General features: G+C 73.4%; 7 protein-coding genes (1 of these 7 only partly in view). 2 read left to right on the forward strand and 5 right to left on the reverse strand.

The genetic code is table 11. The annotated features are described in order from the left end of the window. Positions 1–145: 145 nt before the first annotated feature. The 5 genes from ACZ63I_RS16830 to ACZ63I_RS16850 form a co-directional block, all read right to left on the reverse strand. Positions 146–1,330: a cytochrome P450 gene (locus ACZ63I_RS16830; RefSeq protein ID WP_469339328.1), complete on the reverse strand. Its 1,185-nt coding sequence runs from the start codon at positions 1,328–1,330 to the stop codon at positions 146–148. A 20-nt stretch (positions 1,331–1,350) separates the two neighbouring features. Beyond that, positions 1,351–7,539: a type I polyketide synthase gene (locus tag ACZ63I_RS16835; protein ID WP_469339330.1), complete on the reverse strand. Its 6,189-nt coding sequence runs from the start codon at positions 7,537–7,539 to the stop codon at positions 1,351–1,353. A 54-nt stretch (positions 7,540–7,593) separates the two neighbouring features. Continuing rightward, complete coding sequence (locus ACZ63I_RS16840) at positions 7,594–23,922, reverse strand: type I polyketide synthase (protein ID WP_469339332.1); 16,329 nt, start codon at positions 23,920–23,922, stop codon at positions 7,594–7,596. A 22-nt stretch (positions 23,923–23,944) separates the two neighbouring features. Then, on the reverse strand, positions 23,945–52,540 hold the full coding sequence (locus tag ACZ63I_RS16845; RefSeq protein WP_469339334.1) for a type I polyketide synthase: 28,596 nt from the start codon (positions 52,538–52,540) through the stop codon (positions 23,945–23,947). Positions 52,541–52,724: 184 nt separating this feature from the next. Then, positions 52,725–53,759, reverse strand: a complete 1,035-nt coding sequence (locus ACZ63I_RS16850; RefSeq protein ID WP_469339336.1) for a GDP-mannose 4,6-dehydratase — start codon at positions 53,757–53,759, stop codon at positions 52,725–52,727. A 273-nt stretch (positions 53,760–54,032) separates the two neighbouring features. On the opposite strand from ACZ63I_RS16850, the gene ACZ63I_RS16855 reads away from it, so the two are divergent. After that, a complete protein-coding gene (locus tag ACZ63I_RS16855) occupies positions 54,033–55,790 on the forward strand; it encodes an ABC transporter ATP-binding protein (protein WP_469339338.1) in 1,758 nt (585 codons plus the stop codon). After that, on the forward strand, positions 55,693–57,671 hold the 5' portion of the coding sequence (locus tag ACZ63I_RS16860; RefSeq protein WP_469339340.1) for an ABC transporter ATP-binding protein. It continues 10 nt past the right edge of the window; only the first 1,979 of its 1,989 coding nucleotides appear in the window; the start codon lies at positions 55,693–55,695; its stop codon lies off the right edge, out of view. Before ACZ63I_RS16855 ends, ACZ63I_RS16860 begins: the two co-directional genes overlap by 98 nt.

Here is a 57,671-nt window from a genome sequence, read left to right on the forward strand (position 1 = left end):
GCGGCGGGGGGGCGGGGGGGGGTCTCCGGCCGGCGGCCGGGGACCCCGTTCGGGTCGTCCGCCCGGGTTTGGTGGACGGGCCCGCGGGGCGCGCCCCCCCCCCCGGGGGGGGGCCGCGCCCGTCGGGTTGCGCCGTGCCGGACCGCTACCAGCTCACCGGCAGCTCGGTGAGGCCGGCGGAGAGCTGGCCGCCCAGCACCTGGAGCTCCTCGACCGGGAGCGCCAGGCTCAGCTCGGGCAGCCGGGTGAACAGGAGTGTGTAAGCGGTGCGCAGCTCCATCCTGGCCAGCGGGGCGCCGATGCAGTGCCACATGCCGTGGCCGAACGTCAGATGCGGGTTGGGGGAACGGCTGATGTCGAACAGCTCGGGTGCGTCGAAGACCCGGGTGTCGAAGTTGGAGAGGGTGAAGTCCAGCAGCACCAGGTCACCGGTGCGGATGGTGACGCCGCCGATCTCCACGTCGTCCGTCGCGTACCTGGGCAGCACCGAGCCGCCGGCCTTGGCGGAGCGCAGGATCTCCTCCACGGCGCCCGCCATCTGCTTCGGGTCGCTCATCGCCGCGTCGCGCTGGTCGGGGTGGAGGGTGAACAGGACGACGCCGAGGTCGACATGGCTGGCGACGGCTTCGAGTCCGGCGAACAGCACCCCGGCGGCGATCGGCCCGATGCGCTCGTTCGACGGCTCGTTCTCGCAGAGCCGGGAGATCACGTCGTCGCCGGGGTCCGCCCGCTTGCGTCCTGCCAGCTCCACCAGGTAGCCGAACATGTCCTGCTGGCCGCCCTGGACGGTGTCCGGGTCGTCGAGGCCGCCCATCCGGGAGAGATGGCCGACGAGCAGCCCGTGGTCCTCGGTGGGTACGCCGATCAGCTCGCACAGGACGGCCAGCGAGAACGGCAGCGAGAACTGGCTGTGCAGATCGGCTGGCGGCCCCTGGGCGACGAAGTTCGCCAGTATGCCCTCGGCGATGGCCTCCACCTTCGGCATCATGTTGAGCACACGCCTGGCCGAGAAGTTGGGGGTGAGCAGCGCCCGGGTCTCGGTGTGCAGCTTCCTGGCCAGGTCGGCGTCGTCGGTGACGAGCATGTCGAGGAACGGGTTCTGGACGTAGCGCGGCGCGGTGGCCGGTGTGGCGTGCGCCCGCGCCAGCCGCTCGTCGCGCAGCAGTTCCTTCAACTCGGCGTGCCGGGTCACCAGCCAGCCCTCGTCGCCGGCCGGGGTGCGCACCTTGCAGATGGGGTTCTCGGCCTGGAGGCCGTGCAGCAGCGGGCTGAGCCGCAGCACGGACTGCTGCTGCCCCTTGAGCGAGGGCAGCACATGGGATGTGGTCATGGGGGTTCTCCTCCGAACGGTCAAGCCTGGGGGGCCGGCAGCCGGCCGAGCCATTCCTCGATGGTCCGCGCGGTCAGGGCGGAGTGTTCCTTGGCGAGCGAGAGGTGGTTGGCCGCGATCTCCCGGATCTCGTCGGCGGGGACCCCCGCGGTGTCGAACAGGAAGCCGTCCAGCGACTCCATGCAGCGGACCAGCAGCGTGGGCGCCGTGGTCGGCACGGACTCGATGTCGACCATCGCCATGAACCAGTGCGCCATCGCCGAGAGCCGGGCGCTGTTGAGCGTCACGGACGGCGAGTCGATGTCGGCGAGGTAGTACTGGGTGGTGCGGTCCAGGTCCTTGCCCTCGCCCGGCTGGTAGCGGATCGACGCGGTGTCCAGCAGGATCACCGCCTCGGGCTTGATCCCCCAGGTCTCCTCCAGCACGCCCGCCGCCAGATAGGCGAGCGACCCGCCCGTCGAGTGCCCGACCAGGACGAAGGGTTCGCCGTCGCTGGCGTGCAGGGCGCTCTCCGCGACGATCCGGGCCGCCGCCTCACTGGTGGCGGGCAGCGACTCACCGGGCGCGAACCCCATGAGCGGCAGCGCGGACACATGCCGCTTGCCGCGGAAGTGCGCCGCGATACGGGCGTACTGGTGGACGCCGCCGGTGGCGCCAGGGGCGCTGACGAAGACCAGCCTCGGGTCGCTCGGACCGTCGGCGAGGACGACGGGCGACGACAGCTCCTCCAGGTCGGCGGGGGTTTCGAAGGTGGGACGCGTGTTGGCGACCGCCTTCAGCATGCGCATGCCCTCGACCATCTTGCCGCCCTTGACGGCGGCGTAGAAGAGCCCTTCGAGCGTCTCGTCCATGCTCACGGCCGACCGTGCGGCGGCAGCGGGGCTGCCGTTCGCCGCCGCCGGGGAGAGCTGGCCGGCGAGTTCGCTGTGCAGCCGGCGGGCCAGTTTGCTCGGGGTCGCGTTGTCGAACACCACCGAGCTGGGGAGCCGCAGGCCGAGCGCCTCGGAGAGCTGGTTGCGCAGTCCGACCGAGACGAGCGAGTCGAAGCCCAGCTCCAGGAAGCCGCGTTCGGGGTCGACGCCGCTCGGGTCGCGGTGGCCGAGCAGGGCGGCGGAGTAGCCGACGACGAGTTCGGTGAGCAGGCTCTCCTGGCCTGCCGCGTCGAGGTGGCGCAGCCGCTCCAGCAGGGTGACGGGTGAGCGGTCGGCCGCCGCAGCGGAGCGGCGGGTACGGGGTACCAGCTCGCGCCAGAGCGCGGGCAGCGCCTGCTGCTCCTGGAGTCCCGCCACGTTGAGCCGGGTCGGGACCACGGTGGTGCGCCCGCTCGCGGTGGCGGTGTCGAAGAGCGCGAGGCCGTGCTCGACGGCGAGCGGCGGCATACCGCCGCGTGCCATCCGCTCCAGGTCGGCGGCGCTGACATGGCTGGTCATGCCGCTGCCCCGGCCCCACGGTCCCCAGGCGAGGGACACCGCGGGCAGGCCCAGGCCCGCGCGGTGCTGGGCGAGCGCGTCGAGGAACGCGTTGGCCGCCGCGTAGTTGGCCTGTCCCGGGCTGCCGAGCACCCCGGACACGGAGGAGTAGAGCACGAAGGCCGACAGGTCGAGGTCGCGGGTCGCCTCGTGCAGGTACCAGGCGGCGTCCACCTTCGGCCGCATGACGCGCTCCAGCAGTTCCGGTGTCAGCGAGCCGGCCATCGCGTCGCCGAGCACACCGGCGGTGTGCACCACGGCGGTCAGCGGGTGGTCGGCCGGCACCCCGGCGAGCAGCGCGGTCAGCGCGTCCCTGTCGCCCAGGTCGCAGGCGACGGCGGCGGCTTCGGCACCCTGCTCGGCGAGGTCGGCCACCAGTTCGGCGGCGCCGGGCGCCTCGGGGCCGCGCCTGCTGGCCAGCAGCAGGTGCCGTACGCCGTGCTCGGCGACCAGATGCCGGGCGAGGCGGCCACCGAGACCGCCGGTGCCACCGGTGATCAGTACGGTGCCCTCGCTGTTCCAGGTCAGGCCCGCGTCCTCGGCAGGGGCCGCTTCGGTGTCCCCGGTCCTGTGCGCGGGCTCGGGGAGCCGGGTCAGCCGGCCCGCCCTGACGGTGTGGGAGCGCACCACGAGCTGCTGCTCGTCCAGGGCGAGGAGCCCCGGCAGCACCCCGGCCGACAGGAACGTGTCGTCCATGTCGACCAGCAGGAAGCTGCCCGGGTTCTCGGTCTGCGCGGAGCGCACCAGTCCCCAGACGGCGGCCGCGGCGAGGTCCTGTACGTCCTCGCCGTCGACGGCGACGGCGCCCCGGGTGACGAAGACCATCCGTGCGCTCGCGAGCTGGGGCTCGTTCAGCCACTCCTGGATCCGTTCGAGCACCCACGACGTCAGGGCGCGCACCGCTTCCGGCCGGTCCTGGTCGGCGTCGCCGACGACGGGCAGCAGGAAGACGTCGGGGGCGACACCGCTGTCGCCGACCGCGCCGGTGAGCGTGTCCGCGTATCCGGCGACGGTCTCGTCCGCGCGGTGCATCGCGTAGCCCAGGTCGAGTTCGTCGGCGCCGACGACCGCCCAGCGGGTGCCGGTGACGGAGGCGGAGTCCACCGCGACGGGCACCCAGTCGAGGCCGAACAGCGAGCCGCGCTCGGCACTGCTCGCGGCGGGCGCGGGCCGGGCCTGCCCGGAGGGCGGGCCGAGGACCAGCGAGTCCACCGAGAGCACCGGGGCGCCCGTGGCGTCGGCGGCGCTCAGCGCCACAGCGCCGGGTCCTGCCGCGCTGATCCGTACGCGCAGGGCGGAGGCACCGCCCGCGTGCAGGGTCAGCCCGCTCCACGAGAGGGGGACGGTGTCGACGCTGCCTTCGTCGTCGAGCGCGCCCGCCGCCCGCAGCGCTGCGTCCAGCAGCGCCGGGTGGATACCGAAAGCGGCGGTGTCCTCGGCCCCCTGGCCGAGCGCGACCTCGGCGAACACCTCGCCGTCGCGCCGCCAGATGCCGGTCAGGCCCTGGAACACCGGTCCGTGGGTCAGTCCCGCGTCGGCGAGCCGCGCGTGCAGCGCGTCCGGGTCGACGGGGGAAGCGTCCTGCGGCGGCCAGTCGGCGGAGTCGAATCCGGCGCCGTCCTGGGCGGGTTCAGCCGCGTCGTCGCCGGTCGCCAGCACACCGCGGGCGTGCTCCGTCCACGGCTGGTCCTGGGCGTCCTGTCCTTCGGGGCGGGAGTGGATCGTCAGCTCGCGGCGCCCGGCCTCGTCGGCGGGGCCGACCCGTACCTGGAGCGAGACCGCGTCACGGTCGGCCAGCACGAGCGGGGCGAGCAGGTGCAGTTCCGCCACCCGGTCGTGGCCCGACTGGTCACCGGCCCGGACGGCGAGTTCGGCGAAGGCCGTGCCGGGCAGCACGATCCGGCCGTCGATCCGGTGGTCGGCGAGCCAGGGATGCGACTGCGCGGAGAGCCGCCCGGTCAGTACGGTCTCGTCGGCGCCCGCGATCGTGACGGCGGCGCCCAGCAGCGGGTGTCCCGCCGCGATCAGGCCGAGGCCGGACGCGTCGCCCGCGGGCATGCGGACCGTGGGCCAGAACCGCTCGCGCTGGAAGGCGTACGTCGGGACGTCCACCGTGCGCGCGCCCGTACCGGCGAAGACGCCGTCCCAGTCGACGGTGACGCCGTGGGCGTAGAGGGCGGCGAGCGCGGTGACGGCCGCGGTCTCCTCGGGGCGGTTCTTGGCGAGCACCGGGACCGCGACGACGGCCGGGTCCTCGACGCTCTCCCCCACCAGGGCGGCGAGTACTCCGCCGGGGCCCAGTTCGAGGAAGGTGCGCACGCCGCGCCCGGCGAGGGTCCGCACCCCGTCGCCGAACCGGACGGCCTGCCTGACGTGCCGGACCCAGTAGTCGGCCGAGCCCAGTTCGTCGGCCGACGCCAGGTCGCCGGTCAGGTTCGACACGACGGGCAGGGCGGGCCGCTCGAACGTGAGCGTCTCCACGACAGCGCGGAACTCGTCGAGCATCGGCTCCATCAGCGGCGAGTGGAACGCGTGGCTGACGGACAGCCGGGTGGTCTTGCGCCCCTGCGCCGCCAGCCGGTCCGCGATCTCCACGACCGCGTCCTCCTGGCCGGAGATCACCACCGCTTCGGGGCCGTTGACGGCGGCGACCGACACCCGGTCGTCCAGCAGCGCGGTCACCTCGTCCTCGGTGGCCCGTACGGCCACCATCGCCCCGCCGGCGGGCAGCGCCCGCATCAGCCGGGCCCTGGCGGCCACCAGGCGGCAGGCGTCGGCCAGCGAGAACACCCCGGCCACATGGGCGGCCGTGATCTCACCGATCGAGTGCCCGGCGAGGAAGTCCGCCTTGACGCCCCAGGAGGCGACGAGCCGGTACAGCGCCACCTCGATCGCGAACAGCGCGGGCTGGGTGTGCCCGGTGTCGTCCAGCAGGTCCGTGTCGCTGCCCCAGATCACGTCCCGCAGCGGCCGGTTCAGCTCGCCGGCGAACTGGCTGAGTACGGTGTCCAGCGCCTCGGCGAAGACCGGGAACCGGCCGTACAGCTCGCGGCCCATCCCGATCCGCTGGGACCCCTGGCCCGAGAACAGCACCGCCAGCGGGGCCTTGGCCGCCACACCGCGCGCCACCTCGGCCAGGTCGCCGCCGGAGGCCAGCAGCACGGCCCGGTGGTCGAAGGCGGACCGGGTGGTGGCGAGGGAGTAGCCGATGTCGACCGGGTCGCGGCCGGTGTCCTTGAGGGACCGGATCCGCGCCACCTGCGCGTCGAGCGCCGCCTCCGACCTGGCCGACACGGGCCACGGTACGTCCAGCGGCGGCGCCGCCGGCGCGGCGACCGGCTCTGTCTCGGCCTCGGTCTCCACCGGCGGGGCCTGCTCGATGAGCACGTGCGCGTTGGTGCCGCTGATCCCGAACGACGAGACGCCGCCCCGGCGCACCCGCTCGCCCTCCGGCCACTCCACCGGCTTCGTCAGCAGCCGGACGCCGCCGGACGACCAGTCCACGTGCGACGACGGCGCGTCCACGTGCAGGGTCTGCGGCAGGACGCCGTTGCGCAGCGCCAGCACCATCTTCATCACGCCCGCGACACCCGCCGCCGCCTGGGTGTGGCCGATGTTCGACTTGACCGCGCCCAGCCAGAGCGGGCGCTGCGGGTCGCGGTCCTGCCCGTAGGTGGCCAGCAGGGCGCCGGCCTCGATCGGGTCGCCCAGGGTGGTGCCCGTGCCGTGTGCCTCGACGGCGTCCACGTCGCCCGGAGAGAGCCCGGCGCCGGCCAGGGCCTGCCGGATCACCCGCTGCTGGGACGGGCCGTTGGGGGCGCTGAGCCCGTTCGAAGCGCCGTCCTGGTTGACCGCGCTGCCGCGCAGCACGGCGAGGACCTGGTGCCCGTTGCGCTGGGCGTCCGACAGCTTCTCGACCATCAGCATGCCGATGCCCTCGGACCAGCCGGTGCCGTTCGCCGTGTCGGAGAACGCCTTGCAGCGGCCGTCGGGGGCGAGGCCGCCCTGGATGCTGAAGCCGGCGAAGCTCGCCGGGGTCGTCATCAGGGTCACCCCGCCGGCCAGCGCCAGCGAGCATTCGCCGTTCCGTACGGCCTGTGCGGCGAGGTGCAGTGTCACGAGTGACGAGGAGCAGGCGGTGTCGAGGGTGACGGCGGGCCCTTCGAGGCCGAGCGCGAAGGACAGCCTGCCGGACATGACACTGGCGGCGAGGCCGTTGCTCGCGTAGCCGCCCATGTCGTCCTGGGAGGCGAGGACCAGGTGCGTGTAGTCCTGGGAGTTGGTGCCGACGAAGACCCCGGTCCTGCTGCCGCGCAGTGCGGCCGGGTCGATCCCGGTGCGCTCGATCGCTTCCCAGGCCACTTCCAGCAGCAGCCGCTGCTGGGGGTCCATCGCCAGGGCCTCGCGCGGCGAGATCCCGAAGAAGTCGGGGTCGAACTCCGGTGCCTCGTACAGGAAGCCGCCCTCCTGGGTGGCGCTGCTGCCCGCCTCGTCACCGGCGAGCGACTCCAGGTCCCAGCCGCGGTCGGCGGGGAAGCCGGAGATGGCGTCCCTGCCGGAGGCGAGCAGTTCCCAGAGGTCTTCGGGGGATCGGACCCCGCCGGGGTACCTGCACGCCATTCCCACGATCGCCACCGGCTCGTGGCGGCCCGACTCGGCCTCCTGGAGGCGTTGTCGGGTCTGGTGCAGGTCGTTCGTGACCCACTTCAGATAGTCGACGAGCTTCTTTTCGTCCGGCATCGTCCGGGCACCTTCCTCAGATTTTTTCGAGCGCGTAGGGAGTCGGGCCGCCGGTCAGGAATCCGCCGACCGGCCCAGCTCGTTGTCGATGAAGGCGAGGACCTCATCGGCGCTCGCCGCCTCGATCCGTTCCGTGGTCGTGTTTTCGTCGGTCTCGGGGTCGGCTCCTTCCCAGCGCGCGAGGAGCTGGCGCAGCCGCCCCGTGACCCCGGTGCGGGTGGCGCCGTCGAGCACGCCCCCGGCGAGCGCCGCCTCCAGCCGGTCGAGTTCGGCCAGCGGGGAGGGGCTCGTGTCCTGTGCGGTGCCGCCGAGCAGTGCGGCGGCGAGATGCCGGGCGACGGCGACCGGCGTGGGATGGTCGAACACGAGAGTGGTGGCCAGCCGCACCCCCGCCGCCGCGTTCAGCCGCGTCCGCAGCTCGACCGCCATCAGGGAGTCGAAGCCGAGCCTGCTGAAGTCCCGGTCGGCCGGGATCGTGTCCGGGCCGGTGTGCCCCAGTACGGCGGCGGTCTCGGCCCGTACCAGGCCGACGAGCAGCGTCTCGCGCTCCTCGTCCCCCAGCGCGGCGACGCGCTGGGCGAGGCCGCCGCCCGCCGCGCCGCGTACGGTGGCGGCCGTACGGCGGCGGGTCCGCAGCAGCCCCCGCAGGATCGCGGGGACGTCCTCGGGGTCGCGCGGCGAGCCCGCGGCGATCCGTACCGGCACCGCGAGGGCTTCGTCGCCTTCGGCCGCCGCGTCGAACAGGGCGAGGCCCTGCTCCGCCGACAGCGGCAGCATTCCCGAGCGGGCCATCCGCCCCAGGTCGGTATCGCTGAGTCCGCTGGTCATACCGCCGTCGGACGACCACGGGCCCCAGGCCAGCGACAGGGCCGGCAGCCCGAGCCCCGCGCGGTGCTGGGCCAGCGCGTCCAGGAACGCGTTGGCTGCGGCGTAGTTGCCCTGCCCCGGGCCGCCGGTGAGACCGGAGACCGAGGAGTACAGGACGAAGCCCGCCAGATCCAGCTCGCGGGTCGCCTCGTGCAGATGCCAGGCGGCGTCCGCCTTCGGGCGCAGGGCCTGGTCGAACAGTTCGGGCGTCAGGGAGCCGATCGTGGCGTCGGCCAGCACCCCGGCGCAGTGCACGACGGCGGTCAGCGGATGCTCGGCCGGTACGTCCGCCAGCAGCGCGTCCAGCGCCGCACGGTCACCGGCGTCGCAGGCGGCGACGGTCACCTCGGCGCCCTGGGCGGTCAGTTCGGCCCGCAGCTCGGCGGCGCCGGGTGCGTCGGGGCCCCGGCGGCCGACGAGCAGCAGGTGCTTGACGCCGTGCCCGGTGACCAGGTGGCGCGCCAGCTCACCGCCCAGACCTCCGGTGCCGCCGGTGATCAGGACCGTGCCGTCGCGGTCCCAGCCTCGGACCGCGTTGGGCGGCTGCGTGGCGCGCTCCGGCAGCAGCGCGAGCCTGGCCACCCGTATCGCGCCGCCGCGCAGCGCCGCCTGTGTCTCACCGGCTGCCAGCAGTCCTGGCAGGGCGGGGAGAGCGTCGGGCAGCGCGGCTGTGTCGTCCAGGTCGAGCAGCAGGAAGCTGCCGGGGTTCTCGGACTGCGCGGAGCGCACCAGGCCCCACACCGGAGCCGCTGCCAGGTCCGGTACGTCCTTGTCGCCGGCGGGTACCGCGCCCCGGGTCACGAAGACCAGCCGCGATCCGGCGGTGCGCGGGTCGGCGGTCCACTGCCGCAGCAGGTCGAGCACGGCAGTCGTCGCGGTCCGCACGGCGGCGGGCAGCGCGTCGGGCGCACCGGTCAGATCATGGACGACAGGGGCCAGGACGACCTCGGGCAACGGGCCTTCGGTGTTGAGGAGTTCGGCCAGTGAGCCGACCCGTACGGCGGACCGTCCTGCCAGGTCCGGTGCATCGACCGGCCATGCCGTGTCCGTGGCGACGACCGCGTACCGGGTGTCCGCGGAGGAGTCCGCGGTCACCGGCGCCGCCACCCACTCGACGCCGAGCAGCGAGCCGCCCGCGCCTGCCGCGGTGCCGGTCGCCGCCTCGGTGAGGGGGCGCAGGGTGAGGGAGCGTACGGAGACGACCGGCGCGCCTTCCTCGTCGGTGGCCGCCAGCGAGACGGTGTCCGCGCCGGTCCGGGCGAGCCGCACGCGCAGTGTCGTGGCGGAGGCCGCGTGCAGGGTGAGTCCGTGCCATGCGGCCGGCTCCGGGAGACCGTCGGCGGCCGTGCCGTCGGTGTCCAGCAGCCCGGCCGCGCCGACGGCTGCGGTCAGCAGCGTGGGATGGATCGCGAACGCCCCGTGTGTGCGGGCCTCTTCGGCGAGTTCCACCTCGGCGAACACCTCGCCGTCGCGCCGCCAGGCGGCCCGGAGGCCCCACTCGTCGGCGCCGGCCAGGTCCCCTTCCGGGTCTTGGTCCAGGCGTACGGCTTCGGCGCCGGCCGGGGGCCACTCGGCGGTGTCGAACCCGGCTTCCGGCCCACGGTCACCTGCGGCCAGGACACCGCTCGCGTACAGGGTCCACGGCAGGTCCGCCCCGGCCTCGGGGCGCGCGTGTACGTGCAGTGCGCGGCGGCCCGCCTCGTCGGCGGCGCCCACCCGTACCTGCACGCGCACCGCGCCCTGTTCGGGCACGACGAGCCCTGCGGCGAGGGTCAGTTCCTCGACCTGGTCGCAGCCGACCTCGTCACCGGCGCGTACGGCCAGCTCGGCGAAGGCCGCCGCCGGGAGCACGGTCCTGCCGAGCACCTGGTGTGCCGCCAGCCAGGGCTGCGACGGGACGGAGAGCCGTCCGGTGAACAACACGCCCTCGCCCTCGGCCAGTTCGACGGCGGCGCCGAGCAGCGGATGCCCGGCGGCCACCATGCCGAGCCCCGAGGCGTCCCCTGCGGCCGCCGCCACCGAGGGCCAGTAGCGGGCGTGCTGGAACGCGTAGGTCGGCAGCTCCACCCGGCGCGCGCCGGTGCCGGCGAAGATCCCGGTCCAGTCGGCGGCGACCCCGTTCGTGTGGAGCCGGGCCAGCGCGGTGACGGCGGTCAGTTCCTCGGAGCGGTCCTTGCGGAGCAGCGGTACGGTCACGGCGCCGTCCGGCAGCGACTCACCGGCCATGGCTGTGAGCACCCCGTCCGGGCCCAGCTCAAGGAACGTCACCACGCCCTGTTCCGCCAACGTCCTTACCCCGTCGGCGAACCGGACGGCTTCGCGGACGTGCCGCACCCAGTAGTCGGCGGTGCACAGTTCGTCGGCGGAGGCGAGCCGCCCGGTCAGGTTGGACACCAGCGGGATCCGGGGCGCCTCGAAGGCCAACTCCTGTGCGACGGCGCGGAACTCGTCGAGCATCGGGTCCATCAGCGGCGAGTGGAACGCGTGCGACACCGACAGCCGGTTCGTCTTGCGGCCGAGGCCGGTGAAGTGCGCGGCGATCTCCTCGACCGCGTCCTCGTCGCCCGAAACCACCGCCGACGCGGGGCCGTTGACGGCGGCGACGGAGACGCGGTCGGTGAGCAGCGGCAGAATCTCGTCCTCCGTCGCCTGGACGGCGACCATCGCACCGCCGGCGGGCAGCGCGTCCATCAGCTTCGCGCGGGCGACGACCAGGGTGCAGGCGTCCTCCAGCGAGAACACCCCCGCCACATGCGCTGCGGCGATCTCGCCGATCGAGTGACCGGCCACGAAGTCCGGTGTCACGCCCCACGACCGCACCAGCCGGAACAGCGCCACCTCGATCGCGAACAGGGCGGGCTGGGTGAACGCCGTCCGGTTCAGCGGCTCCGCGTCGTCACCCCAGATGACGTCCCGGAGCGGCCGGTCCAGCTTCCCTTCCAGCCGGGCGAGTACGGCGTCGAGCGCGTCGGCGAAGGCCGGGAAGCGCGCGCACAACTCGCGTCCCATGCCGAGCCGTTGCGATCCCTGACCGGAGAAGAGCACGGCGGCGGGCCGGTCGGCGGCCACTCCCCTGGCGACCTCGGCGACCTCGGCGAGCGAATCACCGGACGGCAGCAGCACGGCCCGGTGCTCGAACACCGAGCGGCTGGTGGCGAGCGAGAAGCCGAGGTCGACCGGGGACAGCTCGGGGCGTTCGGCCACGAAGGACCGCAGCCGCTCCACCTGCCCGTCCAGCGCGGCTTCGTCGGCGGCCGACACCAGCCACGGCACAGCGGTCGGTGTCACCTGGGCCGACGGCTGCCGCTGGTCGGCGGCTTCCTCGGCCGGCGGACCCTGCTCCAGGATCACATGCGCGTTGGTGCCGCTGATCCCGAAGGACGACACACCGGCCCGCCTGGGCCGGTCGGTGTCCGGCCACTCGACCTGCTGGGTGAGCAGCTCCACCGCGCCCGCCGACCAGTCGACGCGGGTCGACGGCTCCGTCACGTTGAGCGTCTGCGGCAGCGCGCCGTTGCGCAGCGCCAGGATCATCTTCAGTACGCCGGCGACACCGGCGGCGGCCTGCGTGTGGCCGAGGTTCGACTTGACGGAGCCGAGCAGCAACGGCCGCTCCGGGTCGCGGTCACGCCCGTACGTCGCGAGCAGCGCCTGCGCCTCGATCGGGTCGCCCAGCGTCGTACCCGTACCGTGCGCCTCGACGGCGTCCACATCGGCCGGGGAGAGTCCGCCGCTGGCCAGCGCCTGCCGGATGACGCGCTGCTGGGAAGGTCCGTTCGGTGCGGTCAGGCCGTTGGAAGCGCCGTCCTGGTTGATCGCGCTGCCGCGCAGCACGGCCAGGATCTCGTGGCCGCCCCGCCGGGCGTCCGACAGCCGCTCGACGACGACCACGCCGACGCCTTCGGACCAGCCGGTGCCGTCGGCGGAGTCGGAGAACGCCTTGCAGCGGCCGTCGGGGGCGAGGCCGCCCTGCCGGGTGAACCCGGCGAAGCTCGTGGCGGTCGACATGACGGTGACGCCGCCGACCAGCGCCATGGAGCACTCCCCCGAGCGCAGGGCCTGGGCGGCCCAGTGCAGGGCCACCAGGGACGAGGAGCAGGCGGTGTCGACGGTGACGGCGGGGCCCTCGAAGCCGAAGGCGTACGAGAGCCTGCCGGAGATGACGCTCGCCGCGAGTCCGGTGCCGGCGTGGGCCTCCACGTCCTCGCTGGCCCGGAGGATCAGGTTGGCGTAGTCCTGGCCGTTGGTGCCGATGAACACACCGGTCCGGCTGCCGCGCAGCGTCGCGGGGTCGGTGCCGGTGCGCTCGACGGCCTCCCAGGACGTCTCCAGCAGCAGCCGCTGCTGCGGGTCCATGGCCAGGGCCTCACGCGGCGAGATTCCGAAGAAACCGGGGTCGAAGTCGGCGGCGTCGTAGAGGAATCCGCCCTCCCGTGTCGCGCTGCGGCCCTGCCCGTCACCGGCCAGGACGTCGAGGTTCCAGCCGCGGTCCGTGGGGAACGCCGAGATGCCGTCCCTGCCGTCGGTCAGGAGCTGCCACAGGTCCTCGGGCGAACGCACCCCGCCGGGGAAGCGGCAGGCCATACCGACGATCACGATCGGGTCGTCGGTGTCGGGGGCCCCGGCCCCGGCGCCGGTGGTGACGGCCTGGAGGCCGAGGCCGGTCTGCTCGCCGAGCAGTTCGGCGACCAGATGACCGGCGAGCGCCTGCGCCGTGGGGTAGTCGAACACCAGGCTGGCGGGGAGCGCCAGACCGGTGAGCCGGGCGAGCCGGTTGCTCAGTTCGACCGCCGTCAGCGAGTCGAAACCGAGGTCGCGGAACGCCTTGTCGCCCTTGATGGCTTCGGCGCCCGTGTGCCCGAGCACCGCGGCGGCCTCGGTGCGTACGGCGGCCAGCAGCACGCCCGTACGCTCGCTCTCCGACGCCCCGAGCAGCCGCTCCCGCAGTCCGGTCGCCGCCGACTCGCTCGCCTGCCGTGCCTCGCGCGCCGTCTCCAGCGCGCGCCTGGCCTCGGGCAGTTCGCTCAGCAGCGGGCCGGGCCGCAGGCTCAGCAGGGCTTCGAGGAGGCGCGGCTGCCGCAGATCGGCGACGACCGCGGTCGGCTCCGGCTCCCGCACCAGGCGCAACAGCGCGGAGACCGCCAGCTCGGGGTCGAGCAGACCGGGCGGCTGCCCGGTGCCGGACGCCATGCCGGGCCCGGTGCCGGACGCTGTGTCCGGTGTGTCTGCGGCCATGCCGCCGCCGCCCCAGGCACCCCAGGCGACGGAGGTCGCGGGGAGCCCCAGCGAGCGGCGCCGTTCGGCCAGGGCGTCGAGGACGGCGTTGGCCGCCGCGTAGTTGGCCTGGCCGGGGTTGCCGACCGCGCCGGCCACCGACGAGAACAGCGCGAACACCGAGAGGTCCAGCTCGCGGGTCAGCTCGTCGAGCAGCAGGGCCGAAGCGACCTTCGACCGGAACACCGTCTCGAACCGCTCGGGGGTCAGACCGGTCAGTACGCCGTCGTCCAGCACGCCCGCCGTATGCACCACGGCGGTCAACGGGCAGTCGGCCGGGATCGCTTCGAGCACTTGGCTCATCTGCGCACGTTCGGCCGCGTCGCAGGCGGTGAGGGTGACGTCGGCGCCGAGGTCAGTCAGCTCAGCCTGCAACTCCCGTGCGCCAGGGGCGTCCGGGCCACGGCGGCTCAGCAGGACGAGGCGGCGGGCTCCCCCGCTCGCGAGCCGGCGGGCCACCCGCGCGCCGAGCGCGCCGGTACCACCGGTGATGAGCACGGTGCCCGACGGCTCCCAGCGCTCCTCGCGCTCCCCCACGGCCTCAGCGGCGGGCGCGGGCAGCATCCGCCTGCCGAACACCCCCGAGGCGCGGACGGCGACCTGGTCCTCGTCACCCCGGCCCGCGAGCACGGCCGCGAACCGTCGTACGGTCCGGTCGTCCAGCTCCGCCGGGAGATCGGCCAGTCCGCCCCAGAGACGCGGGTGTTCGAGCGCGGCGACCCGGCCGAGACCCCACACGGCGGCCTGCGCCGGGCTGACCGGCGACTCGGAGCGGCCGACCGACACCGCGCCCCTGGTGACCGCCCACAGCGGGGCGGAGAGGTCGGCGTCGGCGAGCGCCTGTACGAGAGCGGCGGTGGACAGCAGGCCCCCGGGCACCCCGGCGGTTCCTGACGATTCGTCAAGTGCCAGCAGCGACACGACACCCGTGAGGTCGGCGCCGCTCGAAGCGACCGCTTCGGACAGCAGCTCCGCGACATCGCCCGCGGTGTCGCCGAGGTCCACGCGCAGCGCGGCCTGGCCGAGTCCGGCGATCAGGGATGTCACCCACGCGTCGTCGGCACTGGCGGCCGGGACCACCACCAGCCAGGTCCCCGGCAGGGTGTCCACGGAGGTGTCGGCGTTCAGCGGCTGCCAGCTCGCGCGGTAGCGCCAGGTGTCCACGGTCGAGCGGGCCTTGCGCCGGTTGCGCCACGACGACAGGGCGGGCAGTACGGCCCCGAGGGAGTCGCCGTCCACGTCCAGCCCTGCCGACAGGGACGCCAGGTCGGCGCTCTCCACCGCCGCCCAGAACTCCGCGTCGGCCGGGTCGGCACTGTCGGGCAGCGCGACGGGGGCCACCTCGGGCCAGAACCGCTCGCGCTGGAAGGCGTAGGTCGGCAGATCGACCGTCCGGGCGCCGGTGCCGGCGAAGATCCCGGTCCAGTCGACGGGGGTCCCTGTCACGTACAGCCGGGCCAGCGCGCTGATCAGCGCCGCTTCCTCGTCGCGGTCCTTGCGCAGCGCGGGCACCACTTCGGCGTCAGCGGGCAGGGACTCGCGTGCCATCGCCGACAGCACACCGTCGGGGCCCAGCTCCAGGAACGAACCGACGCCCTGTTCGGCCAACGTCCTTACCCCGTCGGCGAACCGGACGGCTTCGCGGACGTGCCGTACCCAGTAGTCGGCCGAGCACAGCTCGTCGGCGGTCGCCAGGGCGCCGGTCAGATTCGACACCAGCGGGATCCGGGGCGCCTCGAAGACCAACGTCTCCGCCACCGCGCGGAACTCGTCCAGCATCGGATCCATCAGCGGCGAGTGGAAGGCGTGCGAGACCCGTAGCCGGTTGGTCTTGCGGCCCTGCTCCACGAGCTGTGCGGCGACCGCGAACACCGCGTCGTCGTCGCCCGACATCACCACGGACGAGGGCCCGTTGACGGCCGCGATCGACACGCCGTCGACCAGCAGCGGCAGTACCTCGTCCTCCGTCGCCTGGACGGCGACCATGGCACCACCGGCGGGCAGGGCCTGCATCAGCTTCGCCCGCGCCGCCACCAGACGCGCGGCGTCCGCCAACGACAACACCCCGGCCACATGAGCCGCCGCGATCTCACCGATCGAATGACCGGCCACGAAGTCAGGCGTCACACCCCACGACTCCACCAGCCGGAACAACGCCACCTCGACCGCGAACAACGCCGGCTGAGTGAAACCGGTCTCGTTCAGCAGGTCCGCGTCGTCACCCCAGATGACCTCCCGCAGCGGACGGCCCAACTCCCCGTCCAGCTCGGCCAGTACGGCATCCAGCGCCTCGGCGAACACCGGGAACCGCTCGTACAACTCACGCCCCATCCCCAACCGCTGCGAACCCTGACCCGAGAACAGCACGGCCGATGTCCGCCCGGTGGCCGCCGTGCCCCGCGCGACGTCCACGACGCCGTCATCCGTGGCCAGCAGGACCGCGCGGTGCTCGAACGCCGACCGGCTGGTCGCGAGCGAGAAGCCGATGTCCGCCGGGGAGTGCTCGGTGTGGTGCTTCGCGAAGGCCCGGATCCGGCTGATCTGGCCGTCCAGGGCTGCCTCGTTCTTGGCCGACACCAGCCAGGGCAGCGCCCGGGGGGTCACGTCCCGCGTGACCGGCGACCGGTCAGAGGCGTCGGACGCCGGGTCGGGCCGCTCCAGGACCACATGCGCGTTGGTGCCGCTGATCCCGAAGGACGACACACCGGCCCTGCGCGCGTGTCCGGTCTCGGGCCACGCGGTGTTCTCGGCCAGCAGCTCCACCGCTCCGGCCGTCCAGTCGACGTGCGACGAGGGCTCGGTGAGGTGCAGGGTGCGCGGCAGCGTGCCGTGCCGCAGCGCCATCACCATCTTGACCAGACCGGCGGCGCCCGCCGCCGCCTGCGTGTGGCCGATGTTGGACTTGACCGAGCCGAGCAGCAGCGGCCGGTCGGCCGCGCGGTCCTGGCCGTACGTCGCGAGCAGCGCCTGCGCCTCGATCGGGTCGCCGAGCGGCGTGCCCGTACCGTGCGCCTCGACCGCGTCCACCTCGGCCGGGTCCAGGCCCGCGTTGGCCAGTGCCTGCCGGATGACACGCTGCTGGGCGGGGCCGTTCGGGGCCGTCAGACCGTTCGAAGCGCCGTCCTGGTTGACCGCGCTGCCCCGGACGACCGCCAGCACCTGGTGCCCGTTGCGGCGCGCGTCCGACAGCCGTTCCACGACCAGTACGGCCGCGCCCTCGGACCAGCCGGTGCCGTCCGCCGAGTCGGAGAACGCCTTGCACCGGCCGTCGCCGGCCAGTCCGCCCATCCGGGAGAAGCCGGCGAAGTTCGCCGACGTGGTCATCACCGTCACACCGCCGGCGAGGGCGAGCGAGCACTCACCGCTGCGCAGTGCCTGGGCGGCGAGGTGCAGTGACACCAGGGACGAGGAGCAGGCGGTGTCGACCGACATCGCCGGGCCTTCGAGCCCGAGCGCGTACGCCAGCCGCCCGGACACGACGCTGACGGCGAGCCCGGTGGTGGCGTGGCCCGCCATGTCGTCCTTGGAGCGCATGACGAGCCCGACGTAGTCCTGGCCGCTGACGCCCATGAAGACGCCGGTACGGCTGCCGCGCAGGGTCGCCGGGTCGATGCCGGACCGCTCGGCCGCCTCCCAGGAGACTTCGAGCAGGACGCGCTGCTGCGGGTCCATGGCGAGGGCCTCGCGCGGCGAGATCCCGAAGAACTCGGCGTCGAAGTCGGCCACGTCCCGCAGGAACCCGCCCTGCCCCTCGGTGGCGCCGATGGTGGAGTCGGCCTGCCAGCCGCGGTCGGTGGGGAATCCGGTGATGGCGTCCTCGCCGGAGAGCACGAGGTCCCAGAGCCCTTCCGGGGATTCGACCCCGCCGGGGAAGCGGCAGCTCATCCCGACGATCGCGATCGGCTCTTCGGTGTCGTCGGCGGTGCGCGCCGACTCGCGCGCGGTGACGGCCGCGATGTCGTCGGCGCCGACCAGTTCGTCCAGCAGATAACCGGCGAGCCGGACGGGCGTGGGGTAGTCGAAGATGAGGGTGGCGGGCAGGGTGAGGCCGGTGGCGGAGGAGAGCCGGTTGCGCAGTTCGACCGCGGTCAGCGAGTCGAAGCCCAACTGGCGGAACTCCCGTTCCGCGACGACGGCTTCGGGTGAGGAGTGCGCGAGCACCACGGCGGCTTCGGTACGGACCAGGTCGACCAGCAGCCGGGGGCGCTCGTTCTCGCTCAGCGCGGCCAGCCGCTCGACGAGGCCCGCGCGGGACACGCCCGCCGCGCCGGTCTTCGCCGCGCGGCGGCCGGTGCGTACGAGCCCGCGCAGGATGGCGGGGACGCCGGCCGCCGAGGGGATCGCCCCGCCGCCGATGCCGAGCGGCACGACCAGTGCCTCGTCGCTGCCGGTGGCGGCGTCGAAGAGGGCGAGGCCCTGCTCGACGGAGAGGAGCGGCATTCCGGAGCCGCTGACCCTGCGGACGTCCTTGTCCTCCAGGGTGCTGGTCATGCCGACGCCCTGTTCCCAGGCGCCCCAGGCGAGCGAGAGCGCGGGCAGGCCCTGCGCGCGCCGGTGGGCGGCGAGCGCGTCGAGGAACGTGTTGCCCGCCGCGTAGTTGGCCTGTCCCGGGCCGCCCATGACACCGGCCGTGGACGAATACACCACGAAAGCGGCGAGATCCAGGTCGCGGGTCAGCTCGTGCAGGTTCCAGGCCGCGTCGACCTTCGGCCGCAGCACGCTGTCCAGCCGCTCGGGGGTGAGCGAGCCGACCACACCGTCGTCCAGCACCCCCGCCGTATGCACCACAGCCGTCAGCGGATGCTCGGAAGGAACCGACGCCAACAGCCCGGCCAGCGCCTCCCGGTCGGCCACGTCGCACGCCTCGACAGCGACCTCGGCGCCCAGCGTCCTCAGGTCGGCGGCCAACTCGGCGGCCCCCGGCGCCTCGACACCGCGCCGGCTCGTCAACAGCAGATGCCGCACGCCGCGTTCGGTGATCAGATGCCGGGCCAGGACGCCGCCCAGTCCACCCGTGCCACCGGTGATCAGGACGGTCCCTTCGGGGTCCCACACGGGCGGCATGCTCAGCACGATCTTGCCCACGTGCTTGGCCATGCTCATGAACCGGAACGCGTCCCGTGCCCGGCGCACATCCCACGTACGGACCGGCAGCGGCTCCAGCACACCCCGGTCGAACAGCTCCACCAGGGCCGTGAGCATCCGCTGGATACCGGCCGGGTCCACCCAACCGAGGTCGAACGAACGGTAGTTCACACCGTCGGGCAGATCCGCCTCGTCGCGGATGTCGGTCTTGCCCATCTCCAGGAACCGGCCCCCGGAGCCGACCAGCCGCAGTGACGCGTCCACGAACTCGCCTGCCAGCGAGTTCAGTACGACATCGACACCCCGGCCGCCGGTGACCGCGTCGAACGCCGTCGCGAAGTCGGTCGTACGGGACGAGGCGATGTGATCGTCAGCGACACCCAGCGACCGCAGGACGTCCCACTTGCCCTCACTCGCCGTCGCGAACACCTCGGCACCCAGATGGTGCGCCACCTGGATCGCCGCCATACCCACACCACCGGCACCCGCGTGGATCAGCACCTTCTCACCGCGCTGAAGCCCGCCCAGCTCCACCAGCGCGTGGTAGGCCGTCAGGAACACCAGCGGCATCGAGGCCGCCGTCTCCCACGACCACCCCTCGGGTACGGGGATCATCCGGCGCTCGTCGCCGACGACATGCGTGCCGAAGCCGCCGAACAGCATGCCGGTGACCCGGTCGCCGACCCGCAGGTCGGTCGCTTCGGGGCCGGTCTCGACCACCACGCCGGCCGCCTCGGAGCCGAACAGCCCCGCGTCTCCGGGGTACATGCCGAGGGCGTTGAGCACATCGCGGAAGTTCACGCCCGCCGCCCGGACCTCGACACGTACGTCGCGTCCGGTCAGCGGCTCCAGGACCTCGGGGAACGGCGCCAGGGTCAGCCCGTCCAGGCTGCCCTTCGCCCGGCTGCCCAGCCGCCACGGCACACCGGTCGGCGGCACAAGCCCCGTACCGGACTCCAGCCGCGCGAGCCGCCCGACCCGAAGGGCGCCCGCGCGGAGCACGGCCTGCGGTTCGTCGGCGTCGACCAGACCCGGCAGTCCGGGAAGCGCGGCCGCCGATTCGTCCGACGCGTCCGCGTCGACCAGCAGGAACCGGCCGGGGTTCTCCGCCTGCGCTGACCGTACGAGACCCCATACCGAAGCCGCGGCCACATCGGAGACGTCCGCTGCGCCGTCCTCGACAGCGCCCCGCGTCACGAACACCATGAGCGACCCGGCGAACCGGTCACCGGCCAGCCACTCCCGCACCAACGTCAGCGCGTGACCGGCCAGTTCGTGCGCCGACTCGGCGCCGCGCGCGCTGTCGCCCTTGAGCGGGACGACCACGACCTCCGGAACCGTCCCGGCGTCGGCCAGTTCGCCGAGCGTGGCGACCGGAGGACGCAGCCGTATCCCGGCCGTCGCACCGAGCGCGGCCGTCAGACCCAGCTCGTCGCGGCCGAGCACCACCCAGCCGGTGTCCTCGGAGACCTTCTCCGGCTTGCCCTGCACCCAGTCGACCCGGAACAGCGAGTTCAGTTCGTCGCGGCGCGCCGTGGCCGCCGGCTGGGGGCCCGCGGCGCGCAGGACCAGCGACTCCACCGAGATCACCGGTTCGCCCTGCGGGTCCACCGCCGCCAGCCGTACCGAGTCCTGGCCGTTGCTGGTCACCCGTACGCGCAGACTGGACGCGCCCGAGGCGTGCAGCGACACACCGTTCCAGGCGAACGGCAGCAGGCTGCGGTCGTCGCCGTCCGCGCTGGCGAACACCGTGCTGTGCAGGACGGAGTCGAACAGCGCCGGGTGCATCCCGTAGGCGTCCGCGTCGCTGACGTCGCGGTCGAGTGCCACCTCGGCGAAGATCTCGTCGCCGCGGCGCCAGACGGCGCGCAGCCCGCGGAACGCGGGGCCGTACTCAAGCCCGTTGCTCGCGTAGCGGTCGTACAGGCCCTCCACGTCCACCACGGTCGCGCCCTTGGGCGGCCATACGGACGCGTCGAAGTCGAGCTGCCGCTCACCGTCGCCGATCCGGCCGGAGGCGTGCAGCGTCCACTCGTCGTCGGGTGCGTCGGCGGGGCGGGTGTAGAACCGCAGTTCACGGCGGCCGTCGTCGTCGGCGCCGCCGACGGCGATCTGCACCTGGACAGCGCCGGTCGGGGGCAGGATGAGCGGGGCCGCCAGCATCAGTTCCTCGACCCGGTCGCAGCCGGCCTGGTCGGCGGCGCGGATCGCCAGCTCCAGGAATCCGGTGCCGGGGAAGAAGACCATGCCGCTGACGACATGGTCCGCCAGCCAGGGGTGGGTGGCCAGCGACAGGGTGCCGGTGAGCAGCAGTTCGTCGGAGCCCGCCACGGACATGGCGGCGCCCAGCAGCGGATGGTCGGCCGAGGTCAGCCCGAGTCCTGCCGCGTCGGCGGGACGGAAGGTCGTCTTCGGCCAGAACCGCTCGTGCTGGAAGGCGTACGTGGGCAACTCGACGTGGCGCGCGCCGGTTCCGGCGAAGAACCCGGGCCAGTCGACGCGTACACCGCGCACATGGAGCTGGGCCAGTGCGGTGACGGCCGAGGTCTCCTCGGACCGGTCCTTGCGGAGTGCCGGTACGGTCGCGGCGCCGCTCGGGAGCGAGTCCTGCGCCATGGCGGAGAGCACACCGTCGGGGCCCAGCTCCAGGAACGTGGTCACGCCCTGCTCGCCCAACGTCCGTACGCCATCGGCGAATCGGACCGCCTCGCGGACATGCCGCACCCAGTACTCGGCCGCGCACAGCTCGTCGGCCGCAGCCAGGCGACCGGTCAGATTCGACACGACCGGCACCGAAGGCTCGGCGTACGTCAGGGTCGCCGCGACGGCGCGGAAGTCGTCGAGCATCGGGTCCATCAGCGGCGAGTGGAACGCGTGCGACACCCGCAGCCGACTGGTCTTGCGGCCCTGCTCCCCGAGCTGCCCGGCAACCGCGAGGACCGCGTCCTCGTCACCCGAAATCACCACGGACGACGGCCCGTTGACGGCGGCGATCGACACGCCCTCGGTCAGCAGCGGGACAACCTCGTCCTCCGTCGCCTGCACCGCGACCATCGCACCACCGGACGGCAGCCCCTGCATCAACGAAGCGCGCGCCACCACCAGACGGCACGCGTCCGCCAGCGAGAACACCCCGGCCACATGGGCAGCGGCGATCTCACCGATCGAATGGCCCGCCACGAAGTCCGGCGCCGCGCCCCAGGATTCCCACAGCCGGAACAGCGCGACCTCGACCGCGAACAGCGCGGGCTGGGTGTGTCCTGTCTCGTTCAGCAGGTCCGCGTCGTCGCCCCAGATGACGTCCCGCAGCGGACGGTCCAACGCGCCGTCCAGTTCGGCCAGTACGGCGTCCAGCGCCTCGGCGAAGACCGGGAACCGCTCGTACAGCTCACGGCCCATGCCGAGCCGCTGCGAGCCCTGGCCCGAGAACAGCACCGCGTACTTCGTACGCCCGGTGACCGTGCCCTCGACCGCGCCCGGCGCCGCGCCGTTGGCGAGCCATGCCTCCAGTGCCTGGCGGCCCGCTTCGGCGGTTCCGTCGGCGACGACGGCGAGCCGGTGCTCCATGCTCGCCCTGGTCGTCGCCAGGGACAGCGCCGTGTCCACAGGTCGCAGGCCGGGTTCGCGCTCAAGCCGGCCGAGCAGCACGGTCGCCTGGTCCCGCAGCGCCTCGGCGGTCCGTCCTGAGACGACCCACGGCACAGCGCTGGCGGCGCGGGCGGGGCCGGTCTCCGCCGGTTCGGCGGGGGCGGCCTCGGCGGCCGGGGCCTGCTCGATGATCACATGCGCGTTGGTGCCGCTGACGCCGAACGAGGAGACTCCCGTACGGCGCGGGCGGCCGGCGTCCGGCCAGTCGCGGGCCTCGGTGAGCAGGTCGACCTTGCCGGCCGACCAGTCGACGTGCGACGAGGGCTCGTCGGCGTGCAGGGTCTTCGGGGCGATGCCGTGCCGCATCGCCATGACCATCTTGATGACGCCCGCGACACCGGAAGCGGCCTGGGTGTGGCCGATGTTGGACTTCACCGAGCCGAGCAGCAAGGGCTGTTCGCGGTCCTGGCCGTAGCCGGCGAGCAGGCTCTGTGCCTCGATGGGGTCGCCCAGCGGCGTACCGGTGCCGTGCGCCTCCACGACATCGACGTCGGCGGGGGCGAGCCCCGCGTTGGCGAGCGCCTGCCGGATGACGCGCTGCTGCGAGGGGCCGTTGGGCGCGGTGAAGCCGTTGGAAGCGCCGTCCTGGTTGACGGCCGAGCCGCGGACCAGGGCGAGGACGGGGTGTCCGTTGCGCTGGGCGTCCGACAGGCGCTCCAGCATCAGCACTCCCGCGCCCTCGGACCAGCCGGTGCCGTCGGCGGACTCGGCGAACGCCTTGCACCGGCCGTCTCGCGCCAGACCGCCCTGGCGGCTGAACTCGATCAGCGAGCCCGGCGTCGACATCACGTTGACGCCGCCCGCGAGCGCGAGGCCGCACTCGCCGTTGCGCAGGGACTGCACGGCCAGGTGGAGGGCGACCAGCGAGGACGAGCAGGCGGTGTCGACGGTGATCGCGGGGCCTTCGAGCCCGAGCGTGTACGAGAGCCGGCCGGACACGGCGCTGGCGGCGATCCCGGTGCCCACGTCGCCGGTCGCGTCGTCGAGCGACCTGACCACGAGGTAGGCGTAGTCCTGGCCGTTGGTGCCGATGAACGCACCGGTCCTGGAGCCGCGCAGCGTGGTGGCGTCGATGCCGGACCGCTCGATGGCCTCCCAGGTGGTCTCCAGCAGCAGCCGCTGCTGGGGGTCCATGGTGACCGCCTCGCGGGGCGAGATGCCGAAGAAGCCGGGGTCGAAGTCGGCCACGCAGTCGAGGAATCCGCCCTGCTGGCTGACGGAGGTGTCGCGCGCGTCGGTGGAGCTGTCGCGCAGCGCGTCCAGGTCCCAGCCCCGGTCGGTGGGGAATCCGGAGATGGCGTCGGTGCCGGAGGCGACGAGGTCCCAGAGCCCTTCGGGGGAGACGACGTCGCCGGGGAACCGGCAGCTCATGCCGACGACGGCGATGGGTTCCTTGGCCGCGGCGACGAACCTGCGGTTCTGCCTGCGGAGCCTCTCGGCCTCCTTCATCGACGCGCGGAGTGCTTCTACGACACCCGCGGTGGGGGCATTTTCGGTGGGGGCATTCATCGTCTGCTCCGTCACTCTCGCGCTACAGGTCGGACTGGCCGTCGAGCGCGGCCCGCACCAGGTCGGCCACGTCCATCGAGTCGATGGATTCCGTGGGTTCACCGTCCTCCGCCGGGGCCGTGCCGCCGCGCCCCGCGAGCTGGAGCAGCGGCTCGAGTACGCCGATGTCCCGCAGTTGGGCGAGCGGTACGGAGGCCAGCAGGGCCCGGATCTCGGTCTCTTGCGCATCGGTCCGCGCTTCGGGGCCCTGGTCGGGGACGAGTTGGCCGAGCACATGCTCGGCGAGGGCCGTGGGGGTCGGATGGTCGAAGGCGAGTGTCGCCGTGAGGCTCAGGCCGGTCGCCGCGTTGAGCTGGTTGCGCAGTTCGACGGCGCCGAGCGAGTCGATGCCGAGGTCGCGGAAGGACCGTTCGGCGCCGACGGCGTCGGTGTCCGGGTAGCCCAGCACCTGGGCGGCCCTGGCGCGGACCAGATCCACGACGACGTCCAGGCGCCGGCCCGCCGGCAGGCCCGTCAGCCGCTCGCGCAGCCCGTGTTCGTCCTTGCCGCTCTCGGGCGCCGCGGCCTGCGCCGCCAGCATGTCCCGGTAGCCGGGGAACTCCTTGAGCAGGGCGCTCGGCCGGGCGGCGCCGAAGGCACCGACGAAGCGTTCGACGGCGACCTCGGCGACCACCGCGGTCGGCTCGGGCTCCATGACCAGCCTGAGCAGGGCCTCGCAGGCCAGCTCCGGGTCCATGGCGCCGACCCCGGCGCGCTTGGCGGCCTCGTCGGCGCCGGCTCCCTCGGCCATGCCGCCGCCGCCCCAGGCTCCCCAGGCGATGGAGGTCGCCGGGAGGTCCAGCGCCCTGCGCCGCTCGGCCACGGCGTCGAGCACCGCGTTGGCCGCCGCGTAGTTGGCCTGGCCGAGGTTGCCGACAGCGGCGGACGCGGAGGAGAACAGCACGAAGGCCGTGAGGTCCAGTTCGCGGGTCAGCTCGTCGAGCAGCAGGGCCGAGGTCACCTTCGCGCGGAACACCGCTTCGAACCGCTCGGGGGTGAGCCGGTCGAGGACACCGTCGTCCAGGACACCCGCCGCGTGCACCACGCCGGTCAGCGGGCGCTCGGCCGGGATGTCCGCGAGTACGGCGGCCAGTTGGGCGCGGTCGGCGACGTCGCACGCGGCGACGGTGACCCCGGCGCCCAGCTTGCCGAGTTCGTCCCGCAGCGCGTCGGCGCCCGGTGCGTCCTGGCCCCGGCGGCTGAGCAGCACCAGGTGCTGGACGCCGTCCCTGGCCAGCCGGCGGGCCACATGGGCGCCGAGGGCGCCGGTGCCACCGGTGATCAGTACCGTGCCCTTCGGGTCCCAGGCGCGGGCGGGCTGCTTGCCGGGGGCCTTCAACAGTCGGCGGGCAAGGACGGCGGAGGCCCGTACGGCGATCTGGTCCTCGCCCTCCGTCCCGGCGAGCGCTCCGGCGAAGCCCGCGCACGTACGCTCGTCCAGCCGCTCGGGCAGGTCGATCAGACCGCCCCAGCGCTCCGGGTATTCGAGGGCCGCGACCCGGCCCAGGCCCCACACGGCGGCCTGGAGCGGGTTGCGTGGTGTGTCGGTGCGGTGCACGGACACGGCGCCCCGGGTGACGGACCAGAGCGGGGCGTCGATCCCGGCGTCACCGAGCGCCTGGAGCAGCACGGCCGTGAGGGCGACGCCCTCGGGCACGCTGCCCGGCATGGTGTCGCGCAGCGCCAGGAGCGAGACGACCCCGGCGAACGGCGCGCCGTCCTCGGCGGCTGTCTGCTCGGCGAGGGAGCGCAGCTCCCCTGCCAGCGCTGCCCGGTCCTGCGGTCCGGGTGCCACCGGGACCCGTACGACGGTGCTGCCCAGCGCGTCGAGCGCGGCGCAGACCCACGCGTCGCCGGTGTGCTCCTCGGGCACCACGGCGAGCCAGGTGCCGTTCAGGGGCTTGCGGTTGGCGGTGCTTGCGCCGGTCAGCGACTTCCATACGACGCGGTGCCGCCAGCCCTCGACGACCGACTCGTCCTGGCGGTTCCTGCGCCAGTCGAGCAGCGCGGGCAGCACCTTGGACAGCGTGTCGCCCTCGATGTCCAGGACGGATTCCAGGGAGCTGAAGTCCTCCTGCTCGACCGCTTCCCAGAACGCGCGGTCCGTGGCGTCGGACGCCTGCGGGGCGGCGGCCGGTGCGGTCGCGCCGGGCAGGGCGTCCGGCCAGAACCGGTCGCGCTGGAAGGCGTACGTCGGCAGGTCGATCCACTGGGCGCCGGTGCCGGCGAAGAACGCGGACCACCGCGGTCCTGCGCCGAGCACGTGCAGCCGGGCGACGGCGGCGACCAGGGTCGCCTCCTCGTCGCGGCCCTTGCGCAGGACCGGCACGGCGGCCGCGCCCTGCGGCGCCGACTCCTGGGCCATGGCGGCGAGCACCGCGTCCGGGCCCAGTTCCAGGAAGGTGGTGACGCCCCGGTCCGCCAATGTCCGTATGCCGTCGGCGAATCGGACGGCCTCGCGGACGTGCCGTACCCAGTAGTCGGGCGAGCACAGCTCGTCGGCGGCCGCCAGGGCGCCGGTCAGGTTCGACACCAGCGGGATCCGGGGTGCCTCGTAGGCCAACTCCTCGGCGACGGCGCGGAACTCGTCCAGCATCGGATCCATCAGCGGCGAGTGGAACGCGTGCGACACGCGCAGCCGGTTCGTCTTACGGCCCTGTTCCGCGAAGTGCGCCGCGACCTTCAGAGCCGCGTCCTCATCACCCGAGACCACCACGGACGAGGGCCCGTTGACGGCCGCGATCGACACGCCGTCGGTCAGCAGCGGGGTGACTTCGTCCTCGGTCGCCTGGACAGCGACCATCGCACCGCCGGACGGCAGCGCCTGCATCAGTCCGGCCCGCGCCACCACCAGCCGCGCGGCGTCCGCCAGCGAGAACACCCCGGCCACGTGCGCAGCGGCAATTTCACCGATCGAATGCCCGGCCACGAAGTCCGGGGTCACACCCCACGACTCGACCAGCCGGAACAACGCCACCTCGATCGCGAACAGCGCGGGCTGTGTCGCGCCCGTCTCGTTCAGCGACTCGGCGTCGTCACCCCAGACGACCTCTCGCAGCGAGCGGCCCAAGTGGCCTTCCAGCTCGGCGAGTACGGCGTCCAGGGCGTCGGCGAAGGCGGGGAACGTGCCGTACAGCTCACGGCCCATGCCGAGCCGCTGCGACCCCTGTCCCGAGAACAGGAACGCGCGCTTGCCGACCCGTTCCAGATGGTTCTCGACCAGGTGCGGGTCGCTGCCGCCGTCGGCGAGCGCGGCGAGCCCGTCGAGCAGGCCCTCGCCGCCGGTCACGGAGATGGCGGCCCGGTGCTCGAAGGCGGAGCGGGTGGTCGCGAGCGAGAAGGCCAGATCGGTCAGGGGGATGTCCGGCTGCCCGGTCACCTGGGCGAGCAGCCGGCGGGCCTGGTCGCGCAGCGCGCCCTCGGTCCTGCCGGACAGCAGTACCGGCAGTGTGCCCGCCTGGCGTGCGGCTCCTTCGGCCCCCTCGGGAGCGGTGGGGGCCGGGGCGGCGGTGTCGGTTCCCGGTGCCTGCTCCAGGATGACGTGCGCGTTCGTACCGCTGGCTCCGAAGGAGGAGACCCCGGCGCGGCGCGGGCGGCCCGCCTCCGGCCAGGCGACCGGCTCGGTGAGCAGCCGGGCGGCGCCCGCCGTCCAGTCCACGTGCGACGACGGTGTCTCGGCGTGCAGCGACTTGGGCAGGGTGCCGTGCCGCATCGCCATCACCATCTTGATGACCCCGGCGACACCGGAAGCGGCCTGGGTGTGACCGATGTTGGACTTGAGCGAGCCGAGCAGCACCGGGCGCTGCGGGTCGCGGTCCTGGCCGTAGGTGGCCAGCAGGGACTGCGCCTCGATCGGGTCACCGAGCTTGGTGCCGGTGCCGTGCGCCTCGACGGCGTCCACATCGGCGGGCGCCAGACCGGAGTTGGCGAGCGCCTGCCTGATCACCCGCTGCTGGGCGGGGCCGTTGGGCGCTGTCAGTCCGTTGGACGCGCCGTCCTGGTTGATGGCGGAGCCGCGCAGGACCGCGAGGACGTGGTGGCCGTTGCGCCGGGCGTCGGAGAGCCGCTCGACGACGAGCATGCCCACGCCCTCGGCCCAGCCGGTGCCGTCCGCCTCTTCGGAGAACGCCTTGCACCGGCCGTCGGAGGACAGCGCGCCCTGGGCGGTGAACTCCACGAAGCCCACCGGGGTGGCCATGACGGTGACCCCGCCGGCCAGGGCGATCGAGCACTCGCCCGAGCGCAGTGCCTGGGCGGCCAGGTGGAGTGCCACCAGGGAGGAGGAGCAGGCCGTGTCCACGGAGACCGTGGGCCCCTGGAGGCCGAAGGAGTAGGCGAGCCGGCCGGAGAGGAGGCTGGCCGACTGGGCGGTCTCCCACTGGCCGTACTCGGCCGGGGGCCGGTAGTCGCCGCTGCCGCCGCCGACGTAGACGCCGGTGGTCGCGCTGCCGCGCAGGGTCGCCGCGTCGATGCCGGCCCGCTCCAGCGCCTCCCAGGCGGCTTCGAGCACGATGCGCTGCTGCGGGTCCATCACCATCGCCTCGCGGGGCGAGATGCCGAACAGACCGGGGTCGAAGTCGGCCGCGTCGTAGAGGAAGCCGCCGTTGCCGGTGGCGCTGCGGCCCCGGCCGTCCGCGCCGCCGCCGAGCAGGGTGTCGAGGTCCCAGCCGCGGTCGGTGGGGAACTCCCCCACGGCGTCGGTCCCTTCGGTCACGAGCCGCCACAGGTCCTCGGGGGAGCCGACACCTCCGGGGTAGCGGCAGGCCATGCCGACGATCGCGACGGGGTCGTCGCCGATGTGCCCGGAGGCCGCCATGGGCGCCGCGGTGCCGGGCAGTTCGCCGAGCAGCAAGGTCCGCAGTTGGGCGGCCAGTTCGGCCGGGGTCGGGTGGTCGAACACGAGCGTGGCGGGCAGGCTGAGGCCGGTCGCCGTCATGAGCTGGTTGCGCAGGTCGACGGCGGTCAGCGAGTCGAAGCCGAGGTCGCGGAAGGGCAGGTCGGACTCGACGGCGTCGGCGCTCGTGTGGCCGAGCACCATGGCGACCTTGCCGGTGACCAGGTCGAGCAGCGCGTCGGCGCGTTCGGTGTCGGGCAGTGCCAGCAGTTCCTGCCGGTAGGTCCCGGCGGCGGACTGCTCCTCCTTGCGGTCGTGTTCGGCCGCCGCGAGGGCGGCGCGGGCCTCCGGGATGTCCGCCAGCAGGGTGCTGCGGCGGCTTTCGGTGTAGGCGGGTGCGAAGGCCGCCCAGTCCACGTCGGCGACGGTCACGGCGCTCTCGCCGTCGGCGACGGTACGGCCGAGTGCGGCCAGCGCGGCGTCGGCGGCCATGACGGGCAGTCCGTTCATCCGCAGATGCGCGGCGGTCGCCCGGTCCACGGTGTCCGCCCAGGCGCCCCAGGCGACCGACAGGGCGGTGGCGCCCCGGTCGCGGCGCTGCCGGGCGACGGCGTCCGCGTACGCGCCGAGTGCGGCCTGTGCCTCCTGGCCGCGGACGCCCCAGACTCCGGCGACGGAGCCGAACAGGACGAACGCGTCCAGCGGCCGGTCGCCGAGCACGGCGTCGAGTTGGACGACTCCGGCCAGCGCCGCGGAGAGTGCAACTGGTCCGGAGCCGGGTTCTGTGGTGCCGCCCGCGGCCTCTTCGGCGTGGACGACGGCGGTCAGCGGCCGGTCGTCGGGGATCGCCGCCAGCAGCGCGGTGAGCGCTTCGCGGTCGGACACCTCGCAGACGGCCGCGGTGACGGTGGCGCCGAGCGCGGTCAGTTCGGCTTCGAGCGCTGCGGCGTCCGCGAGCTGCGCCTCGTCGCGGGCGGTCAGGACGAGGTGCTGGGCGCCCTCGCGGGCCAGCCAGCGGGCGACGGGGCCGCCCGTCGTGCCCGTACCTCCGGTGACCAGGACGGTACCGGTGGGCCGCCACGAGCCGCCCGCCGGGTCCTGTGCCGTACGGCTGAGCCGGCGGCCGAGGGCTCCGGTGGCGCGGACCGCGATCTGGTCCTCGCCGTCCTGGCCGGTCAGGGCGGCGGCGAAGGCCGCGCCCGCCGTGTCGTCCACGGTCTCCGGCAGGTCGATCAGACCGCCCCAGCGGTCGGGGTGCTCCAGTGCGGTGACCCGGCCGTGGCCCCATACGGCGGCCTGTCCGGCGTCCACCAGGTGGTCGGTGGCGGCGGTGGAGACGGCGCCGCGCGTGACGCACCACAGCGGTGCGTCGATGCCCGCCTCGTCCAGCGCCCGCAGCAGCGCGGTCGGCCAGGCGAGGTCCGACGGCAGGTGCGCCCCGGTGGCCGCCGGGTCCGGTTCGGCGGTGGCGAGCAGCGAGACGACACCGGCGTAGCCGGTCCCTTCGCGGCGCGCCGCCGTGAGCAGGTGGACGAGGCCGGCGTGGTCGTACGGGTCGGCCTCGACCCGTACCGCACCCGCGCCGAGCGCGGCGACGGCGGCGGACGTCCAGGTGTCGTCGGCGTGGGAGGCCGGCACGATGACCAGCCGGTCGCCGGACGGCTCGGTGGTGGCGCTCGTGCCGAGTGCGGTGAGCGGGGTCCAGGTCTCGCGGTAGCGCCAGTTCTCCCCGGCCGACTGCTCGCCGCGGCGGCGGCGCCACGCGGACAGCGCGGGCACCATCGCGGTGACGGTGCCGCCGTCCAGGTCGAGCGAGGCGGCCAGCGATTCGAGGTCCGCGCGCTCCACGGCCGACCAGAACTCGGCGTCGACCGGGTCGGGGCCGCCGAGGGCTGCCACGGCCGCCGGCTCGGGCCAGTACCGCTCGCGCTGGAAGGCGTACGTGGGCAGTTCGACGCGGGACGCTCCGGTACCGGCGAAGTAGGCGGACCAGCGGGGTCCCGCTCCGTGCGTGTGCAGGGTGGCCAGCGCGGCGGTCACGGCCGCTTCCTCGCCCTGGTCCTTGCGGAGCAGCGGCACCACGGCGGGGGCGGGCTCGACGCCCTCCAGGCTCTGCTGGGCCATGGCCGACAGCACGCCGTCGGGGCCGAGTTCCACGAAGGTGGAGACCCCGGCGTCGCGCAGGGTGCGGACGCCGTCGGCGAACCGGACGGCTTCCCGCACGTGCCGTACCCAGTAGGCGGGCGAGGCGAGTTCCGCCGCCGTGGCGACCTGGCCTGTCAGGTTCGACACGACGGGGATCCGGGGCTCCTCGTACGCCAGGCTCTCGGTGACGCGGGCGAAGTCCGCGAGCATCGGGTCCATCAGCGGCGAGTGGAAGGCGTGCGAGACGCGCAGCCGCCGGGTGCGGCGGCCGTCGTCCGCCATCAGGTCGGCGATCACCTGGACCGCTTCCTCCGTGCCGGCCAGGACGAGCGCCTGCGGTCCGTTGACCGCCGCGATCGAGACGTCCTCGCCCAGCAGCGGGGTGATCTCGTCCTCGGTGGCCTGCACCGCGACCATCGCACCGCCCTGGGGCAGCGCCTGCATGAGCGAGGCGCGCGCCGCGACGAGCCGGCAGGCGTCGGGGAGGGTGAAGACTCCCGCCGCGTGCGCGGCGGCGATCTCCCCGATCGAGTGTCCTGCCACGAAGTCCGGGGTCGTCCCCCATGACTCCAGCAGCCGGAACAGCGCCACCTCGACGGCGAAGAGGGCCGGCTGGGTCCAGCCTGTCTCGTCCAGCAACTCCGCCTCGAAGGTGCCGGGTTCGGCGAACAGCACCTCGCGCAGCGGGGACTTCAGCTCGGTGTCGAGATGGGCGAGCACCGCGTCGAGGGCCTCGGCGAAGACCGGGAACCGCTCGTACAACTCCCGTCCCATGGCGGCGCGTTGGCTGCCCTGGCCGGAGAAGAGGAACGCGGTCCTGCCGGGGGCGCGGCTCGCGACGCCGCGTGCGGCCTCCCGTACCCCGTCGGGTCCGGCGAGCAGCACGGCGCGGTGCGGGAAGAGCGTACGGTCCGAGGCGAGCGAGTGGCCGACGTCCAGGGCGGCGAGGCCGCTGCCCGGCGCCGCGTAGGCGGTGAGCCGGTCGATCTGGGCCTGGAGCGCGTCGCGGGTCCTGCCGGAGACGATCCACGGCACGAGCGTCGGCGCGACGGCGGGGGCCGCCGTCTCGGGCTCAGCGGCGGGCCGTTCGACGGCGGGTGCCTGCTCCACGATGACGTGCGCGTTCGTACCGCTGACGCCGAAGGCGGAGACACCTGCCCGGCGCGGCCGGCCGGTCTCCGGCCAGTCGGCGGGCTCGTGCAGCAGCGAGACGGCGCCCGCAGACCAGTCGACATGCGCCGAGGGGGTGTCGGCGTGCAGCGTCTTCGGCAGGGTGCCGTGCCGCATCGCCATCAGCATCTTGATCACACCGGCGACACCGGCTGCGGCCTGGGTGTGGCCGATGTTGGACTTGACCGTGCCGAGCAGCAGCGGGCGTTCGCGGCCCTGCCCGTACGTGGCCAGCAGCGCCTGCGCCTCGATCGGGTCGCCGAGCGTGGTGCCGGTGCCGTGCGCCTCGACGGCGTCGATATCGGTGGTGGCGAGCCGGGCGTCGGCGAGCGCCTGCCGGATGACGCGCTGCTGCGAGGGGCCGTTGGGGGCGGTGAGGCCGTTGGAGGCGCCGTCCTGGTTGACGGCGGTGCCCCGGATGACGCCGCGCACCTCGTGCCCGTTGCGTACGGCGTCGGAGAGCCGTTCCAGGACGAGGATGCCGACGCCCTCGGACCAGGCGGTGCCGTCGGCGTCGTCGGAGAACGCCTTGCACCGGCCGTCGGGGGCCAGGCCGCCCTGGCGGCTGAACTCGACGAAGGAGTCGGGGCTCGACATCACCGAGACGCCGCCCGCGATCACCAGCGAGCACTCCCCCGAGCTGAGCGCCTTGCCGGCCCAGTGCATGGCGACCAGCGACGACGAGCATGCGGTGTCGACGGTGACGGCGGGGCCCTCAAGTCCGAGCGCGTAGGAGAGTCGGCCCGACATGACGCTGGCGGTGTTGCCGGTGGCCACGTAGCCCTGCACGTCCGACCCGGACCTGCGCAGCAGAGTCGGGTAGTCCTGGCCGTTGGTGCCGACGAAGACGCCGGTGGTGGAGCCGCGCAGCGCGGACGGGTCGATACCGGCCCGCTCCAGCGCCTCCCAGGTGGCCTCCAGCAGCAGCCGCTGCTGCGGGTCCATGGCCAGGGCCTCGCGGGGCGAGATCCCGAAGAAGCGGGCGTCGAAGTCGGCCACGCCGGTGAGGAAGCCGCCTTCGAGGGTGTCGGAGGCGCCGGCGCCGAGGGCGTCGATGTCCCAGCCCCGGTCGGCGGGGAACGCCGAGATGCCGTCCCCGCCGTCCTGGAGGAGCTGCCACAGCTCCTCGGGCGAGGTCACCCCGCCGGGGAAGCGGCAGCTCATGCCGACGACCGCGATCGGGTCGTCGTCCACGGGCCTTGCGGTGGCCGCGGGGAGCGCCGGGGCCTCGGGCAGCGAGCCGAGCAGTTCGGCGAGCAGGAACTCCGCCATCTCGGCCGGGGTCGGCAGGTCGTAGACGAGGGATGCGGGCAGGGTGAGCCCGGTGACGGCGGAGAGGCTGTTGCGCAGTTCGAGGGTGGTCAGCGAGTCGAAGCCGAGGTCCCGGAAGGCGCGGTCGTCCTCGATGTTCCTGGCGTCGGAGTGCCCCAGTACGGCGGCGACCTGGGCGCGCAGCAAGTCGAGCATGTGGCGGCCGCGTTCGGCCTCGGGGAGTTCGGCGAGCCGCTGCCGCAGCTCCGGTTCGCCGGACGCGGTCCCCGCGGAGGCGACGGCGGCCTGCCGGATCTCGGGCAGGTCGGCGATGAACGGCAGCGGGCGGGTGGCGGCGAAGGCCGTGCGGAAGCGGCTCCAGTCGATGTCGGCGACGGCAACGGCGGTGTCGTCGTGCTCGACGGCCTGGAACAGGGCGCGGACGGCGGGCTCGGGGGCCAGCGGCTCGAATCCGCCGCGCCGCACCCGGCTCTCGATCTCGGCCGCGTCGGCGACCATGCCGGAGCCGGCCCAGGGGCCCCAGGCGACGGACAGCGCCGTCAGCCCGTGGGCGCGCCGGTATTCGGCGAGCGTGTCGAGATAGGCGTTGGCGGCGGCGTAGTTGCCCTGCCCGGCGGCGCCGAAGACGCCTGCGGTGGAGGAGAAGAGGACGAACGCCGACAGGTCGAGGTCCGCGGTGAGCTGGTGCAGGTTGAGTGCGGAGGCGACCTTGGAGCGCAGTACGGCGGTGAGGTCGTCCGCGGTCAGTGCGTCCACGACGCTGTCGGCGACGACACCGGCCGTGTGGAACACGGCGGTGAGCGGTGCGTCGTCGGGGACGGTGGCGAGCAGGGCAGCGAGGGCGTCGTGGTCGGCGGCGTCGCATCCCGCGATGGTGACCCGGGCGCCCAACTCCTCCAATTCGGTGCGCAGTTCGGTGGCGCCGGGGGCTTCGGGGCCGCGCCTGCTGGTGAGCAGCAGATGGCCGGCGCCGGAGCGGGCGAGCCCGCGGGCGAGGTGCCCGCCGAGGCCGCCGGTGCCTCCGGTGATCAGAACGGTGCCCGAGGTGTCGAGCTTGCGCTCGTCGGCGGCGGGTCCGGCCGGGCTGTGGGCGAGTCGGCGTACGAACACGCCGGAGGCGCGTACGGCGGCCTCGCTCTCGTCCGAGGCGCCGGACAGGACGCCGCGCAGCCGGCGTGCGGCGTGCGAGTCGAGCTGTTCGGGCAGGTCGACGCAGCCGCCCCAGCGGTCGGGGTGTTCGAGCGCCACGACGCGGCCGAGTCCCCAGACGGCTGCCTGGTCGAGGCTGACGGCGTGTTCCGAGCGGCCGACGGAGACGGCGCCCCGGGTGACGTTCCACAGCGGCGCTTCGATCCCCGCGTCGCCGAGGGCCTGCACGGCGACGGTCGTCAGGGTCAGGGCTGCCGGTACGCCGGTGTGCGCGGCGCGTTCGCAGTCGGCGAGGGCGAGCAGGGACAGGACGCCCGCGAAGGTGCTCTCCCCCTCGGTGAGCCGGGTCAGTCGCGCGGCGAGGGCGGCGCGGTCGGTCTCGGCGACCTCGACCGTGACGGTGTCCGCGCCGAGGGCGCCGACGACATCGGCGGACCAGTCGGCGTCCTCCAGCTTGGCGGGGGTCAGGACGAGCCAGCGCCCGGCCAGGGCGGTCGGCGCTGCGGCGGCGCTCTGCGGCTTCCAGGTGACGCGGTAGCGCCAGGCGTCGACGGCCGACTCCTCGCCGCGGCGGCGGCGCCAGGCGGTCAGGGCCGGGACCATGGCCGTGACCGTGTCGTCGTCCAGGCCGAGCGAGGCGGCGAGCGACGTCACGTCGTCCCGCTCCACCGCCGACCAGAACTCGGCGTCGAGCGAGTTCTGCGCCGTCGGCGGGCCGGCCGTCTCCACGGCGGCCTCGGGCCAGTACCGCTCGCGCTGGAAGGCGTACGTGGGCAGCTCGACCCTGCGTGCTCCGGTGCCGGCGAAGAAGGCGGCCCAGTCCACGTCGACGCCGTGCGCGTGCGCTCCGGTCAACGCGGTGACGACGGACCGTACTTCGGGCCGGTCGGCGCGCAGCAGCGGAAGGAGCGCGGTCCGGGCGGCGTCGGGCAGGCTCTCGCGGGCCATGCCGCAGAGCACCGCGTCGGGGCCGAGTTCCAGGAACGTACGCACCCCGCCGCGTTCGGCGAGCCAGCTCACGCCGTCGCCGAAGCGGACAGCGCCGCGCACGTGCCGGACCCAGTACTCCGCCGAGCACACCTGCTCGTCGGTGGCGAGTTCGCCGGTCACGTCGGAGACGAAGGGGATGGCGGGCGCGTGGTAGGTGACACCGCTCGCGACCCGGCCGAAGTCGTCCAGCATGGCGTCCATGAGCGGCGAGTGGAAGGCGTGGCTCACCCGCAGCCGCTTGGTCTTGCGCCCGTCGGCCGCGATACGGGCGGCGAGGGCGACGACGGCGTCCTCGGCTCCCGCGACGACCACCGAGGCGGGTCCGTTGACGGCGGCGATGGACACCTGGTCCTCGATGCCTTCGAGCAGCGGCAGGACCTCGTCCTCGGCGGCCTGGAGCGAGATCATCGCGCCGCCCTCGGGCAGTGCCTGCATCAGCCGGCCGCGCGCGGCGACCAGGGCGCAGGCGTCCTCCAGGGAGAGCACGCCCGCGACATGCGCCGCTGCCAGTTCGCCGACGGAGTGTCCGGCCAGGTAGTCGGGGGTGATCCCCCACGACTCGGCGAGCCGGAACAGCGCGACCTCGACGGCGAACAGCGCGGGCTGCGCGTACTCGGTCCTGTCGAGCAGCGCCGCCTCGGGCGACTGCGGCTCGCAGAACATGACCTCGCGCAGCGGCCGGTCCAACTCGCCGTCGATCCGGGCCAGTACGGCGTCGAAGGCGTCCGCGTACACGGGGAAACGCTCGTACAACTCCCGTCCCATGCCGGGACGTTGGCTGCCCTGGCCGCTGAAAAGGAACGCGGTACGGCCACGTCCTGTGCCGCCCTGGACCACGCCGGGGCCCGGCAGTCCGTCGCGCAGGGCCAGCAGCCCGCGCAGCAGTTCGTCGCGCTCCTCCGCCACGACGGCGGCCCTGCGGTCCAGGCTGGAGCGGGAGGTGGCCAGTGAGAAGGCGAGGTCGGTGAGGTGTGCTTCGGGCCGCTCCTCCACGAGGGACAGCAGCCGGCCCGCCTGGGCGCGCAGCGCGGCCTCGCTCCGGGCGGAGACCAGCAGCGGCACGACGCCGGTCCTGGGCTCCCCGTCGGGCAGGGGCGACTCGGCGGGCTCCTCCGGGGGCGCCTGCTCCAGGATGGTGTGGACGTTGGTGCCGCTGAGGCCGAAGGACGAGATGGCGCCGCGCCGGGGCCGGCCGGTCTCGGGCCAGTCGGTCTGCTCGGTCAGCAGGTCGATGGCGCCGGAGGACCAGTCGACGTGCGAGGACGGCGCGTCGACGTGCAGCGTCTTCGGGACGATGCCGTGCTGGAGCGCCTGGACCATCTTGATGACGCTGGCGACGCCCGAAGCCATCTGCGTGTGGCCGATGTTGGTCTTCACCGAGCCGAGCAGCAGCGGCCGCTCGGGGTCGCGGTCCTGGCCGTACGTGGTCAGCAGGGCCTGCGCCTCGATGGGGTCGCCCAGCGCCGTACCGGTGCCGTGCCCCTCGATGACGTCGACCTCGCCGGCCTCGACGCCCGCGTTGGCGAGGGCCTGCCGGATGACGCGCTGCTGCGAGGGGCCGTTGGGGGCGGTCAGCCCGTTGGAGGCGCCGTCCTGGTTGACGGCGGAGCCGCGCACCACGGCCAGTACCTGGTGGCCGTTGCGCCGGGCGTCGGACAGCCGCTCCAGCAGTACGAGGCCGACGCCCTCGGCGAGCGTCATGCCGTCGGCGGCCTCGGCGTACGCCTTGCAGCGGCCGTCGACCGCGAGCGCGCGCTGCCGGCTGAAGCCGACGAAGGCGCTGGGGGTGGACATGATGCTGACACCGCCGGCGAGCGCGAGGGTGCTCTCGCCGTTGCGCAGCGACTGGCAGGCCAGATGGAGCGCGACGAGCGAGGACGAGCAGGCGGTGTCGAGGGTGACGGCCGGGCCCTCGAAGCCGAAGAGGTAGGAGACCCGCCCGGAGAGGATGCTGGAGAGCGTGCCGGTGATCATGTGGCCTTCGGAGCCCTCGGCCGCGTTGGCCACACCGGACGTGTAGTCCTGGTAGCTGGCGCCGATGAAGGTGCCGGTGAGGCTGGAGCGCTGGGAGACCGGGTCGATCCCGGCGTGCTCGAAGGCTTCCCAGGACGTTTCCAGCAGCAGCCGCTGCTGCGGGTCCATGGCGACCGCTTCACGCGGCGAGATGCCGAAGAATCCCGGGTCGAAGTCGGCGACGTCCTGCAGGAAGCCGCCCTGCACGGAGTACGTCCTGCCCGACCGGTCGGGGTCGGGGTCGTAGAGTCCTTCGGCGTCCCAGCCCCGGTCGGCGGGGAATCCGGAGATGGCGTCCGCGCCGTTCAGGACGAGCTTCCACAGCTCCTCCGACGAGGTGACCCCGCCGGGGTAGCGGCAGCTCATGCCGATGATGGCGATCGGGTCGTCGTCGACGGGGGCCGAAGGGGCGACGACGACGGCGCCGGCCGCGCTCTGCGCACCGGCCAGCTCGGAGCGCAGGAAGCCGGCCAGCGCGGCGGGGCTCGGGTAGTCGAAGACCATCGTCGTCGGCAGCGTCAGACCGGTGACGGACGCGAGGCGGTTGCGCAGCCCGACGGCGGTCAGCGAGTCGAAGCCGACGTCGCGGAACGCGCGCCCGTCGGGCAGCGCGTCGGCGGAGGTGAGGCCCAGTACGGACATGGCCTCGGCGCGCACCACTTCGAGCAGCAGCCGCTCCTGCTCGGCGGCGGACAGCGCGCGCAGCCGCGCCACGAACTCGCCCTCCACGACAGTGCCCGTGGCCCCGTCGGCGGCCTCGGTGAGCCTGCGCACCTCGGGCACGTCGGAGAACAGGGTCGTGGGGCGGCTCGACGTGAAGACGGGGTAGTACGTGTCCCAGTCGACGTCGGCGACCGCGATAACGGTCTCGTCGTCGTCCAGGGCCCGCTTGAGACCGCTCAGCGCAAGCTGCGGGTCCATGAACTCCAGGCCGCTGCGGCGGATCTGCGACGGGTCGACCCGGCCGATCTTGAGGTCGTCGGACCAGATGCCCCAGGAGAGCGACATCGCGCGCAGACCGCGGGCGCGGCGGTGGGCGGCGAGCGCGGCCAGGTAGGCGTTGCCCGCCACATACGCGGCGTGCGCGCCACTGGCCCACATGCCGGCCGTGGACGAGTAGAGGATGAAGTCGTCCAGCTCGTCGTTGTCGAGCAGTTCGTCCAGGACCTGCGCGCCGACCACCTTCGCGTGCATGACGTCGGAGAAGGACTCCATGGTGGTCTCGGCCAGCGAGTGCAGCTCGATGAGCGCGGCCGTGTGCACGACGGTACGCACGGTGCGTCCGTCGTCCTTCAGCTCCGCCAGCAGTGCGGCGACCGCTTCCCGGTCGGTCACGTCGCAGGCGACGACGGCCGCTTCCGTACCCAACTCGGCCAGTTCGGCGACGAGTTCGGCGGAGCCCGGCGCCTCGGCGCCGCGCCTGCTGGTCAGCACCAGATGCTCGGCGCCCTGTCCGGCCAGCCAGCGGGCGAGATGCGGCGCGAGGGTGCCCGAGCCGCCGGTGATCAGCGTGGTGCCGCGCGGCTTCCAGTCGCGCGAGGGACCCTGCCGGCCCGCTGCGGCGCGGACGATACGGCGAGTGAAGACGCCGGAGGAGCGGACGGCGAGTTGGTCCTCCTCGCCCAGTGCGCCCGCGAGGGCGGACACGAGTCGCGAGGCGGCCCGCTGGTCGAGGACCGGCGGCAGATCGATGACACCGCCCCAACGCTGCGGATGCTCCAGGGCCGTTGTCCAGCCCACCCCGGCCACCTGCGCCTGTACGGGAGCCGTCACCTCGTCCGAGCGGCCCGTGGAGACCGCGCCTCGGGTGAGGAACCACAACGGGGCACCGGTCTCCGTGTCGCCCAGGGCCTGCACCAGCGCGACGGTCAGCGCCAGACCGAGAGACAGACCGGGGTACTGCTCCCCCGGCTCCTCGGCGGCGGCGAGTACGGACACGATCCCGGCGACCTCGCCGGTCTCGGCCGAAAGCTCCGCCAGCCGCTCTGCCAGGACCGCACGGTCGACACACGACTCGTCCAGCACCAACCGGCGTACGTCGGCGCCCGATCCGCCCAGTGCGCCGACGACATCGGCGTCGTCGATGCCTTCGGCCGACACCACGAGCCAGGCGCCGGAGAGGGACTTCGGCGGGACGGTACTCACCGGGGACCAGGAGGCCCGGTAGCGCCAGGAGTCGACCGTGGAGCGGTCGTGGCGCGACCTGCGCCAGGACGACAGCGCCGGCAGCACAGCGGCCACCGAACCCTCGTCGGTACGCAGTGTCGCGGACAGCGCGGACAGATCCTCCTGCTCCACCGCCGCCCAGAACTCCGCGTCGGCCGGGTCGGTGGTGCCCGCGTTCTCGGCCACCGGCGGTACGGCCCACAGGTGTTCGTGCTGGAAGGCGTAGGTCGGCAGGTCCACGCGCCGGGCGCCGGTGCCGGCGAACACACCTGTCCAGTCGACGTCGACACCGCGTACGAACACCTCGGCGGCCGACAGCAGGAACCGCGACACACCACCCGTGTCACGACGCAACGTCCCCGTCGCGACACCCGGTTCGCCCGAATCATCGATCATGTCCTGCACCGACATCGTCAGCACCGGATGCGAACTGACCTCGATGAAGGCGCGGTGTCCCGCGTCCAGCAGGTCCTGTACGGCGTCGGCGAACTTGACGCGCTGGCGCAGGTTGCGGAACCAGTACTCCGCGTCCGTCCGCTCGGTGTCCAGCCACGCACCGGTCACGGTGGAGAAGAACGGCACCTCCGAGACGCGGGGACGCACCGGTCCCAGGATGTCGAGCAGTTCGTCCCGCAGATCCTCGACGTGGGCGCTGTGCGACGCGTAGTCCACCGCGACCCGGCGCACCCGGATCTCCTCGCCCGTCAGCTCGGCGGCCAGCTCGTCCAGGGCTTCGGGGTCACCCGAAACCACCACGGAGCGCGGCCCGTTGACCGCGGCCACGGACACCCGGCCCGACCACGACTCCAGCCGGCTCTCCACCTCGGCCACGGGGAGGGCCACGGACATCATCCCGCCGCGCCCGGCGAGGCTGCGGCCGATCGCCTGGCTGCGCAGGGCCACCACCCGTGCGCCGTCCTGCAGGGACAGCGCCCCGGAGACGACGGCGGCGGCGATCTCGCCCTGCGAGTGGCCGACGACGGCTGCGGGTTCGACCCCGCGCGAGCGCCACAGCGCGGCCAGGGACACCATCACCGAGAAGGAGGCGGGCTGCACCACATCGACCCGCTCCAGGGACGGCGCAGCTTCGACGCCGCGCAGCACGTCCACCAGCGACCAGTCGGTGAACTCCGCCAGCGCGGCCGCACATTCGGCGATCCGCTCGGCGAAGACCGGCGACTCGTCCAGCAGACGCGCCCCCATCCCCACCCACTGCGAACCCTGCCCCGGGAAGACGAACACCGTCTTCCCCTCGACATCGGCCGCGCCACGGGCCACCACGGACGAGGGGCCGTCGTGCTCGACGGCGCGCAGGGCGTCCAGCGGGTCCGTCTCCTCCGCCGGGACCACCACGGCCCGGTGCTCGAAGACGGAGCGGGACGAGACGAGCGAGAAGCCCACGTCGAGCGGGCTGACGGCGGATCCGGCGCCCTCCGCGTACGACAGCAGCCGTCCGGCCTGCTCGCGTACGGCGGAGGCGGTACGCCCCGAGACCACCCACGGCACCACACCGCCGGCGACCGGCACCGGCTCGTCCGCAGGCTCGTCCGGCTCGTTCCGGTCCTCGGCCGGGGCCTGCTCCAGCAGGGTGTGGGCGTTGGTGCCGCTGATGCCGAACGACGACACCGCGGCGCGGCGCGGCCGACCCGTCTCGGGCCACTCCACCGCCTCGGAGAGCAGACGCACCGCACCGGACGACCAGTCCACGTGCGACGAGGGGGATTCGGCGTGCAGCGTCTGCGGCAGCACCCCGTTCCGCAGCGCCATCACCATCTTGATGACGCTCGCGACACCCGCCGCGGACTGGGTGTGCCCGATGTTGGACTTGACCGAGCCGAGCAGCAGCGCCCGCTCCGGGTCGCGGTCCCTGCCGTACGTGGCGAACAGCGCCTGGGCCTCGATCGGGTCGCCGAGCGGCGTCCCCGTACCGTGTGCCTCCAGGGCGTCGATGTCCCCCGGGTTCAACCGGGCGTTGGCAAGGGCCTGCCGCATCACCCGTTGCTGCGAAGGGCCGTTGGGGGCGGTGAGTCCGTTGGACGCACCGTCCTGGTTGATGGCGGAGCCGCGGACGACCGCGAGCACCGGGTGGCCGTTGCGCCGGGCGTCGGAGAGCCGCTCGACCAGCAGGATGCCGACGCCCTCGGCGAGCGTCATGCCGTCGGCGTCGTCGGAGAACGCCTTGCAGCGGCCGTCCTGGGCGAGGGCCCGCTGCCGGCTGAAGGCGACGAAGGGGGCGGGGGTGGTCATGACCGTGGCGCCGCCCGCGACGGCGAGTGTCGACTCGCCGTTGCGCAGGGACTGGCAGGCCAGGTGCAGCGCGACCAGCGAGGAGGAGCAGGCGGTGTCGACGGTGACGGCCGGGCCTTCGAGCCCGAAGACGTACGAGATCCGCCCGGAGAGCACACTCGGGCTGCTGCCGGTGACCATGTGGCCCTCGGCGCCGTCGCCGGCGCCCATGCCGTAGTCCTGGTAGCTCGATCCGATGAAGGTGCCGGTGAGGCTGCCCCGCGCCTCGGCGGGGTTGATACCGGCGCGCTCGAAGGACTCCCAGGTGGTCTCCAGCAGCAGCCGCTGCTGGGGGTCCATCACCAGGGCCTCGCGCGGTGAGATCCCGAAGAACGTCGGGTCGAACTCGTCGGCCTCGTGCAGGAATCCGCCCTGCGTCGAGTAGGTCTTGCCCTGCCGGTCCGGGTCCGGGTCGAAGAGGCCCTGGGCGTCCCAGCCCCGGTTGACGGGGAACTCGCTGACGGCGTCGGCGCCGTTGGTGACGAGGTCCCACAACTGCTCGGGCGAGCCGGCGCCGCCGGGGAAGCGGCAGCTCATGCCGATGATGGCGATCGGCTCGTCGTCGGCGGCCAGGGTGGCGACGGGTCCTGCCACCTCCAGCACGGCGCCCAGGATCTCCGAGCGCAGATAGCGGGCCAGCTCCAGCGGGGTCGGGTAGTCGAAGACCATCGTGCTGGGCAGCGTCAGGCCGGTGACGGTGGAGAGCCGCTTGCGCAGCTCGACGGCGGTCAGCGAGTCGAAGCCGATGTCGCGGAAGGCCCGGCTCTCCGGTACGGCGTCGGCGGAGCTGTGGCCCAGGACGGCCGCGGCCTCGTCGCGTACGAGGCCGGCCAGCAGCCGGTCCTGCTCGGGCTCGGCCAGGGCGCGCACGCGCGTGACGAACTCGGAGGCGTCGGGGCCCGATTCGCGCTCGGCGCCGCTGGTCAGCGCCTGGACCTCGGGCAGTCCGGCGAGCAGTGCGCTGGGCCGGCCCGAGGTGAAGACCGGTGCGTAGCGGTCCCAGTCGACGTCGGCGACCGTGACGGTCACGTCCCGCTGGACGACGGCGCGGCGCAGTTCGGTCATCGCGGGGCCGGGGTCGAGGAGGCCGAGGCCCTGCCGTTGCAGGCTGCCGGAGACCGCCTCGTCGGCGGCCATCCCCGCTTCGGCCCAGGGGCCCCAGGCCACGGAGGTGGCGGTGAGGCCGCGGGCGTGCCGGTCCTCGGCCAGGGCGTCCAGGTAGGCGTTGGCGGCGCCGTACGCGCTCTGGTGCCCGCTGCCCCAGACACCGGCGATCGAGCCGAAGAGGACGAACAGGTCGAGTTCGCGGTCGCCGAGCAGGGCGTCGAGATGGGCGGCGCCCGCCAGCTTGGCGGAGGTGAGTTCGGCGAAGTCGGGCAGGCCGAGCTGGTCCAGCGCTCCGAAGTGGCCGACGCCCGCGGTGTGCACCACACCGGTCAGCGGCAGTTCGGACGGGACGCCGTCCAGTACGGCGGCGAGCGCGTCGCGGTCGGACACGTCGCAGGCGACGACCGAGACGGTGGCGCCCAACTCTTCCAGTTCGGCGCGGAGTTCGGCGGCGCCGGGGGCGTCGGGGCCGCGCCGGCTGGTGAGGATCAGGTGCTCGGCGCCGGAGCGGGCCAGCCAGCGGCCCACCTCCGCGCCGAGGCCGCCGGTGCCACCGGTCACGAGTACGGTGCCGCGCGCGGTGAACTCGCGGGCCGCGGGCAGCTCTTCGACGGTGTGCCGGACGAGCCGCCTGCCGAGGACGCCGGAGGCGCGCAGCGCCACCTGGTCCTCGCCGTCGGGGGTGTCCTTGGTGGCGAGGATGCCCGCCAGCCGCTGTCCCGCCTGCTGGTCGAGCGTGCCGGGCAGGTCGACGAGGCCGCCCCAGCTCTGCGGGTGCTCCAGGGCAGCGACCCGGCCGAGTCCCCAGGCCGCCGCCTGGGCGGGCCGGGTGACGGGGTCGCCGGGTCCGGTCGAGACGGCGCCCCGGGTGGCCGTCCACAGGCGTCCCGCTGAGCCGGTGTCGCCCAGGGCCTGTACGAGGGCGACGGTCAGCGCGAGCCCGTTGCTGAGCGGCGGGTACGCGGCGCTGGGGGTTTCGTCCACGGGGAGGACGGAGAGCACGTTCGCGGTGCTGTCGTAGTCCTCGGTGGCCTGGAGCCGCGCGGCGAGTACGTCGCGGTCGGCGCACGCGGCGTCCAGCACCACGCGGCGTACCCGCGCGCCGTGTGCGCTGAGCGCGCCCGCCAGGTCGTCGCAGAGGGTGTCGTCGCTCCCTTCGATGTCCTCGGCGCTGACGAGCAGCCAGGTGCCGTCGAGCACCGGGGCGCCGGGCTTGCGCGGAGCGGTCCACTCGACCCGGTAGCGCAGGGAGTCGAGCAGGGTCTTCTCCTGCTTGCCGAGCCGCCAGGAGGTCAGCGCGGGCAGCAGGGCGCCGAGGGAGGTGTGCTCCTGGTCGCCGAGTCCGAGGATGGTGGCGAGTTCGTCGGCGTCGCCGCGCTCGACGGCGGCCCACAGCCGCTGGTCGCCGGGGTCGGCGAGGTCGGTGGTCGCCGGGGCGCCGAGCGCGGGCGTCTGCGGCCAGTAGAACTCGTGCTGGAAGGCGTACGTGGGCAGGTCGACGCGGCGGGCGCCGCTGCCGGCGAACCACGCGGGCCAGTCCACGCCGACGCCGTGCACCTGGAGCCGGGCGACGGCGGTGGTGACGGCGGTCTCCTCGGCGCGGTCGGCGCGCAGCAGCGGGACCAGTTCGGCGTCGTACTCGTCGCCGAGGGTGTCCTGCGCCATCGCGGTGAGCGGCGCGTCGGGGCCGACCTCGACGAAGGTGGTGACCCCTGCGTCGCGCAGGGTCCGTACGCAGTCGGCGAAGCGGACCGCTTCGCGCACCTGGGCGACCCAGTAGTCGGGCGAGCACACCTGCTCTTCCGTGACCTGCCGTCCGGTCAGGTTGGAGATCAGCGGGATGTCCGGGGCTGCGAAGGTCAGCCCCGCGGCGACCTCGCGGAACGCGTCGAGCATCGCCGCCATCCGGGGCGAGTGGAAGGCATGGCTCACCCGCAGGCGCTTGGTCTTGCGCCCCTGCGCGCCGAACGAGTCGGCGATCTCCAGGACCGCTTCCTCGTCGCCGGAAACGACCACCGACGTGGGGCCGTTGACGGCGGCGATCGAGACGTCGTCGGTGAGCAGGGGGACGATCTCGTCCTCGGCGGCCTGTACCGCGACCATCGCACCGCCGGCCGGCAGCGCCTGCATCAGCTTGCCGCGCGCGGCGACGAGCGTGCACGCGTCCGGCAGGGACAGCACCCCGGCGACATGGGCCGCGGCGATCTCCCCGATCGAGTGGCCCGCGACGAAGTCGGGCTTGACGCCCGAGGAGCGGACGAGCCGGAACAGCGCGACCTCGACGGCGAACAGCGCGGGCTGGGTCCAGCCGGTCTCGTCCAGCAGCGCGGCTTCAGCCGTGCCCTCGGCGGCGAACAGCACGTCGCGCAGCGGGCGGTCGAGCAGCGGGTCGAGTGCGGTGAGTACGGTGTCGAGCGCTTCGGCGAACGCCGGGAAGCGCGCGTACAGTTCGCGTCCCATGGCGGGCCGCTGGCTGCCCTGACCGGTGAAGAGCAGGGCGGTCTTGCCGCGCCGTGCGGCCTCGCCCTCGATCACGCCGGCATCGGTCTTGCCGGTGGCGAGCGCGGTGAGCGACCGCAGCAGCGCTTCGCGGTCCCCCGCCACCACCGCGGCGCGCCTGTCGAACTGCGAGCGGGTGGTGGCGAGTGAGAACGCGCCGTCCAGCAGGGAGAGTTCGGGGCGTGCCCGTACGTAGGACAGCAGCCGCGCGGCCTGGCCGCGCAGGGCGTCGCGGGTGCGGCCCGAGATCAGCCACGGTACGGCCGTGGGCGCGACGGTCTCAGCAGGTGTCCCGGCAGGTGCCGCTCCGGCAGCGGGCGCTGCCGCGACCGGCGCGGGCGCGGGCTGCTCGATGATGGTGTGGACGTTCGTGCCGCTGATGCCGAACGAGGACACGGCGGCGCGGCGCGGCCGGTCGCCCTGCGGCCAGGCGGTCTGCTCGGTCAGCAGCTCGACGGCGCCTACGGTCCAGTCCACGTGCGAGGACGGGGCGTCGACGTGCAGGGTCCTGGGCAGGCTGCCGTGCCGCATCGCCATGATCATCTTGATGATCCCGGCGACGCCCGCGGCGGCCTGCGTGTGGCCGATGTTGGACTTCACGGACCCGAGCAGCAAGGGCCGCTCCGGGTCGCGGTCACGCCCGTACGTCGCGAGCAGCGCCTGCGCCTCGATGGGGTCGCCCAGCGTCGTACCCGTACCGTGCGCCTCGACGACGTCGACCTCGTCGGGGACGAGTCCGCCGCTGGCGAGGGCCTGGCGGATGACCCGCTGCTGCGAGGGGCCGTTCGGCGCGGTCAGGCCGTTGGAGGCACCGTCCTGGTTGACGGCCGAGCCGCGCACCACGGCCAGCACCTGGTGGCCGTTGCGCAGCGCGTCGGACTGCCGTTCCAGGACGAGCATGCCGACGCCCTCGGACCAGCCGACCCCGTCGGCCGACTCGGAGAACGCCTTGCACCGCCCGTCGGGCGACAGACCGCCCTGCCGGGAGAACTCCACGAACACGGACGGCGTCGACATGACGGTGACCCCGCCGGCCAGGGCGAGCGAGCACTCGCCCGAGCGGAGGGCCTGGATGGCCCAGTGCATGGCGACCAGCGAGGACGAGCACGCGGTGTCGACGGTGACGGCCGGGCCTTCGAGGCCCAGCGTGTACGAGACCCGGCCCGACGCCAGGCTCGCCGAGCTGCCGCCGCCCCGGAAGCCCTCGAACTCGGGGCTGGCCAGTACGGCGCTGTAGTCGCTGTACATCACACCGGCGAACACACCGGTGGCGCTGCCGCGCAGCGACACCGGGTCGACACCAGCACGCTCGACCGCTTCCCACGACGCCTCAAGCAGCAGCCGCTGCTGCGAGTCGGTCGCCAGCGCCTCGCGGGGGCTCATCCCGAAGAACTCCGGGTCGAACTCGCCCGCTTCGTGCAGGAATCCGCCCGAGCGGGTGTACGCGGTGCCCGCGTGGTCCGGGTCCGGGTGGTACAGCGATTCGACGTCCCAGCCGCGGTTGACCGGGAATCCGGAGACCGCGTCGCCGCCTTCGCTCACGAGCTGCCACAGGTCTTCCGGCGAGGTCACCCCGCCGGGGTAGCGGCAGCTCATGCCGACGATGACGATCGGGTCGTCGGCGACCGCGGCGGTCCGGGTGGTGGCGGGCGCGGCGGCGTCGGCGCCGAGCAGTTCGTCGAGGATGTAGGTGGCCAGGCTGCGCACGGTCGGGTAGTCGAAGACGAGCGTGGCCGGCAGCCGCAGACCGGTCGCCGTGTTGAGCCGGTTCCGCAGCTCGACAGCCGTCAGCGAGTCGAACCCCAGGTCGCGGAAGGCGCGTTCGGCGTCGATGTCCTCGCCGCTCGCATGGCCGAGTACGACAGCGACCTGGCCGCGGACGAGGTCCAGCAGCATGTCGTGCCGATCGGTCTCCTCCAGCCGGTTCAGCCGCTGGACGAGATCGTTCGCGGTCGCCGATCCGGCGACGGCGGCCCTGCGGGAGCGGGTACGGATCAACGAGCGCAGCAGCGGCGGGACTTCCCCCTGCGCCCGCAGGACGGCCAGGTCCAGCCGGACCGGTGCCACGGCCGCCTCGCCGGTGGCCAGCGCCGCGTCGAACAGCGCGACGCCCTGCTCCACCGACAGCGGGGGCATGCCGGACCGGGCCATGCGCCGCATGTCCTCGTCGGTCACACCGCCGGTCATGCCGCTTGTGCTGTCCCACGGGCCCCAGGCCAGTGACACACCGGGCAGGCACTCGGCGCGCCGGCTCTCCATCAGGGCGTCCAGGAAGGCGTTGCCCGCCGCGTAGTTGGCCTGTCCCGCGCTGCCGAACAGACCGGCGACGGACGAGAACACCACGAAGGCGGACAGGTCGAGACCGCGGGTCAGCTCATGCAGAGCCCAGGCCGCGTCCGCCTTCGGACGCAGCACCGCGTCCAACCGCTCAGGAGTCAGCGAACCGACCACACCGTCGTCCAGCACCCCCGCCGTATGCACCACGGCGGACACCGAATGCGCCGACAGCAGCGCCGCCAGCGACTCACGGTCGGCCACATCACATGCCTCGACCGCGACCTCGGCGCCATGCACCTCAAGCTCCGACGCCAACTCGGCTGCGCCGTCGGCGGCCAGTCCCCTGCGGCTGACGAGCAGCAGTTGCCGTACGCCGTGCTCCACCACCAGGTGCCGGGCCAGTACGGCGCCCAGACCGCCCGTACCGCCGGTGATCAGCACACTGCCGCCGACGCCCCACTCCGGGCCGACGCCCGTGCCGCCCGCTGTCCGCCTGCGCACCAGCCGGCCGGCCCGCACCTCGCCGCCGCGTACCACCAGTTGGGGTTCGTCCACACCCAGCGCCCTGCGCGGCAGCGCGGCCGGGGTCTCGGGGTCCAGATCCACCAGGCCGAACCGGCCGGGGTGCTCCGCCTGCGCGGAGCGGATCAGGCCCCATACCGAGGCCGCGGCCGCGTCGCGGCCGCCGACGGCGCCGCGCGTGACGAACACCAGCCGCGCTTCGGCGAACCGCTCGTCGGCGAGCCATGCCTGGGCCGTCGCGAGCGCGGCAGCCGCCAGCGTGTGCGCGGAGTCCGCCGCGCTGCCGGTCAAGTCGCCGGTGACAGCGGTCAGTACGACGTCCGGGACCGGTGCGTCCGCCGCCGCAAGGGCGAGCAGATCCGGGTGGGTCACTGCGGTACCGGCCGCTGCCAGGTCGTCGGCGAGCCCGAACACGTCGGCGCCCACCAGGGCCACCCGTCCGGGGTCGGTCGTACCGGTCCGTACTGTGATCCAGTCGAGGCCGAACAGCGCGTCCCTGCCGACCAGGGCGACGGGGCCGAACTGCTGGGCCGCGACGGGCCGCAGCACCAGCGCCTCGACGGAGACGACCGGCTCGCCCGAGGTGTCCGCCACGGCGAGCGACACCGCGTCCTCGGCGGCCGGGGTCAGCCGTACGCGCAGCGCGGAGGCGCCGGTCGCGTGCAGCGACACGCCCTCCCAGGAGAAGGGCAGTCCGCCCTGGCTCTCCGTGCCGAGCTGCGCGAAGGAGGCGGCGTGCAGGGCGGCGTCGAGCAGCGCGGGGTGCAGCCCGAACGCGTCGGCCTCGGCCGCCCCGCCCTCCGGCAGCACGACCTCGGCGTACACCTCGTCGTCCCTGCGCCAGACGGCCCGCAGGCCGCGGAAGACCGGGCCGTACTCGAAGCCCTCGTCGGCCAGTTGGGGGTAGAGCCCGTCGATGGCGACCGGTTCGGCGCCGGCCGGGGGCCAGATGTCCGTGTCGAGGAGGGAGCGCTCCTCGCCGATCTCGCCGACGGCGAGCACACCGGTGGCGTGCCGGGTCCAGGCGCCCTCGTCGCCGCCCTCGGGGCGGGAGTAGACGTTGACGGTGCGACGGCCCGAGTCGTCGGGGTTTCCGATCCACAACTGGACCTGGACAGCGCCCTGTTCGGGCAGGATCAGCGGGGCACCCAGGGTCAGTTCCTCGACCCGGTCGCAGCCGACCTCGTCGCCCGCCCGGACGGCCAGTTCCAAGAACGCGGTGCCGGGGAGCAGGGTGGTGCCGCGCACGGCGTGGTCGGCGAGCCACGGGTGGGACTGGAGCGAGAGCCTGCCGGTGAGCAGGACCCCGTCGGAGTCGGCCAGCGAGACGGCGGCGGAGAGCAGCGGGTGGTGGGCGGCGCCGAGTCCGGCGGCCCGCAGGTCGGCGGTGTGCCCCTGGCTGGCCTTGGGCCAGTACCTGCGGCGCTGGAAGGCGTAGGTGGGCAGCGTGGCGCGGCGGGCGCCGGTGCCTTCGAAGTAGTCGTCCCAGCGGACGGCGACGCCGCGCACGTGCAGCCCCGCCAGGGCCGTGGTGACGGTGTGGGTCTCCGGGCGGCCGGCCCGCAGTACGGGGAGCGCGGTGGCGCCCTCGGCGGCTGCGGCCTCGATGCCGTCCTCGGTCATGGCGGACAGGACGCCGTCGGGGCCGAGTTCGAGGAAGGTGGTGACGCCGTGGCCGAGCAGCCAGTCGACGCCGTCCGCGTACCGCACGGCGCTGCGGACATGGTCCACCCAGTAGTCGGCGGAGGTCACCTGGGCAACCGTCGCCGGCTCGCCGGTGACGTTGGAGACGAACGGCGTCAGCGGGGCCTGGAGGGTGAGCCCCCCGACCACGGCGCGGAACTCCGCCAGCATCGGCTCCATCAGCGGCGAGTGGAAGGCGTGCGAGACCCGCAGCCGCTTGGTCTTGCGGCCTTCGGCCTCCAGCCGTGCGGCGATCTCGCCGACCGTCCGCTCGTCACCGGAGAGTACGAGGGCGGCGGGGCCGTTGACGGCGGCGAGGGACACCTGGTCCTCGTGTCCCGCCAGCAGCGGTGCGACCTCGTCCTCGGTGGCCTGCACGGCGACCATCGCGCCGCCTGCGGGCAGCGCCTGCATCAGCCGGCCGCGGGCGGCGACGAGCGTGGCGGCGTCGCCGAGGGAGAGCACCCCCGCCACATGGGCGGCGGTGATCTCGCCGATCGAGTGTCCGGTCAGGTAGTCGGGCTTGATGCCCCAGGACTCCACGAGCCTGGCCAGCGCGACCTCGACGGCGAACAGGGCGGGCTGCGCGTATTCGGTGCGGTCCAGCGCCTCGGCGTCCTCGCCCCACAGCACGGCGCGCAGCGGCCGGTCCAGCCGGTCGTCCAGCTCGCCGAGCGCCGCGTCGAGGGCTTCGGCGAACACCGGGAAGCGGCCGTACAGTTCACGGCCCATGCCGAGGCGCTGGGAGCCCTGTCCGGTGAACAGGAACGCCAGTTTGCCGTCGCCCTGGGTGGCGCCCTGCACCCGGTCGGCCGCGGGTGCGTCCTCGGCGAGCGCGGTCAGTCCGGCGAGCGCGGCTTCGCGGTCGGCGGCCAGGATCACGGCGCGGTGCTCGAAGCCGGCCCGGGTGGTGGCCAGCGAGAAGGCCGTGTCGACGAGCGGCGTCGCGGAGTCGGCGTCCATCGCGGCGAGCAGTGCGGTGGCCTGGGCGCGCAGCGCCTCGGGCGTACGGCCGGACAGCGGTACGGGTACGACACCGGGCTCGACGGCGGGCTCGCTGCCCGCGCTGCCGCTCGCCTCGGTGTCGCCGGCCGCGGAGTCCGCGGCCTCGGGGGCGGGGGCCTGCTCGACGATGGTGTGCGCGTTGGTGCCGCTGATGCCGAACGAGGAGACGGCGGCCCGCCGGGGCGCGCCGGTCTCGGGCCAGGCGGTGTTCTGGTCGAGGACCTTGACCGCGCCCTGCGTCCAGTCCACGTGCGAGGAGGGCTCGTCGGCGAGCAGCGTACGCGGCAGTACGCCGTGCCGCATCGCCATGACCATCTTGATGACACCGGCGACACCGGCCGCCGCCTGGGTGTGGCTGATGTTGGACTTGACCGAGCCGAGCAGCAGCGGGCGGCTCTCGTCGCGGTCGCGGCCGTACGTCGCCAGCAGGGCCTGCGCCTCGACGGGGTCGCCGAGTGTGGTGCCGGTGCCGTGCGCCTCGACGACGTCGATCTCGTCCGCGGACAGCCGGGAGTTGATGAGGGCCTGCTGGATGACTTCCTGCTGGGAGGGGCCGTTCGGCGCGGTGAGGCCGTTCGACGCGCCGTCCTGGTTGACGGCGCTGCCCCGCACGACGGCGAGGATCTCGTGGCCGTTGCGCCGGGCGTCGGAGAGCCGTTCCAGGACGACGATGCCCACGCCCTCGGCCCAGCCCGTGCCGTCGGCGGAGTCGCCGAAGGAGCGGCAGCGGCCGTCGGCCGAGAGGCCGCCCTGCCGGCTGAACTCGACGAACGTGCCGGGGCTCGACATGACCGTGACGCCGCCGGCCAGCGCGAGGGTGCACTCGCCCGAGCGCAGCGCCTGGGCGGCGAGATGGATGGCCACCAGGGACGACGAGCAGGCGGTGTCCACCGTCACGGCGGGGCCGACCGTACCGAACGAGTAGGAGATGCGGCCGGACAGCACACTGCCCGTGTTGCCGGTGAGCTGGAACCCTTCGGCGCCGTCGGCGGGCCCGACCCGGTAGTCCTGGGCCATCGCGCCCATGAACACACCGGTCTGGCTGCCCTTGACCGAGGTCGGGTCGATGCCCGCGCGCTCGAAGGCCTCCCAGGCCGATTCGAGCACGACGCGCTGCTGCGGGTCCATCGCGACGGCCTCGCGCGGCGAGATGCCGAAGAAGTCGGCGTCGAAGTCGGGCGCTTCGTGCAGGAAGCCGCCGGAGGTCGTGCTGGACGAGGCGAGCGCCTCGGCGTCCCAGCCGCGGTCGGTGGGGAACTCGGTGATGCCGTTCTCGCCGGCCTCGACCATCCGCCACAGGTCCTCGGGCGACGTGACCCCGCCGGGGTAGCGGCAGGTCATACCGACGATGGCGATCGGCTCCCGGGCCGACGTCTCCAGCTCGCTCACCCGCTGGCGCGTCCGTCGGAGATCGGCGGTCGCAAGCTTGAGGTAGTCCCGGAGCTTCTGTTCGTTGTCCATCTCAACTCAACCCATCTCGACAGCCAGCGACCGAACATGAATCACGCCGGACATCACACGCTCGTCGTCCAAAGCAATAAATGAAAAAGCCACATGGCTTCACAGCGATTACGGAGAAGCCATGTGGCGAGTGTCGTCGCGACCGCGACAGGAATTCCCTAGTCCTGCCCGGTTTCCCGGCCGACTACCAACTGGAGGCCAGCAGAAGGTCCCCGTACTGGTCCTCCCGATGGACCTGGGCGAGGTCGGCGTCGACCATCATGTGCATCAGTTCCGGGAAGTCGACGCTGGGCTTCCAGCCGAGCCTGGTCTGCGCGTGCTTGCTGTCGGCGCAGAGGATCTCCACCTCGGCGGGGCGCACCAGACCGGGGTCGATGACCACGTAGTCCTCCCAGTTGAGGTCGACGTGCTCGAAGGCGATCCGCACGGCGTCGGAGACGGAGTGCATGGTGCCGCTACCGACCACGTAGTCGTCGGGGTCGTCCTGCTGGAGCATCAGGTGCATGGCGCGTACGTAGTCGCCCGCGAAGCCCCAGTCGCGTACCGCGTCGAGGTTCCCCAGGTGCAGTTTGTCCTGGAGCCCCAGCTTGATCCTGGCGACCGCGAGGGAGATCTTCCTGGTCACGAACTCCGAGCCGCGGCGCGGGGATTCGTGGTTGAAGAGCATCCCGGAGACCGCGTACATCCCGAAGGACTCACGGTAGTTGCGGGTGATGAAGTGCCCGTACGCCTTGGCGGCGCCGTACGGGCTGCGCGGGTGGAAGAGCGTCGTCTCCCGCTGCGGCGTCTCGGCCGCCTTGCCGAACATCTCCGACGACGACGCCTGGTAGAAGCGGATCTGGCCGGCGTCGGCCGCCGTGCGGGAGCTGTTGAGACCGCTCACCATGCGGATCGCCTCCAGGACCCGCAGGACACCCATGCCGTTGACCTCGGTGACCAGTTCGGCCTGCTGCCACGACATCGGCACGAACGAGATGGCACCGAGGTTGTAGACCTCGTCGGGCTGCACGGTGTCGACGGCGGAGACCAGGCTGCCCTGGTCCATGAGATCGCCCTCGACGAACGACAGATCCGAGACGAGCTTGCTCACCCGCGACTTGCGCGGATTGGCCTGGCCCCGGATCAATCCCCACACCTGGTAGCCCTGCGACAGCAGGTGCTCGGCCAGATACGATCCGTCCTGCCCGGTAATTCCGGTGATCAGTGCGCGCTTGGACATTCCAACCCCTTCTCGACCACGAGAGACCGCCCAAACGCAGAGCTAGGTCGACGACCTTGCATCGAATACGCTTCTGTCCGGACGATAGACATCGGAACGCTCGCAAGCCGCCGACCTCGGTGTCAAGAAATCCCCGGCATACTAGGGAATTCCTGAGTCCGGCCGCCGGCCGGAAAGCGGAAAAGTAAGAACACTAGTGATTTTCGGGCGTCCGGTGCGGTGCACTGGGTGCGTCGGCGTCCGGGCCGGCTCTGTCAACCGGAGTGTCATTCCGTGCTGTTCAGACTCCTGCGCATCCATATACGTCCCTACCGGGGAGCGGCGGCTCTGCTGGTCCTTTTGCAACTGGCCCAGATCCTGGCCACGTTGGTGCTGCCGACGCTGGGCGCCGCGCTCATCGACAACGGGGTGGTCCGCGCGGACAGCGGCTACATCACCCGGGTGGGGGCGGTCATGGTCGCCGTGGCCCTGGTCCAGATCGCCTGCGCCGTCGGCGCCGTGTCGCTGGGCTCGCGCACCGCGATGGCGATGGGGCGCGACATCCGCTCCGTCGTCTTCCGCCGGGTGCTGGACTTCTCGGCCCGCGAGGTGGGCAGGTTCGGCACGCCCTCGCTGCTGAACCGCACGGTCAACGACGTCCAGCAGATCCAGACCCTGGCCGTCTCGGGCTTCGGCATCGTCGTGTCGGCGCCGCTGATGTGCCTGGGCAGCATCGCGCTGGCGCTCCAGCAGGACGTGCCGCTCGCGCTGATCCTCGTGCTGCTCGTGCTGGTCGTCGGCGTCGCCTTCGGTCTGCTGCTGGCCCGGATGGGCGTGCTCTACGAGCGGATGCAGACGTATCTCGACCGGCTCGGCAGGCTGCTGCGCGAGCAGATCACCGGCGTACGGGTGGTGCGTTCCTTCGTCAGGGACGGCTACGAACGCGCGCGGTTCACCCGGACCAACACCGAACTCTACGACGTCTCGCGGCGCGTCGGCCGCCTCATCGCGACCATGCTGCCCGTGGTGCTGCTGCTCATGAACGTGTTCATGGTGGCCGTCCTGTGGGTCGGCGCGCACCGGATCGACGCGGGGACGATGCGGATCGGCGCGATCAGCGCGTTCCTCAGCTATCTCTCGCTCATCCTGATGTCGGTCGTGATGGTCGCCTTCGTCTTCCTCTCGGTGCCCCGCGCGAAGGTGTCCGCAGGCCGCGTCCAGGAGATCATCGACACCCCGACGAGCGTCACCCCGCCGCCGGAGCCGGTCGCAGGTTCCCCCGCTGCCGCCGGTCAACTCGTGCTGCGCGGGGCGGAGTTCCGCTACCCGGGCGCCGAGAAGCCGGTGCTCCAGGGGATCGACCTGACGGCGGGGCCCGGCGAGAGCGTGGCGATCCTCGGCAGCACCGGCAGCGGCAAGACGACGCTGCTCAATCTGGTGCTGCGGCTGTTCGACGCGACCGACGGGTCCGTGCGGGTGGGCGGCGTCGACGTACGGGAGCTGGCACCCGACGCGCTCAGCCGGGCCGTCGGATTCGTACCGCAGAAGCCGTATCTGTTCTCGGGGTCCGTCGCGAGCAATCTGCGCTTCGGGCGTCCCGAGGCCACCGACGAGGAGCTGTGGGAGGCCCTGCGGACCGCCCAGGCCGCCGAGTTCGTCCGGCGGCTTCCCGGCGCGCTGGACGCCGAGATCTCCCAGGGCGGCACCAACGTCTCGGGCGGGCAGCGGCAGCGGCTGGCCATCGCGCGCACCCTGCTCCGCCGGCCGGACATCTACCTCTTCGACGACTGCTTCTCGGCGCTCGACTACGCCACCGACGCGGCGCTGCGGACCGCTCTCGCGCCCGAGACGGCGCGGGCGACGGTCATCACCGTCGCCCAGCGGGTCGACACCGTACGGACCGCCGACCGCATCGTGGTCCTGGACGAGGGGCGCATCGTCGGCGCCGGCACCCATGACGAGCTGCTGCGTGACAGCTCGACGTACCGCGAGATCGCGCTCTCCCAGCTCACCGAAGAGGAGGCCGTCGATGGTCTCGCCCGGCAGCCGTAGCACATCCGAGGCGCGCGAATCCGAGGCGCGGGAGCCCGAGGCGAGCGGGGCGGGGCGGCGGCTCGTCGGGCTGCTCCGGCCGCACCGCTCCCGTATCTTCCTGGCGCTCGCCCTCGGCATCGGCGGGATCACCCTCAACGCGTTCGGCCCGCTGCTGCTCGGCAAGGCCACGGACCTGATCGTGGACGGCACCATCGGCGGCGCCCCCGGCGGCGCGGCCGGCTCCGGGGCCGGCTCCGGGGCGCCCGGGGTGGACTTCGGCGAGGTCGGCAGGGTGCTGCTGCTCCTGCTCGTCCTCTACGTCGCGGCCTCGCTGTTCATGCTCGCGCAGGGGCGGCTGATCGCTGCCGTCGTGCAGCGGGTCGTCTTCGACCTGCGGGAGAAGGCGGAGGACAAGCTGGGGCGGCTGCCGCTGCGCCACTTCGACCGCCATCCGGCGGGCGAGGTGCTGAGCCGCGCCACCAACGACGTCGACAACCTCCAGCAGACGCTCCAGCAGACCCTCGCCGAGCTGATCACGTCGATCTTCTCCATCGTGACCATGCTGATCCTGATGCTGGTCATCTCGCCGTCGCTGGCGCTGGTCATGCTGGCGAGCGTGCCCGTCTCCGCGGTGCTCGCTGCCTGGATCAGCAAGCGCGCCCAGCCCCGGTTCGCCGACCAGTGGGCGGCCAACGGCTCGATGAACGGGCATGTCGAGGAGATCTACACCGGCCATTCACTCGTCAAGGGCTTCGGCAGGCGCGCCCAGGCCGAGCAGCGGTTCGACGCGCACAACGAGGCGCTCTACCAGGCGGGCAGGAAGGCCCAGTTCGCCTCGGGCACCATCGAGCCGTCGATGATGTTCATCGCCAACCTCGGCTATGTGGCGGTCGCCGTCGTCGGTGCGTGGCAGGTGGTGCACGGCTCGCTGAGCCTCGGCGACGTCCAGGCGTTCATCCTCTACTCCCGCCAGTTCAGCCAGCCGATCGTGGAGGTCGCGAGCGTGGCGGGCCGCCTCCAGTCGGGAATCGCCTCGGCGGCGCGGGTCTTCACGCTGCTGGACTCCGACGAGCAGGACCCCGACCCCGCGCACCCGCGCACCCCCGAACGGGCCGCCGGCCGCGTGCGGTTCGACCGTGTCTCGTTCCGCTACTCCCCCGGCACCCCGCTGATCGAGGACCTGTCGCTCACGGTCGAGCCGGGCAGCACGGTGGCGATCGTGGGGCCGACGGGCGCCGGCAAGACCACGCTGGGCAATCTGCTCGTACGGTTCTACGAGGTCGGCGGCGGGCGCATCCTGCTCGACGGTACGGACATCGCCGCCATGACCCGCGACGACCTGCGCTCCCGGTTCGGCCTCGTCCTCCAGGACACCTGGCTGTTCCGGGGCACGATCGCCGAGAACATCGCGTACGGCAAGGCGGGCGCGACGCGCGAGGAGATCGTCGCCGCTGCCCGCGCCACCTGCGCCGATCGGTTCATCCGTACGCTGCCCGACGGCTACGACACCGTGCTGGACGACGAGTCGGCCGGCGTGAGCGCGGGCGAGAAGCAACTGCTCACGGTGGCAAGGGCGTTCCTCGCCAAGCCGGCGGTGCTGCTGCTCGACGAGGCGACCAGCTCGGTCGACACCCGTACCGAAGTGCTCATCCAGCGTGCGATGAACACCCTGCGCGAGGGCAGGACCAGCTTCGTCATCGCGCACCGGCTGTCCACCATCCGCGACGCGGACGTCATCGTGGTGATGGAGTCGGGCCGCATCGTCGAGCAGGGCACCCACGACGATCTGATCAGGCGTCAGGGCGCCTACGCCCGCCTGCACGCCGCGCGCGCCCATGACGCCTCGGGTGCGCAGGCGGACGCGCCGGCCGATCAGCCCTCTTCGGCCGCGGCGACCCG

This window comes from Streptomyces sp. NPDC087906, assembly GCF_055584925.1.

Coding starts and splice junctions, on each gene's coding strand:
- ACZ63I_RS16830 (WP_469339328.1), bottom strand. CDS start 1,330: ATGACCACATCCCATGTGCTGCCCTCGCTCAAGGGGCAGCAGCAGTCC.
- ACZ63I_RS16845 (WP_469339334.1), bottom strand. CDS start 52,540: ATGGACAACGAACAGAAGCTCCGGGACTACCTCAAGCTTGCGACCGCC.
- ACZ63I_RS16835 (WP_469339330.1), bottom strand. CDS start 7,539: ATGCCGGACGAAAAGAAGCTCGTCGACTATCTGAAGTGGGTCACGAAC.
- ACZ63I_RS16840 (WP_469339332.1), bottom strand. CDS start 23,922: ATGAATGCCCCCACCGAAAATGCCCCCACCGCGGGTGTCGTAGAAGCA.
- ACZ63I_RS16850 (WP_469339336.1), bottom strand. CDS start 53,759: ATGTCCAAGCGCGCACTGATCACCGGAATTACCGGGCAGGACGGATCG.